Genomic DNA, 57,388 nt, shown 5'->3' with positions numbered 1-57,388 from the left:
GCCAGCCGTCGCTTCGCACGGTGCGCGACTATCATCTGGAACCCGCTTATATTGATGCACTTGCTGCGCAGGTGAAGGCGTCATGGGAGCAGTTTGGGCGGCATGATGAAGTGGGCGGCATGCTGGTCATGAGTTTTCACGGCATTCCTAAGAAAAGTTCGGAATTAGGCGACGTATACGAGAGGCAGTGCAAAGAAACGGCGGCAGCATTGGCCGAGCGTCTTGAGCTTCGCGAGGGTTCATGGATGGTTGCCTTTCAAAGCCGCTTTGGTCGTGAAGAGTGGCTGACGCCTTACACCCTGCCTACCGTTCAGCGTTTGGGAAAAACCTGCAGTCGGGTAGATGTTATTTGTCCTGGATTTGCTGCAGATTGTTTGGAAACGCTTGAAGAAATCGGAGATGAACTGCGGTGCGCCTATCAGCTTGAGAATCCTGACGGAGCGTTCCACTACATTCCGGCGCTCAATGACAGCGACAAAGCTGTGGCAGCCTATGAAACGATCATTCGTCGAGAGCTCGGCGGGTGGATTTAACGCTGCGGCTTGAAATTCATAGAACTCGTCCCCATATAAAGGCCATCAGCAGTGTTGATTGCCGCCTGAAGGGCGGCAGCGAACAGGATTAGAAAATGACCGATCAGAACGAACAGAATCAGAAGAGCGAATGCTGCGGCGGAAAATGCGGCGATCACCACGATCATGAGCATCAGTGCGGCTGCGGAGCCAAGCCTGCCGCCGCTGAAGGCGGCTGCGGGTGCAGCGACAAGCCTGCTGAAGCTGCCAAGAAGGAAACGGCGGAGCCTACGCCTCAGGAGCTCAAAGCGCAGCTCAAGGCGGCTGAGCAGAAGGTGATTGAGCACTACGATCTTTATGTGCGTGCGATGGCAGATCTTGAGAACGCCCGTCGTCGTTCGTCCGAAGAGCTCGTGAAGACGCGTAAATTCGCGATTGAAAAGTTCGCGGAGAACCTGCTTCCGGTAGTGGACAGTCTTGAGAAGGCTCTTGAAGCCACGGCTGCCGACAAGGACAGCGCCGCCCGTGAAGGAATGGAAGCGACCTATCGTCAGCTCATGCACGCACTTGACGTGTCCGATATGAAGCCGATTGATCCGAAGGGTGAGGCGTTTGATCCGCACTTCCATATGGCTATCACGATGGTGCCTGCGCCTGAAGGCGTTAAGCCCGGCATGGTGGTGCAGGTGTTTCAGCGCGGCTGGAACATTGCCGGCCGAGTACTGCGTCCGGCAATGGTGAGTGTTGCTCAGGGCTGAGACACTGCTCTTTCAGATATCAGACAAGTCCCGGCGGATCGAAGGATCTTCCGGGATTTTTTTGCCGCTCAACAGCAAACAAGTTTTTTTACAGACGTGCCCTTGAAAAAAAATGGGGTGTCCCCATATAGGGATTAAAGAGGAACGGAGATCAGAGAGTTTCGCAGAGGAGCTTCAGGATCTCCCAGAACAGATTTCATAAAACCCGTGCTTTCAGCGCTTGCAAGCGATCAGCTTTGAGGAGCGCCGGAAGGCGGAAGCAACATTAAGGAACTACGAAACATGGCAAAGATCATCGGTATTGACCTTGGCACGACGAATTCCGCTGTCGCCGTCATGGAAGGCGATCACGTCAAGGTGATGGAAAACAGCGAAGGCGCCCGTACGACGCCGTCGATTGTCGCCTATCTTGACAATGGTGAAATTCTGGTGGGTGCTCCCGCCAAACGCCAGGCCGTCACAAATCCGAAGAACACGCTCTTCGCCGTGAAGCGTTTGATCGGTCGTCGCTTTGATGATGCCGAAGTTCAGAAGGATCTTCAGCTTGCTCCGTTCAGCATCGTTCGCGCCGATAACGGTGACGCGTGGGTTGAAGTGGGCGGCAAGAAGCTTGCGCCGCAGCAGGTTTCCGCTGAAGTGCTTCGCAAGATGAAGAAGACCGCTGAGGATTATCTTGGCGAGCCCGTGACGGAGGCCGTTATTACGGTGCCGGCCTACTTTAATGACAGTCAGCGTCAGGCGACGAAGGATGCCGGACGTATTGCTGGTCTGGATGTGAAGCGCATCATCAATGAGCCGACCGCCGCAGCATTGGCCTTTGGTATGGACAAGGGCGGCACGTCTGACCGCACGATCGCCGTGTACGACTTGGGCGGCGGCACGTTCGATATTTCGATCATTGACATTGCCAACGTTGACGGTGACAAGCAGTTTGAGGTGCTTTCCACGAACGGTGATACGTTCCTCGGCGGCGAAGACTTCGATCAGCGCGTCGTTGACTATCTGATTACTGAATTCCGCCGTGATACGGGCGTGGATCTCTCGAAGGATGTTTTGGCTCTGCAGCGTCTGAAGGATGCTGCTGAAAAGGCCAAGATTGAGCTCTCGAGCCGTCAGGAAACGGAAATCAATCTGCCGTACATCACGGCTGACGCTACCGGTCCGAAGCATTTGAATATCAGCATTACGCGTGCGAAATTCGAAAGCCTTGTTGAAGACCTCGTGCAGCGTACGATTGAACCGGTTTCGAAGGCTTTGCGTGACGCCAAGAAGGATAAGAGCGACATCACCGACGTTATCCTCGTGGGCGGCATGACTCGTATGCCGCGTGTTCAGGAAGTCGTGAAGGAATTCTTCGGCAAGGATCCCCGCAAGGACGTCAACCCGGATGAAGCGGTGGCTATCGGCGCTGCTATTCAGGGTTCGGTGCTTACGGGTGAACGCCGTGATGTGCTGCTCCTTGATGTGACGCCGCTTACCCTCGGCATTGAAACGCTGGGCGGCGTGATGACCGCGATGATCAAGCGCAACACGACGATTCCGACGAAGCATTCGCAGGTGTTCTCGACTGCTGAAGACAACCAGCCGGCGGTGACTATTAAGGTTTATCAAGGCGAGCATGAAATGGCTGCCTCGAACAAACTCTTGGGCGAGTTCAACCTCGAAGGTATTCCGCCGTCTCCGCGTGGACTGCCGCAGATTGAAGTGACGTTCGACATTGACGCCAACGGCATTCTGCACGTGTCTGCCAAGGACAAGGCTACCGGCAAGGAAAACACGATTACCATCAAGGCCAGCTCTGGACTTTCTGAAGAGGAAATCAAGCGCATGGTTTCGGACGCTGAAGCCAATAAGGAAGAGGATCACCGCCGCTTCGAACTCGCTCAGGCCCGCAACACCGCAGATGCGGCCGTGGGTCAGGTTCAGAAGACCCTGAAGGAGTTCGGAGAGAAGGTCGAAAGCGCTGACCGCGCTGCTTGCGAAGATGCCATCAAGGATGTTGAAGAGAAGGTCAAGGGCGAAGACAAAGCTGCCATTGATGCTGCTGTTGAACGTCTGATGACTGCTGCGCAGAAGATCGGCGAAAAGATGAACAAGGCTGCTGCAGAAGCTTCACAGGCTCAGCAGGCCCAGTCCCAGCAGGGTCAGCAGCAGGGCGGCAAGGACGATGATGTCGTTGACGCTGACTTCACGGATGTGAAGAAGTAATCTTCCAAGCTCAAGGGCTTCGACCCTTCACGGGCGGATTCCTCCGGAAAGAGAAGTCCGCCCGTAGTGCTTTCAGGCACTTTCAAATTAAGATGCCTGACGAAGGAGCGGCGGGATCCTGTCCAGCGGTTCCTTTTCAACGTATAAGAATCGTATGAGCGTTTCGTTCATACGGAAAACCAGCAGAAGACCATGGCTGAACAAAACTACTATGAGGTGCTCGGCGTTGAGCGCGGGGCATCTCAGGACGAGATCAAGAAAGCGTATCGTCGCCTTGCCATGAAGTACCACCCTGATCGCAACCCCGGCGATAAAGCCGCTGAGGCGAAGTTCAAAGAGGTGGGTGAGGCATATGCCGTGCTCTCCGATGAGCAAAAGCGCGCAGCCTACGACCGTTTCGGCAAGGCCGGCGTAGATCCGAATGCGGCCGGCGGTTTCGGCGGCGGTCAGGGCGGTTTTGGAGGCTTCGGCGGGATGAACGGCGGAGCGGACTTCCAGAGCGCCTTCGGCGACATCTTCTCCGATCTTTTCGGCGGCGGACGAGGCCGCGGAGCGGGTCCTCAGGGCCCGCAGCCGACTCGCGGCAACGATATGAGCTTCACGGTTGAAGTGAGCTTTGAGGATGCTGCACACGGCCGCAAGATGGATATCCGTGTGCCGGCGTGGGAGAAGTGCGAAACCTGCAAGGGTTCAGGCTGCCGTCCCGGAACGTCGAAGAAGACGTGTCCGACTTGCCGTGGTGCCGGCGTCGTCCGCATGAGCAACGGACTCTTCCAGGTGCAGCAGACCTGTCCGCACTGCCACGGTACCGGCGAGGTGATTTCGGATCCATGTCCCGACTGCCAGGGCACGGGCTGGAAGCGTACGACCACGGTTTTGCAGATCAATATTCCTGCGGGTATTAACGACGGTCAGCGCATCCGCGTGTCCGGCCGCGGCGAACCCGGTGTGAACGGCGGTCCTGCAGGCGACCTCTTTGTTGAGGTGCATGTACAGCCCAGCAAGTTCTTTGAACGTGAGGGCGACGATCTTCACATGGAATTGCCCATCTCGTTCGCTACTGCGGCGCTGGGCGGTGAAGTCACAGTGCCTACGCTTGACGGCGAAAGCCGCATTACGCTGCCTGAGGGCACACAGAGCGGCAAGACCTTCCGCCTGCGCGGCAAGGGTATCCGTAATCTGCGTAGCGGCACCCCCGGCGATCTTTACATCCACGTGCTGACGGAAACGCCAGTAAACCTTTCGAGCAAGCAAAAGGATCTGTTGCGTCAGTTCGATGCTTCTTTGAAGGAAGGCGGAGAGAAGCACAGTCCTAAAACAGAAGGCATTTTTGAGCAGATGAAGAACTTCTTTAAGAAATAATCTTCGCACTCAAAATTGACCCCATAAAAAAGCCCGGAATCGTCAATCGATTTCGGGCTTTTTCAACTGTCCTCAGCAGCGAATCATCGCTTTGCCTTGCGCTTCTTCGCAAACCAAGTGAAGAAGACCGGCACGAAGATGGTTGAAATAAAGGTTGCAGCAAGCATGCCGCCGAAAACACCCGTACCCATCGAGTGGCGGGCAGCAGAACCTGCTCCCGTGGCTAGAAGCATCGGGGTGACGCCCAAAATGAAGGCGAGCGAAGTCATCAAAATGGGCCGCAGCCGCAGCCCGGCAGCTTCAATAGCGGCATCAAACGGCCCTTTACCGTCTTCCTCCATTTTCTGTTCGGCGTACTCTACGATCAAAATTGCATTCTTCGCAGTGAGTCCAATCAGAACGAGCAGACCGATTTGGAAGTAGATGTCGTTTGCCGTTCCGCGCAGCCAGACGGCCGTCATGGCACCAAGGAATGCATACGGCACAGCCAGCACCACGGCGATTGGGAGCGACCAACGTTCATAAAGCGCTGCAAGAATCAGGAACATCACGAGCAGACCGAAACCAAAGGCTGTCGCTGACGATGCGCCGATACGCTTTTCGTGGTAGGCCTGACCGATCCATTCAACCTGATAGCCTGGCGGCAGGTAGTCGCGGGCAGTTTCTTCTACGATTCGGATCGCTTCGCCTGAGGAAACGCCTTGGATAGCGGCTCCCATGATCTGAGAACCAAGATATCCGTTCATGCGGGTGAGAGAGTCTGGTCCTGAAACGCGCTCCCAGGTGACGAGGGTTGATATTGGAACCATTTCTCCTGATGAGGCGCGTACGCTCGCGCGGCCGATATCGGACGGCAGCGAGCGATATTTCGCTTCAGCCTGCATGACAACGCGGTAGGTTTTGCCGTTGCGGGTGAAGTCATTGATGTAAGAGCTTCCCATCATGGCGGAGATGGTTTCATAGACATCATCAACGTCCACGCCCAGCGCGTAGGCACGGTCTCTGTCGACCGTAAGCAGCAGCTGCGGGCTGTCGGCAGTAAGCGATGTGCGCAGACCGGTAAGTTCCGGGCGCTTGGAAAGTTCGGCGATGAAGCCCTCAGCAATTCCTTGCAGCACCAGCGGATTGTCCGAGCCGTGGGAGGTCAGGTAACCCGAGAAGCCGTTAGAGCTGCCAAGCCCGGGAATCGGAGCCGGCAGCACGGCAATGCCGCGGGCATCAGGACTTTCGCGCAGCCATTTCGTAAGCTGCTGCTGGTAGTCGTCGGCAGTCTGCTGACGTTCATTCCAGTGCTTGAGCTGAAGAATGAATGTCGCTGCATTGGCCTTGATGTCACTGCCGAGCGTGTCAAAACCCATCATGGTAACGACGTTTTGTACGCCGTCGAGCGATTGAATCTTCTTTAGAAATCCTTCTGCAACTTCTTCCGTGCGCGGGAAAGCAGAACCTTCAGGGAGTTGCACCGCCATACGCACGACGCCCTGGTCTTCCTTAGGAATGAAAGATGTCGGTGTAATCTGCAGAAGCTGCCACCCGCCTATGCAAACGGCTATGAGGATCAATGCAGATGCAATTCTGTGCTTCAGTGCTGCGCGCACGACCTGCAGAAAAGCCATCGTGAAGGCAGCAAGTCCCTGATTGAAGAGTCGGAAAGGCTTAGAGACAGGCTTATCGCCGGTAGGTTTTAAAAGAATGGCGCAGAGCGCAGGCGTGAGCGTCAGTGCAACAAATCCGGAGATCACCACGGCGATGGCAACGGTCACGGAGAACTGTCGATACAGTTCGCCCGCAATGCCGCCGAGAAATGCCACAGGAATGAAGACGGCAGAGAGCACCAGGACGATTGCGACGAGCGCGCCGGATACTTCCTTCATGGCCTTAATGGACGCATCGTAGGGTGAGAGCTTTTCGGTGCGCATTAAACGCTCAACGTTCTCAAGAACCACAATGGCATCGTCAACCACAATGCCGATAGCAAGCGTCATGGCAAAGAGCGTGAGCGTATTGAGCGAAAAGCCGCAGAGCCAGAGTCCGGCCATCGTACCAATCAGGCTCACCGGAACAGCCAGCATTGGGATCAACGTGGCGCGCCAACTCTGCAGGAAGACGAAAACCACGAGCAGAACGAGAATGCCCGCTTCCATGAGCGTGCGGTACACCTCATTGAGCGATGCGCCGACGAAGACTGTCGTGTCGTTCGTGATGGTGTAGTCGAGGTGTCCCTTCGGGAATTGCTGGGCGAGTTCGGTGATGCGGGCTTTAACTACTGAAGCAGCCGCCATGGCGTTTGCACCCGTCTGAAGGTAGACGCCGATATTGACGCCTGGCTGCCCATTCATATCAACACGGAATTCATAACTGCGTTTGCCAACTTCCGTAGTAGCGATATCGCGCAGACGAACCAGTCCATTGGGGCCGTCGCTTTTGACAACGATGCCGGCAAACTGATCCGGTGTGAGGAGCTGTCCTGGAGTGGTAATTTTGTAGAAGAGCTGTTGTTCGGGCAGCGTGGGAGAGGTGCCGACGCGACCGACGGCATGCTGGGCGTTCTGCGCAGTCACGGCGTTGTCGACGTCTTTGACCGTGACGCCAAGCTTGCTCATCCGATCCGGATCAAGCCAAATGCGCATGGCCGACTGAACGTTGCCGAACACGGAAACGTCACCGATGCCAGGAAGGCGTTTTAATTCATCGACAATATTGAGATTGGCGTAGTCGGCCATGTCCGACGCCGTCATGGATTTATCAGGCGAATAGAGCGCCATCATGAGGAGCTCATCTTCGCTTCGCTTTCTTACAGAGACGCCCTGGTCGCGAACTTTTGCGGGAAGCCGACGCTCGGCCGTACGTACGCGGTTGTTGATCTCAAGCATGGCGTCATTCGGATTGGTGCCGACGTCAAAGACGCATTGAATGGCCATGTCGCCGCTTGAGCGGATACTGGTGGTGAAGTAAAGCAGCCCCTCAATCCCTGAGAGCTGATCTTCAATAGGCTGAGCTACCGTGCGGGCAATTGTTTCGGCATCGGCGCCGTCATAGGTAGCCGAGACGCGTACTGAGGGCGGAGTGATGTTGGGGTACTGTGAAAGCGGCAGCACCCTCAGCGCGATGAGCCCGGAAAGAACAATGAAGAGCGAGAGAACCGTCGCAAAAATCGGACGGCGAATACAGAATTGACTCAGCATAGCCTCAACCCGCCGTCTTTTCAGAGCTCTTCGCGGCAGCCTTCACTGCGGTACCGTTTTGCAGTTTAATTAACTGGTTGGTGATGACTAGATCGCCGTCGGCAAGCCCCTTGGTCACGATCCAATCGGTGCCTTCCCACAAGCCGACTTCAACTGCTTTTTGAATGGCTTTGCCGTCCTGCATCACGAAAACGGAATAGGTGCCGTCGGGGAGCTGCTTGACACAGCGCTGCGGTACGCGCCAGGCTCCGCGATCGACTGCGGTCATAAAGCGGATACGCAAGAATTCACCCGGCAGCACACCGGAGTCAGCTGGAATTTTGGCGCGCATCGTGCGCGTGCCGTTTTTAGCGTCAAAAGTCTGTGCTACGTAATCTAGTGATGCAGGGAGTTCCTCACCGGAGGCGCGGAAGACCCGTACGCGGGTTGCTGTTGAGATATCGGCTCCGGCAAGATCTCGGTCTGACGGGGCAAAAAGGACTCGTACATCATTTTTCTGAGTGATGGTGGCGAGTACGGTGCTGTCTTTTACGACAACTGAGCCGGGATTGAAGAGTGCTTTAGAAACATATCCTGATGCCGGGGCACGTACGGCGGTCCAATCCAAATTGATGCGGGCTTCATTTTCGGCAGCCCTGGCCTGTGCAAGTTCGTTAGCGGTTTTGTTTTTCAGGCTCTTTGCATCGTCGTAGTCCTTCTGACTTGCTGCTTGGGCTTTCCAGAGTTTTTCCGCACGTTGAAACTCACGGTCAGCTTGCGCAAATTCGACTTCAAGCGCTCGACGGGATGCTTCTGCGGACGCTAATTGCGTCTTAAGGTTGGCCGGATCGATTTCAAAAAGCACGGCGCCGGCTTCCACAAAGTCGCCTTCTGTGTAGCGCTGCGCGATGATGCGTCCGGTTGCCTGGGTCGTTACCGAGACGGCGGCAGCGGCTTCAGCCTGACCGATGGTTTCAAGCCAATGCGCTTCATCGGCAGCCTTGACGGCGACAATATCTACCGGGAGCGGTTCGCGTGGGGCGGGAGCGGAGCTTTGGGTCTTGCAGCCGGCAAGCATCAGCGAGCAGAACATGCTCATGGCGGCGCAGCAGACGAGGGTGCGGTTCATGATTGGGTCAGGAAAGGATGGTTCAGACAACTTTGCGCACGAGGATAACGAAGGCTGCAGCAGAGCACCACCTCAGACACGCAAAGAAGCGAAAAGATGAGAACACCCGTTCATCTTAGAGAAGGAGGCTGAGCGTTTTGTGAGGAAATTGGATGTTGGAGAAGGTGAAAACGACTAATTCGATAGAGGTACTCCCTTCGTAAGCATCCTCGATTGTGCAAAAATCTCAGCGATATCCCCCACCCCTAAATTATTCAATGAATAGACAGGGTATTTCTTGCTCATTTCTATAAAAATCATAGAAAATATGCGCACATAAGGTGTTTTGCTTAGAAGCTGTATGCAGAAATGTAAATCGAAACCTCGGTCTTTGTAAATCTTTGTACTTAGTCAAAGGTCGAATGAATTCGTACCCCTTTTTGAGCAGAGGCGCCGATAATTCGATCGTCCTCACTCCAAAGAGAGAAAAGACATGCTCGGATATGATTTTTGGATACAGTTGGTAGTCGTTCTGATTGCCCTGTTCTACGGCGCTCGCAAGGGCGGTATGGCTCTCGGCCTGATCGGTGGTATCGGTCTGCTCGTGCTGGTCTTCGGTTTCGGTGTGAAGCCTGGCAAGCCGCCTGTTGACGTTATTCTGACGATTTTGGCTGTGGTCTGCGGTTCTGCAGCGCTTCAGGCTGCGGGCGGTCTTGACTGCCTGCTTCAGATCGCAGAACGCGTTCTGCGTCGTCACCCCCGTGCGGTGGTTTATGTGGCCCCGTACATCTGCTGGTTCCTGACGGTGCTCTGCGGTACCGGCCACGTCGTCTACACGATGCTGCCGATTATTTACGACGTAGCGATCAAGAACAACATTCGTCCTGAACGTCCGATGGCCGCTTCGACCATTGCTGCTCAGATGGGTGTGATCTGCTCGCCGGCTGCAGTTGCTGCCGTGTCGATGATTGCCCTGTTGGACGGTTATCAGGTCGGCGGACATCCTTTCGGCTTTGTCCAGCTCTTCTCCATCGTGATTCCGGCCGCTATCGTCGGTCTGTTCGCTGAATGCACGTATTCGTCCTTCCGCGGCAAGGATCTCGACAAGGATCCGGATTTCCAGAAGCTGATTTCCGATCCGGAACAGAAGAAGTACGTCTACGGTGAAACCACGACGCTGATCGGTAAGGTCTTCCCGAAGACGGCTTGGGCCTCCCTCTGGATCTTCCTCGCCACGATTGCTTTCGTTGCGCTCCTTGGTTCTGAACCGAGCCTGCGTCCGGTTGTCGGCAAGAAGCCCCTCGGCATGACGCAGCTTATTCAGATGTGCATGCTGACCGCTGGTGCCTTGATGGTGATGTTCTGCGGCGTTCGCGCTGCGCTCATCAGTAAGACCACGGTGTTCCATGCTGGTTGCGTTGCAATCGTGGCTGTATACGGCGTGGCTTGGATGGCCGATACGATGTTCATGGCCCACTTGGCTGATCTGAAGGTGATTCTGATTGAGTGGGTGAAGGCTGCTCCGTGGACGTATGCTTTGGTACTTCTCCTTGTGTCGAAGCTCGTGAATTCGCAAGCAGCTGCTATTGCCACAATCGTTCCGGTTGCTCTGCAGATCGGTACGCCTCCGGGACTCGTGGTTGCCTTCTCGTCCGCTTGCTACGGCTACTACATTCTGCCGACGTATCCGTCCGACTTGGCGGCTCTTCAGTTTGACCGCTCCGGCACGACCCACATCGGCCGCTTCGTGATCAACCACTCGTTCATCGTCCCGGGTCTTATTGGTGTTCTGACCGCCACGGCCATGGGCTGGGTGTTCGGCAAGCTCTACGGCTACATCTAAAAAACGACTATTCGTGAGGACATTAGATGTAGTTCGCGTCGGTCGATGAACATGCTCTGACTCGACCGGCTCAGACGAGCAAAACAAAGCGGGAACGCTCCTTCGGGATACGTTCCCGTTTTGTTTTTGATGCGTCTGCGCTCCAAGAGTGCAAAAAAAGCCGTCCATCTCGTTTAGAGATCGACGGCCTTGTAACTCAAAAAAACTTGCCCGGAATTACTCGTCATCAAATTCAGGATTGGATGACGGACGGTCAAAGCCGTATTGAGTCAACTGATCTGGAGAGAGGCGGAAGTCATGTTCAGAAGCCCAAACTGCCGCTTCAACACGTGAGCGGAATTTGAGTTTCTTCAGCAGGTGTTTCACGTGGACTTTGACTGTGCCGTCCGTGATTTTGAGAACCTGTGCAATTTCACGGTTGGCCAGGCCAGAGGCAACGCAGCAGAGCACTTCGTACTCACGATTGGTAAGGAGCTGCGTAATGGAAGGGTCTTTTGCTGGTTTCTTCTGTACTCTCGTGCGCAGATGATCCGCCAGCGCCGCAGTGATCTTGTCTGATGCGGCCATGCCTCCAGAGTGCACAAGTTTGAGCTGATCGATGAATTCGTCGGTGGAAACGGTTCGCAGAATGAAACCGTTGGCGTCGAGACGAATTGCCTGCATCAGAACTTGCGAGCTTTCCGCTTTATTGAGAAGCATCAGAGTGCGGCAGGACGGCAGACGGTACTTAACTTCGCTCAAGAGGTCCGTCGGCGAAAAGCCTTGGGCATCCAAGTCGAGCACAAGAAGATCCGGCTTAAGGCTCAACAAGGAGAGAGCCGTCTTGTCATCAGCCGTTGCCCCTATCACCTGAAAGTCCGGGTGACTGGCAAGGACATCTGTGATTCCCTTTCGAAAGAGCGGATATTCATCCACCACCAGAACTCGGATTTGTCTATTTTCCATTCTATTTATCTAATACGCCGGAACCGCAGAGAGACTGCCGAGTGATCCCGCCGGAGAAAGTATTTAAAGATCGAAGTCTTCAACGGCATGGCGCAGCAGTTCTGCGCCCTTTATAAAGTCTTCGAGCTCCATGGCTTCGTGAGGGTTGTGTGAGCCTTTCTGATTCGCGACGAATATCATCGCGACAGGAATGCCGCAGTTGCCAAGAACTGCAGAATCATGTCCTGCTCCTGACGCCAGGCGCATTACAGGAATGCTGGCTCGTTTGGCGCTTGCTTCAAGACGGTTGGCAAGAGAGGCGTCCACATGCGCAGGCTGCGTATATAGGGGTGTATCGAACTCAAAACGAACCCCGCGCTCTGCAGCAAGGCTGCGGGCAGTTGCAAGCAGGTCTTCATGGAAGGCCTTAACGGTATCCATCGAAAGACTCCGCATGTCAACCGTGAAGGACACTTCGCCGGGAATAACTGAAATGGCGGCTGTAGGTGCGGTTTTGATAACGCCTACGGTGAAGACGAGGTCGTCCCCCGCATCCAGTCGAGCTTGCCAGCGGTCCTCCATACGGGAGATGAGACGGGCGGCAGCCATAACCGCGTCGTGACGATATTCTTTATTGACGGCTCCAGAGTGCGCCGTTTCGCCGAGCACTTTAACGTTTTTATGGCGAATATTGCCGCGAATGCCGGTGACGATGCCTGTACGTGTCAAGGTCTGACTGGTGAGCGTGGGTCCCTGTTCGATATGAAGTTCGACAAAAGCTGCAATACGCTTTGGGTCAATGACAGGTTCGCCTGTCGTTAACCGCTCAGGATCGACGCCGCAGGAGCGGATGCATTCACCGAGCGTCTCGCCTGTAGAACGGTGTTTAAGTGCAAGATCTGCGGCGGTGAGTTTTCCCATCATGCCAAGCGAACCTACGTAGGCTTTGCCGAAGAAAGAGCTCTCTTCGCACCTCATCATCAGGACGGTGAAGTCGCGCTTAGGCGTGTAATGATGGCGGCGCATCCAATGGGCGGCGCAGAGCGCTGCGACAATGCCGGCAAGACCGTCGTAATTACCGCCCTGCGGTACGCTGTCGGCATGACTTCCGGACACGAAGGCGGGAAGGGTTCGATCTGTTCCCGGCAGGGTCATCCAGACGTTGCCGGCGAGGTCGGTTTGGATATCAAGGTCAAGCTTTCCCCCGATGCCTTTCAGGTATTCAAGCACTTGGGTTTCAAGCGGGCCGTAGCCTTGGCGGGTTACGCCTGCCACATCTTTGCTCATTTCCCGAACATGGTCGAAAAGCATTTTGGCGAACTGGGCTTCGTCGAGGTCAAGTGAATACTGCTCAGTCATGAAAACCTTCAAAGGCTGTATCCTGCGCAAACAGGTCGAGGATCTGGGAATAAATAGGAAGCCGCATCCTTGGGGATGCAGGTGTTGCTGCACCGCCCTGAGATACTTCTCTCCTTTGAAAAATCAAAAAAATACTACCAACGAAATACCCATAAAAGGTAGAGGAGTAGCCAGAACATACTAGATTCTTGATCGTGGGTAAATTTGAAATATCCTTTACATTTCAGCTATTCGTATTGATAAATCGAGAAAAAATAGTTGATATTTCGGAAACTGCCCGAATTAAGTGAGTAGGTAGGATATTTCACCTACTGTCACGAAATGGTTAGGATGACCATAATCGCAGGCAGGAGAGGAAAGATTCGGCTCGCGGCTGAGTCTCCCGCTCTTAAAGACCCACCCCAAAAGGAGAAGAGAAGAAAATGTCCGTTTGTGTTGCCAAGTACCATGACCAACTGATTTCAATTCGTCGTCATCTGCATACGATGCCCGAAGAAGGTTGGAGCGAATTCACAACGACGAACTTCATCGTGGAAAAGCTCAAGGAGTACGGCTATCAGGTGCTGCTCGGCACCAAAGTAATTAATCCTGAAAATTGTCTTGGACGCAGCCAGAAGGTTGTTGATGCCGGCATCGCCTATGCACGCAAAAACGGTGTGAGCGAAGATTTTCTGAAAGCAACTGAGGGCTATACGGGCTGCTGCGGCATTCTGGATACGGGACGCCCTGGTCCCACGCTTGCGGTGCGCTTTGACATCGACTGTGTGCCGGTGACGGAATCGACGGAGCAGGATCACATTCCGCAGTCGGAAGGCTTTGAGTCAACTCGACCGGGTCTGATGCATGCTTGTGGTCATGATGCTCATATGTCGACGGGGCTGGCTTTGGCGCATTGGGTTGCAGACCATAAGGACGAGCTGAAGGGCCGCATTAAATTCCTTTTCCAGCCGGCCGAAGAAGGTGTGCGCGGTGCTGCTGCTATGGCAGCCTCAGGCATTGTTGATGATGCAGACTTCTTCCTCGGTGCTCACATTGCCATGATGTGCAAGTCGGGCGAGATTTCCGTGAATCCTTATGGATTCCTTTGCACGACGAAGATGGATGTGACGTATACGGGTCGTCCGGCACATGCCGGCGTAGAACCCAACGCTGGACGCAACGCGATGGCTGCGGCTTGCAATGCGTTTGTGCAGCTGCTGGGCATTGCTCGTCACGGTTCTGGCATGACTCGCATCAATGTGGGGCAGCTCAACGCGGGTGAAGGCCGCAACGTCATTCCGTCCCACGCCGTCATGAAGATGGAAGTGCGCGGCGAAACCGGCGAAATCAATCAGTATATGTATGACAGCGCTGTTCAGATCATCAAGGGCTGCGCACTGAGTCAGGGTTGCGAATACACCATCGAAAAAATGGGTGAAGCAGTCGACTTGACGAACGATCAGGCGCTTGTCGACGTCCTTACGCAGGCTGGTAATGCCGTCGAAGGTATGAACGTCCGCAAGGATCCGATGAACTTCGGCGGATCTGAAGACGCCACAATTCTGGCTCGCCGCGTTCAGGCGCACGGTGGTAAGGCGGCGTTCTTTGTGCTCGGCGCTGATCGCCCGTCTGGTCACCATACGGCTCGCTTCGATATTGACGAAAAGGCACTCGACAAAGGACTCGCTGTCTGGGCGAATGCCGTGTCGATTTTGCTCAAGAAATAAAAAAGTCTTGAGGATTGCTGCAAGGATTTGAGTGCCTTGCAAGTGCTGTGAAGCCGTCCGTTTTCATAGAAAACTGGACGGCTTCATTCATTTCCAAAGAATTTTTCTGCCGCATGCTTTAAAATACGCCCTCCCGTGCGCATCCTCCGCACCTCTCGGATGGACTGGAGGTTTCGCAGGCGGACAAATTTCATCAGCTGCACTTCATTCAGTATGCAGCGGGCGGTCTACGCGGATGAGTCGGTGCTTGATGCCGGCGTCGGGTGACCGCGCACAACTACTCCTTTAAGGTTGATAAGAAGATGTCGGGTCATTCCAAGTGGGCCAATATTCAGCACCGCAAGGGTCGCCAGGACGCCAAGCGCTCCAATCTCTGGACGAAGCTCGTCCGTGAAATCATCGTAGCCGCTCGAATGGGCGGGGGCGATCCTGACACGAATTCCCGTCTGCGTCTCGCGCTTATCAAGGCGCGCGGCGGCAATGTCCCGAAGGACACGATTCAGAACGCTATTCTCAAGGGCACGGGTCAGCTCGAAGGAGTCTCCTACGAAGACGTTCGCTACGAAGGCTACGGCGTCGGCGGCGCAGCGCTCATTATCGATTGCACGACAGACAATCGCGTGCGTACGGTGGCCGATGTGCGTCATATTCTTTCCAAGAATGGCGGCAATCTCGGCACGGAAGGTTCCGTAGCCTTTATGTTCAACCATGTTGGTGATTTCTTCTTTGCTCCCGGTGTAGCGACAGAAGACCAGGTGATGGAAGTCGCGCTTGATGCGGGTGCCGAAGACGTGATTTCTGACGAAGACGGCTCCATTGAGGTGACCTGCGCTCCTGAAGCGTTCGACGCGGTTTCGAAAGCTTTTGAAGCGGCTGGTCTCAAGCCTGAAATGGCAGAAATCACCTGGAAGCCGACCAATGAAACGCATCTTGCCGGTGAAGAGGCCGCCCGCATGCAGCGCCTGATTGACGCCCTCGACGAGCTCGACGACGTTCAGCAGGTTTACTGCTCGGCAGAGCTTGATCTTCCAGACGAAGAATAAAACTGCGCCAGCGGCAGTCCGCGTCGCGTCAGAATCTGATCGGCCGAGCGCTTTGAATGAGCGGCTCGGCCGATCGCGCATCAAGTACCCCACAGTATTCCTTTTTATCCTCCTTCCTAAGAGAGAATTTTTTTCATGAAGCTTCTTGTTATCGGCAGCGGCGGCCGCGAACACGCCCTGGCCTGGCGCCTCTCCCAGAGTGCCGGCGTTGAAAAGGTCTTTGTTGCGCCGGGCAATGCTGGCACGGCTCTGGAACCCGCACTTGAAAACATTGCGCTTAAGAGCAACGCCGAACTGATCGAGTTTGTGCGTCGTGAAGGTGTGGCCTTTACGGTTGTTGGTCCTGAGGCGCCGCTTGCCGCTGGCGTAGTGGACGACTTTCGCGCTGCTGGCCTCAAGATCTTCGGGCCGACCAAAGCGGCTGCTCAGCTCGAAAGTTCGAAGGATTTTGCCAAGGCTTTCATGAAGCGTCACCACATCCCGACTGCTGACTACGAAACTTTCACGGATCCGGCTGCGGCTCGAGCCTATGTGGAAAAGAAGGGCGCGCCGATTGTCGTTAAGGCAGACGGGCTGGCTGCGGGCAAAGGGGTGGTCGTGGCCATGACCGTTGAAGAAGCTGTCTCAGCCATTGATTCCATGCTTGAAGGGCATCAGTTTGGTGCTGCCGGTGCTCGCGTGGTCATTGAGGATTTCCTTGAAGGTGAAGAGGCTTCCTTCATCGTAATGGTCGACGGTGAACATATTCTCCCGCTCGCCACGAGCCAGGATCATAAGCGTCTGCTCGATCACGATCAGGGTCCCAACACGGGCGGCATGGGTGCGTATTCCCCCGCGCCGGTAGTGACGCCAGAAATTCATGATCAGGTGATGCGTGAAATCATTCGCCCGACGGTGGAAGGCATGGCTCGCGACGGCATCCGTTACACGGGTTTCCTCTATGCCGGCCTGATGATCAAGCGCCGTGCTGATGGGACCAATGACGTTCGCACGCTTGAATTCAACTGCCGCATGGGTGACCCGGAGACGCAGCCTATCATGATGCGTATTCGCAGCAACTTCGCCGAAACGGTTGAGGCGGCCATCGACGGCAAGCTCGATACGGCTGAGATCGACTGGGATCCGCGCAGTGCATTGGGTGTCGTGCTGGCCGCGAAGGGCTACCCGACTTCTCCGGAAAAAGGGGCCGTGATCACATTGCCTGAAAATACTGCTGATTCGCGTATTTTTCATGCGGGTACGAAGACCGATGAGCAGGGACGTGTGGTCGTATCCGGCGGCCGCGTGCTTTGTGCCGTGGGACTGGGCTCACCTTTGGCGCAGGCGCAAATGATGGCCTACAAGCTTGCCGACGGTGTTAAGTTCGACGGTATGCAGATGCGCCGAGACATTGGCTGGCGAGCGATCAACCGCTGATTGCCAGCCAACAAACTGTTTCGGGATGATGAGCCTTTGTGTGCAAATCTCCCCGCAGAGAGGGACTGAGAATGCTAATGTCGTTCTCAGTCCCGGTCTTTGCCGGAATGCTATTTCTGGACCTTATGACAAAATCAGGAACGTTCCGCTTCTTTGCGCTTGCTGCGCTCACTTTAGTTCTGCCCGTGTCCGGCGCTTCTGCCGGTTCACTTGGGGATAATGGTGCGCATACTGCTCCTTTTGGTTATCCGTCGACGGCACTGAATGCGCCGGCGACTTTGGCTGAGCCGCCGGCAGCCTATGTGCAGATAGGGCGCGAGCGGCTGCAGCTGGGCGAAGCCGAACTCGAAACGGCTGCGCTTCGTTGGGGTGCAGCCCGTCTGCGGGAAGGAACCGGTCTTTTTGAGCGCGACTATGCGTGCTTTGAGGGAACGGAGAGCGGCAAACCCATATTGCTCTGGCTCATTTCGTCGGATCTGAAAACCGTTACAGAAGCTCAGATTGAACGCGTAACGTCCGAGCGAATTCCAGCTCACTGCGGAAAACTTGTTGGTACTGACCTCCCCGTACGTCTCGGTCGCGTCGGTCTTGACATGACGCCTAAACAATCGGCAGAGGCTGTCGGCATTCCGTCTTATAACGATGGGTTCGGCTGGCAGTTCTGGTTTAGCCAGCGCTTTCTCAAAAATGCCCGCGGACTGCAGGAGCTGGAACTCGATTGGCTTGGTGTGGAATTTCAGAATGGTCGGGCCGTTCGCGGTTTTGCTTCGCTTGTGAAGAATCCATCATGATTCCTCGCGGTATCGGTCTGCTTGGCGGCACATTTGATCCGGTGCACTGCGGTCATCTGGAACTTGCACGCGCAGCGCGCAGGGCACTGGGTCTGGTGCGGGTGGATTTGCTGCCGGCGGGAGCGCCATGGCAGAAGGATTTAGGCACGCCGGCACAGGAGCGCTTGGAAATGCTCCAGCTCGCTGTCGGAACAGACCGAGATGCAGGCATTGGGATTGAGACAATTGAACTCATGAGGCTTGGTCCCACCTATACGATTGATACGCTGATGGCATTGCGTCGACGGTTGGGCTTTGCGATTCCGCTGGTTCTTATTCTGGGGGGTGATCAATGGACAAACCTTCATACCTGGAAACACTGGCGCAATCTTCTTGACTATGCTTCGCTCGGCATTTGCCGGCGCGCCGGCGCACCGCTTTCAGCGTCTGCAGAGGTCGAAGCCTGGAGCGCAGATCGGTGGACGGCGCCTGAATTGCTGACAACCACGACTTTTGGACGCATTGCGCAGTTCGAAATGGCCCCACACGAGGCTAGTGCTACCGAAGTGCGGCGCCTGATACGGAGGTTGCCTTTTGCGGTCGCCATGAAATGCGTGGACGGATGGCTGCCGCTTGAAGTGGCTGCCTATATGCGCGGCCGCGGACTTTACGGTGCGCACGATTAAAAAAAATTTATTTAACCGACTGCCTTTGGAGGCAGAAGGAATTCAGTTTAAAAGAGAAATCAATGGAACTCGAAACGCTTACTCAAACCATCATCAACGCTCTTGAAGACGTCAAAGCGCGCGATATCAAGGTCTTCAATACGGAAGAACTTACAGATCAGTTTGAATGTGTCGTGATCGCCTCGGGCACTTCCGGCCGTCAGACTCGGGCCCTCGCGTATGCAGTTTCGCATGCTGTCAAGGAAGCCGGCGGCAGCGTGATTGGCATGGAGGGTGACGACACGGGCGAATGGGTGCTGGTTGACTGCGGTCAGGTTGTTTGTCACGTGCTGCAGCCCAATGTTCGCGACTATTACAACCTTGAAGAAATCTGGGGCGGCAAGGAGCTTTTCCTCAAGGCTCAGACGGAATGCGCTCCGCATCTGATGCCGCATCGTGCGCATAAGTCCGAGCAGAGCGCCGAATAATGCGAGTGCGCATTCTTGCCGTTGGTCAGCACATTGCCGATTGGGCGCAGGAAGCCGTGCGGGGGTACCTTGCTCGTTTTCCTCGCAGCTGGAGTGTGGATCTGAAGGAAATTCGCACGGAGCATCGCGCCGGACAAACGCCAGCGAAGCTGATGCAGCTTGAGGCTGAGCGCCTTCTTGCTGCGATCGAACCAGGTGATTTTGTAGTGGTGCTCGATGAGCACGGCAAAGATCTGACAACGGTCGATCTTGCTCGGCAAATGCATGCGTGGGGCGGCGAAGGCGATCGTGTGGTTTTCGTCATCGGCGGACCGGATGGCCTTGCACCCGAGGTGAAGGCTGCTGCGCGAGCGACAGTTCGTCTCTCGGCAATGACGCTGCCCCATGCACTAGCACGCGTGCTTCTTGCCGAGCAGCTCTACCGCGTCTGGTCAATTGAAGCCGGGCACCCTTACCACCGCGCCTGAGGAAGAGAGATGGATACGCTTATCTATTTGGCCAGCAAAAGTCCGCGCCGCCGCGAAATTCTCTCCAATCTCGGCTGGGAACCCGTTGTGCTCGCTGACCCAAAGGCGCCTCGTGGTTGGTTTGCCGGCGATGAAGAGGAAAAGCCGGGCGAAACGCCTGAGGACTATGTACTGCGCACTGCCGTTGTGAAGCTTATGGATGGGCTTTGCGCACGCAATGAACTGCCCGATGCCAGAGAGGACCGTCCGGTTTTGGCGGCTGATACAGTAGTGAGCCTTGACGGCCGGGTTCTCGGAAAGCCTCGCGATCGTGCGGAGGCGGAAGCTTTTTTGCGAAGCATGTCGGGACGCACGCACGAAGTGCGTACCGCAGTGGCGGTGGGGGTTAGCCGCGCCGAATGGGATTCGGTGGTGGTGACGTCAACCGTTGAAATGCGTGAGCTTTCTGATGCTGAAATTGCGGCCTATGCGGCTACGGCTGAACCGTATGACAAAGCAGGCGGCTACGGCATTCAAGGCGCAGCAGGACTTTTCATTTGCCGCATTTCAGGCAGTTATTCCGCAATCATGGGTCTGCCCGTGTGCGAATCAGGGGAATTGCTGGCTCGATTCGGGGCCAAGGCGCCGATTCTGGGACTCTGAAAACCGCTTCAGCCTTCAAAGCAATATCCAACCCAAACAAAGGCCGTCGAAGTTTCGGCGGCCTTAGGATCAGCGTGAGCACTCAGATCACTTGATGCCGACAAGCTCCACATCAAAGTAGAGATCAGCCTTGGGCGGAATGGCGCCTGGATAGCCGGCCTCGCCGTAGGCCAGAGCATAGGGGATCGAAAGGCGGCGTTTGCCGCCCTTCTTGAGGCCGATGAGGCCCTGATCCCAGCCCGGGATAACCATGCCGACGCCGCAGGTGAAATCGATGGGTTCACCGCGTTCCACGCTGGAATCGAAAACGGTGCCGTCCTCGAATTTACCCGTATAGTGCACGGAGATGCGGTCACCGGCTGCAACGCCGGGGCCAGTGCCTTCGACAATATCTTCAATAATGAGTTTTTCGAGTGCCATGATGGTATTCCTTGCCAAATTAGGGTTGGAGAGGATTGCCGAACTGTCTTCGAATGGTCTTCAGCTGGCATTTCATACGGATGAAATCATAACGGCTGAAGACGAAGCGCATATAAGCTCTTGCAAGCTCTTGCGCACGCGGCCGCCGCCATTAAAATGAGGAACGCGGTATTGAAGCCGCAAAGAACAGCCGCACTCCATCCGCATCGAGTTCGCTCGGCTGTTGGACATTCCAAATTGAGGCGGGCTTCTGAGTCCGTCAGCCGCGACGATTTCCGAGTCTGCGGTCATCTGTTTAGACATTGAAATCAGGTCGCTCGCTCCTTAAGGCTGCATGTGACGAGAACGGATGATCTGCTCGCGCTCTTGCGCCGCGGCGCCATCAAAAAGACTCAAACACTATATGTGAAGCCGCGAGCGGTCTCCGCCAGCGTTTTTGCAAGCTGCCCGTTCAGAGCACTTCGGAGCCTCCTTTCTGTTCGCAAGAGGTTCAGCGCGTTGAGCCGCGCCTCCTGAAGTCCAGTTGCCAAGAAGGCAACGCTCGGTGTGGACAGTTTCCTATGCTCAAAATACGTCTATGACTTTAGACAATCTCCCCGAACAACTGCAAAAGAATCTTGAGGCCGCCGGCCTTGCTGATCTTACGGTCGATCAATGCGAAATTATTCGGCGCTTCCTTGCCGGTGAGCGAACGCTCGTTTCCGGGCATGACGGTGCGGGCAAACTCACTGCGCTGGTCATTGGTTTTGCTGCGAAAGCGCTTGCTTCTCGTCGTTCGTTGGAGACAGGCCGCTTGCCCGAAGGACTTCTCATAACGAATCATCCGGAAGATGCGATTGTTGCTGCAGCACTTTTTGAGCGGCTCACGCATGGTTCGGGGCTTAAGGCGGCGGGTGTCAGCATTGGGCGAAATGTTCCGCGCATGCGAGAAATTGAAACTGGCATCGATTTTGCAGCCGGCCCGTTGGACTATTTGGAAGCTGAATTCGAACGCAGCGGCCTGAAGCTCTCAGCGCTGAAAACGGCGGCCGTTTATCGGGTGGATGAATTTGCAGCGAAGCCTGCGTTATGGCGCCGGTTGGTAGATGCCGCAACGGAAATGAGCAAGACCGCACGCTGCGGCATCATTTTCACCATGGGAAGCCGCAGCTCGGATACCGAGCGTCTCGTACGTGCGCTCTTCCCATCCACCAATGTTGTGCGGCTTCTCGGACGATGGCGCGAACCGGATATTCTTGAAGCGTTCCGTCTGGTGAAACGACGCGGACGTCTGGCAGAAGTCATGAAGCTGATCAAGGCGGTGCCTGACGGTGAACGCAGTCTCGTCATTGCCGGCCGAAAGCGAGCGGCGGAGTTTGCGGAGGTTTTTCTAGAAGAAAAATGGATGGCGCCCGGCGTTTTTGAAATTTATACGCCCGCGGATGCCGAACAGTATTGGACGAATGGGAACCCTAAAGTCATCGCGGCCACTGAGGTTCTGGCCAAGCTTTTCCCGGACGGTTTTTTTGATCATGTAATCTTCGGTGATCTGCCGACCAGTGCTGCTAGATATGAAGAATGTGCAGCCAAAGCCGCATTTCCACCCTCTCCGGAACGACCGCGTTTTGGTCGCGTGTCGACCATTTTTCTCGCTTCGCAGATTGCAGATTTTGTGCAGCTGCGCAACGACGTAGGCAGCGAAAACTGGGGACTTCTCAATGAAACCGGTGCCAAGCTCGCGGACGAAGATGTGCAGTACCTTGACAACGGTGAAAACCAACAGCTTCGCGAACGCGCCTGCTGGACTGCATTGAGGGATCGACTGCCGACAACGGAGATCCCGGGCTATCCTGAAGCGATTCAATGCGGCACGCCCTCGGCGGCCGTCACTCAGGAGCTGCCGCAAGCAGTGCCGGTTTCTGTATCGGCAGAGTCTAGCCGCGCTGATACGGAAGAACTCATTGAAAAGAAACCTCAAAAGAAGCCAGTCCGCCGGAAAACGAGAAAGTCGACGCCTGTTGAAACACAGACAGAGGCTCAGAAAACGGCAGAGCCGGTCATTGAAGAAACGCCCGTAGAGACGGCTTTGGCGCCTCAAGCGCTGCCAGCATCCTCTATTGTTGTGACGGGAGATCTGCCGGCCGACGTGCCGGAAATGCTTTCTGCAGCCGAGAAAGCGGAAGATGCTTTTGAAAAAGAAACGGCGCAAGAGGTGGGCGAAGAGGATGACCTCTTCGCGCAGGAAGATCATGAAGAAGTCGAGCCTGTTTCGAAGGCTGATAACACAGATGAGGATTTTTCATGGATTGAAGAGGCCTACGGAGCAGAAGACGGTACGGACGAAGCCGAAGATCTCGGCGATGAGACGGATGAGGACGAATCTTTCGATGATGAGGAAGATGACGGCGGCTACGAGGCGCATTTCGATGACGATAGTGAAGCTCCGCATCGCCGTACTCTCACAATCCGTGCGGGTTATGTACCGCATGCTGTTGAAGGCCCGGCAGTAACCATTACTGAGCCGCTTTCCTCCAATACAGTAGAGCTTCGTGCTGCGCAGGCCCGCATGCGGCGTGAAATGAAATCCGGCGGCCGCATGACCCATCAGATGGTCGGCAAGCGCGGCACCATTCGCCGTCAAAAACAACGTGCCGATCAACCCTTGAATGAGATTGAAGGCATTCTCTCCGTCGCTCAGCCAGGGAAGAAAAAGAAGGCGGGTGCTTACTCAAAGAAAAACACGCAAAACGGTCTGGCACGTACTAAAGAAGGCAGCAAATTTAAGAAATCTAAAAAGCAGGGACTGCAAAAAACTTTCAAGAAAAGAAAGCAGATGGGAGGTGAACAACCGCCCGTTTTGCCTGCAGAAGAAAACCGTGATTTGCTGCTGCTCCCAATGACAACGCCTCCGGTTGCCGATGGCATAACGGAGCCTGTAAATCCTGAGGGGATGCCCAAAGAGGAGGTTGCTCTGTCATCAGCCGTTCTGCAGGGTGATGATCGCCCGAATGAACAAAAGCAGCAAAAGCCTCGGAAGGAATTCCGCAAGGGCCGCGGCCTGCGTTCAGCAATGATGAAGCGTCGCGAAGCACGTGAGGCTCGTGAAGCTCGCGAAGCTGAGTCGCGTGAGGGGCAGATTCCGGCAATGGGTGAGCGCAGTGAGAGTGATGCGTCGACCAACATTCCGCCCGAGAAGATCGACGGTGAGGCCGAAGAGTTCTTTACTCAGCGTTCTGGGGATGCTGCAGAAGGGGTCGGCGGCTTTCAAGCTGATGCTCCGCGTCAGGAAAAGCGCAAGAAGTCTTGGCCGAATAAGAAGTTCAAGAAGCCTTTCAAGAAAAAGACGCAGAAATTCCGCGAAGCTGGAGATGCGGGTGCTGGAGAGACGGATCGCTTTAATCGAGCCGATAACGAAGGCCCGCGGATGCCGCGCAAAACTCAAGCGTCTCGTGTGCCGCGTGAGGATATCGATGACGACAACTTCGGCAATTCCATCCACTATCGGATGAAAAGTGAGCGGAAGACGCAGGCCATGCCATGGCAGACGACTTCAACCTACGGCGCAGAAGATCGTCCCACAACGCTTTCATTTGCGCAGATGATGCCTGAATCGGCTGATCGTACGGGGCTGCATACTGTTTTCGGCAGTGAAGACGGCAGTCAGCGAAACCGAAAGGGGAAATTCAATAACCGCAAGGGGGGCTTCGCTGGCGGCCCCAAAAATTACGGTCAGAAGAAATTCGGGAAATATCAAAAATTCCGCAAAAAGAGCGGCGGCCGCAAGCCTGAGGGCAACGATGGCGGTGAATCGCCCGGCTCAGACGAGTAAGCATGTTTAACTAAAGCATGAGCGCAGTCCGCTGCGAAGCTAGAATCGAGAGACCATTTCTATCATCAAGAAGCAGTCTCTCGATGTATTTCACAGTTCCCTCTTGCAAGCGTCGACTGGCGCTTGCCGCGGTTCTTTTGTCCGCACTGGTGCTTGCGGGCTGCGCTGTTGCTCCGAATACGGGCAGCGGCAGCCGCTCCGGCCATTCCGGGTCATCTTCGACACAAACAAGAGACCCGCTGCTTGACGCGCCTCACCATTCCGAAACTACTTGTACAACCGATCGTCCGGTGACAGTGCTCTCACGCATGAGTGAGACGCCCCTCGTCTGCGATGATCTGGGTGTTACAACGACGCTCAGTGAAATGCGTGATGCAGGTTGGCGAGTGGTCACACTCAGCATTGGGGCTGACACTGAGAGCGAAAAGCACGTGGGGTTCCCTGTGACGGTGATCGTTCGAAAGCTCTTTTAAAGGATGCTATTCATGCAGGCACTTGATCGTTTGGCAAAGCTTCGGGCTGCCATGGAAAATCTGGGCATTGACGCAGTGATTATTCCCACTGCTGATCCGCATCTGAGTGAATATGTTCCGGCCCATTGGTCGCTGCGTGCCGCACTCTCTGGCTTCACCGGAAGTGCCGGCATGCTGCTCGTATCGGCCGAGGATGCTGCACTGATTGCTGACAGCCGTTATTGGGAGCAGGCTGAAAAGCAGTTGCCGGCGGAAATTGCCTTGATTCGGCTGACTGGGTCTTTTCTCGATCACGTTACGGCATGGTGCGAAGAAAACCTGCCGCAAGGTTCGATCGTGGGTTATGACCCGGAGCTCGTGAGTTTGAATTTGGCGGAAAAGCTCAGATCGCTTTTGGAGGATTTAGGCTTTGAGGCGGATGCGCTTGCAGGTGAGCGCTCGCTTCCGTTGGCCGATATCTGGCCCGATCGTCCTCCGCTTAGCATGAGTCCCATCCGACTCATGAAGCGTCCCGGCAGAAGTATTGTCGAGAAGCTTGAAGCTGTTCGCAGCATGATGGCGGACAAGGGTGCGCAAAGCGTGTTTTTTTCTGCGCTTGATGATGTTGCCTGGATGACAAATCTGCGCGGCAGTGACGTACCGTGCAATCCGGTGTTTCTGGCTTATTTGCTAGTCGAACGGGACAGCGCAGAGCTCTTCGTTGACGCCGAAAGACTTTCAGCAGAAGCCGCGCGGGCGATCGCCGATGCGGGTATTGCGACCGTATCGCCCTCTACGCTCCACGAAGCGCTGGCGGCGGCTGCGCTCCGTGGGCAGGTGATGCTCGATCCTGACCACACCAACAGTTTGCTTGCAGCGCTTGTGCCGCCCGAGTCGCAGGTGCGCTCCGCGTCGCCCGCCATGATGCTCAAATGCGTGAAGTCGGCCGAAGAGATTCGGGCCATCGAGGAGGCGCATCTCAAGGATGCTGTTGCACTGGCGGAGTTTTATGCCGAACTTGACGAACGTCTCGCGGCAGGCGATGTTTTGACCGAATCTGATGCTGCGCAGATGCTGCATGCTTGGCGCGCGAAAGATCCCGAATTTTTTGAAGAGAGTTTCACAACCATAGCAGCTTATGGCCCCAATGCAGCGTTGCCTCACTACACGCCCCCTATTCACGGAGGTGCGGTGCTCGAGCCCGATGGGCTGCTGCTCATCGATTCCGGCGGACAGTATGAATGCGGCACGACCGACATTACCCGTATGACGCCGATTGGCAATCCGTCGCCTGCGATGCGCCGCGATGCGGCAATTGTTACGCGCGCGATGCTGCGCCTGCTCCATTTAAAGTTCCCTGCTGGGGCTACTGGGGCGCAAATCGATGCTGCTGCACGCATTGATCTTTGGGCGCACGGTCTGGACTTCGGGCATGGAACTGGCCACGGTGTCGGTTACGTTCTCAATGTTCATGAAGGGCCGGTGGCAATTTCGCCGCGCGCTCAGCCTGTAGCCATCCAACCAGGGAATGTCCTCTCGGATGAACCTGGCGTGTATCGACCGGGGCGATGGGGCATCCGTGTTGAAAACCTGATGGTTTGCGAACAGGAACAGACCACGGAATTTGGAGAATTTCTTAAGTTCCGTGCGCTGACGATGCTGCCTATTGATGTGCGAATGTTCAAAGAGCCTTTTGGCGAAGGCGTAGAGCTGCTCAATGCATTTAATGCAGAGCGGCGGAATAAGCTGATGCCGCTTGTGTCTCCCCGTGCTCAAAAGTGGCTCTCTGCAGCGGCAGCTGAACTTCCGGGTTAAGGCATTTCCGGCTGCTGGCTTTGACGGGCTCAGTCACCTTGCCGACGGCTAAATAAGATCCATGCCGCAAGGCCGCATTCTTTTTCTGGAATGCGGCCTTGCTTAATCTCGAAATCTGCTGTCGGAAGTTGTTTTCAGCAGGCGCAGCGCATATCGGCCGAATGCTTATCGTTTTGCTTGAGTTTCGTGCCGCTCGAGCGTGCCAAGATGCCGCAGTAGTTGAAGTGCTCAGTTGTATGGAACTTATGCGCCGGAACTATTCGTCATCCATGGGTTTTCAAAGACTGCGCTCGCTTGAAGAACGTTGACTTCGACGCTGCCGGAAGCACAAAAGGAAAGCTCCCGCAGTTCATGAACTGCAGGAGCTTTTTACATCGCCGCCACCCGAAGCAGAACTTCGGGGGAAGGAGAACGACGTTAGGTGTTACTTCGCGGGAGCGTACCAGTTGGCTTCAGCAGGAACGACATAACGTTCTGCTTCGGCGTTCTTGGCAACTTGGTCTGCGCCGATGGAGTAGTTCGTCCACATCGTGATGGAACCGCCGACGATCATCAGCAGGGCAACGACGAGCATGCCCTTGCGAAGACCCGTGCGGTCCGTGGCGGCGCGCTGGTCCATGATCTTGCTGTCGGGGTTCTTTGCGAAGATGTCCCACTTAACGGCAAGGCGATAGAGGCCAATCATGCCGTGGAGTTCCGTGCACACGAGGAAGATGAACGTGTAGAGGAGGCCGTTGTGGTAGGTATGGACACCGATGAGGTTCGGGTCAAAGCCATGCGGGTTCGTGAGCATCGTCATCAGATGCGGGAACACGAGGAAGAAGAGTGCGAAGGCCGTGATCAGCTGAACGTACCAGAGGGTCGTGTCTTCATGGTGGACAAGCTTGACGTGCGAGTGCAGATCGTGGAGCTTCTTGTAGGAAGTCGGGAAGCGGCGAAGTGCGCAGAACATATGAATGATTACGCACAAGAAGATGAAGCCCACAAAGAGGACGTGCATCCAGGCGTGGTCTGCACCGTCAAGCCAGACGCCGCCGGAGGTGGCGATCAGGTTGGCGAAGAGGTCCTTGCCGAAATTCACGGAGCCAGTAAAGCCCATGTGGCAGAAAAGGAAGATGCCGAGGATCAGACCGGTGACGGACTGTGCCACGTCGAGACGGGCGGTGCACTTGCTCTGACGCTTGGCGTCTTTGAGGCCGACACCCCAGACATTGTCTGTGGCCGAAGGCGTATGCGCATACTTGATGGAATCAGGGGTCGTCATGATTGACTGTCCTAAGATCGAGAAATGGAGGCGGCGAAGCTGACGCTTCGGAAACACCTGATAAATATTTTTTGCTTCGTGCGAATGATGAATCCATTGTGACGATCATTACTTGACTTATATCAATATAAAAAATCGAGTAAATCGGCTACAACCCCTTTGTACCATCATTATTACGCATATATACCTATATTAATCTTGCTGTTAGACATGAATATTTCTCGATTAAAGGGATTACACCTATTTTTCATGTTCAAAAAATGCTGTTTTCATATTGCAATACTCAGTCCCCTTTCGAGACGCATTGAAGATACTTTAATGACAAACAGTTTTATGTAAACAGAAGAAAGATAAAGCAGTAAGTGCTTCGTCTTCGGATATAAAAAGAGCCCTCGAACATTGTCGGAGGGCTCTTTGCTGAGTAACGGCGCTGCGAGAGTTTGCTGCCGAATTACTTCGTGCCGAAAATGCGGTCGCCGGCGTCACCAAGTCCTGGAACGATATAAGCATTTTCGTTCAGGTGGTCGTCAAGAGAGGCTACGTAGAGATCAACATCGGGATGAAGTTTCGAGAAAACTTCAACGCCTTCGGGGGCAGCTACGAGTGCCATGAAGCGAATAGAGTCACCGGGGACACCGCGTTTCTTAAGTACATCAACGGCGTGCGCGCCCGAATAGCCCGTGGCTACCATCGGATCGACGACGATGAAGGTGCGGCCGTCAAGATCCGGAAGCTTCACCATGTACTCGACCGGACGGTGATTCTCATCACGATAAAGACCGATGTGACCGACACGGGCCGAAGGCATCAGTGTGAGAAGACCGTCAGACATGCCTAAACCCGCGCGAAGTACCGGAACAATCACGCACTTTTTGCCTGAAAGCATGGGCGACTTGCATTTGGCTACCGGCGTTTCAATGTCTTCAAGGGCAACCGGGAAATCGCGAGTGAGCTCATAACCCATCAAAATAGCCAGTTCAGTAAGAAGTTCGCGGAAGTCGCGAGTGCTCGTGCGCTTGTCACGCATCAGGGAGAGTTTGTGCTGGACCAAGGGGTGGTCGACGATGTGCAGACGCGGGAAGCGAGGATCGAACTTCATGACTACTAACTCAAAGAATGAAAGCTTTTTGGGGAGTCTTCGGCGGCATCTTCTTAAAGGATGACACGTTGCTCCAAAGCGGCCGTCGGCGGCCACGCGGTATTATAAGAAGGTTGATTTCCTTCCCCATAGTGGAGAAATAAAGTGAAGCTCCGCACGCTCTGCATGCTCCTTGTCCTCGTTTTGCTGGCCGTGTTCCTCGTGATCAATTGGTCTGCACTCTCGCAAGACATGACGGTCAATCTGGTCTACCAAGAAATTCAAGCGCCTCTGGGTGTGATTGTTGCGGCAGCATTCGGAATCGTTGTCGTGCTTCAGGCTTTCTACAATCTTTGGCAGCAGGCAAGCGTCGTGGTTGAACTTCGACAGGCTCACAAAGAAGCCCGCAATGCACGAGCTGAAGCGGCAGAAGCCGATAAAAACCGTGTCAATGAGCTTGCTCGAGAAGTCCGTGAAGGTTTTGCCCGCATGGAGGCACTCGTCACGCAGCAGCAAGAAGCAACGGCAAAGCTGATTCGAGAAAAAAGCGATCAGCATGATCGTGCTGCAGCAGTGCTGCGCGATCAAATCAAGGCCGAGCAGGATGCCGCTCAGTCCGCCGTGAGTAAGCGCCTTTTGGAAATCGAAAAAAAGGTCTCAAACGTACTTCCTGCCGCGCCTGGCGAAGTGAAGGATGAAAAAAAGACAAAGGAGCTTTTTGGGCAGCTCTTCTAAGCGCTGGAAACGCTTTCAAAACAAAAAAGCTCCGAACGGTGTAGACCTTCGGAGCTTTTTTGATAATGCCTGCGCTCAGAAAAAAACTGCAGATCAATCCTCGTGGTATGCGGTAGCGCGTTCAACTTCCTCAGCGGCGCCGAGGAAAACCGCAACACGTTCATGGATAGAGGTCGGCTTAATTGTACGGATGGCCACATGCCCATTCGTAGCGGCGGCTCCGGCTTGCTCCATGATCATCGACATGGGGTTGGCTTCATAAAGCAGGCGAAGTTTGCCCGCGCGTTCGGGATTGCGGGAATCTCGCGGGTACATGAAGATGCCGCCGCGCATCAGAATGCGGTGCACTTCAGCCACCATCGCGGCAATCCAACGCATGTTGAAGTTCTTGCCGCGGGGGCCGTCCTTGCCGGCCAGAAGTTCGCTGATGTAGCGCTGTACGGGCTTCTCCCAGAAGCGCTGATTTGACATGTTGATGGCAAATTCGGCAGCTTCGCGAGGGACTGTTACATCGGCTGCAGTCTGACGGAATATACCCGTCTCATCGTCAAGGGTAAACATCACGACGCCGCGTCCGATGGTGAGGACGAGGATCGTCTGCGGACCGTACATGCAGTAGCCGGCAGCAACAAGCGCTGTGCCCGGCTGCAGAAAATCAGCCGTTTCAGGCGTACGCTTGATTTCACGTGCCGGAAGAATTGCGAAAATCGAGCCAATGGAGACGTTGATGTCGATATTGCTTGAACCGTCAAGCGGGTCAAAGCAGGCAAGATAAGGACCGAGCGGAAGATCATCACGAACAGCGATGGGTTCTGGTACTTCCTCGCTTACCATGCCGCAGACGCTTCCGGTACGGGAGACAGCCTCCACAAAAATGTCGTTGGAGATGATGTCGAGTTTCTTTTGGTCTTCGCCCTGAACATTTTCACTGCCGGCAAGACCCAGTACGCCGGCGAGAGCACCTTCGCGAACTTTGGCGCTGATTTCCTTGCAGGCCTCGGAGATGCCGGTGATCAGACGAGCGAGTGCCGGATCGGGCGTACCGTCCATGCGTTCGGCGTCATAACCGATTTCACGGGAGAGATATTCTTGAAGAGAAAGCGGAGTCACTTTGGGGGGATCCTTTTATATCAGAGGGGATTCTTCAGCGCCTTTTCGATAATCTCGGCCACATTAGGCGAGAGCTCAGACTTCTTGGCGTAGACGGCTTCAAGAGCATCGTGCATCTTCTCGGCAAGGGCCGGCGTATAGCGCCGCCAGTTGTCGAGCGAGCGGGCGACGCGGGCAGCGACCTGAGCGTTGATCGGATCGAGCTTGAGAACCATGTCTTTCCAAAATTCATAACCCGAGCCGTCAGCCAGATGGAATTCAGCCGGATTCTGTTGGAAAAAGGCGCACAGGAGTGCATAGACGTTATTGGGATTCTTGATCGAGAAGAACTCGCAGTTCGTCAGCTCCTTCACGCGCTCCAGAACGAGCGGCTCGCCCGGGAACGAGGTAGCGGTGGCCTGAATGGTGAGCCACTTGTTGATGAGCAGCGGCTCGTTATACCAGCGCTTGAGCGCATCAACCTCCATGTCGGACTTGGCCGGCGTCTGGGAATTCACCATAGTTTGGAGAGCAGCCAGCTTATCGGTCAGGTTGTTGGCGGTTTGGTACTGGTCCTTGAGCATGATCGCGGCCCGCGGATTCCCGGCGGCATGGGCGTAGGCGAGACAGAGATTCCTCAGTGAGCGCATGCCGGCCTTCTCAGGCGTAGGTTCATAGGGGCCGGTTACTTCATTGTCGTGAGCGGCCTCAAGAAATGCGGAAACGTTCTTTTCGCCGATGGCTTGCTGGACGGCAACCCAGCCGGCATGAATGGCTTGCGGATCAATGAGCGGATCCTCTTCGGCGACAAGCTTTTCCGAAGGCAGTGAGAGCGCAGCGGCTTTAAAGGCGGGCGAAAGGTCCGGATTCTTCAAAACCTCAAGGGCGGCCGTAATAACGAGCGGCGACACTTCTTCGGGTGTGCGCAGTAGTTTGGCGCGGGTTTGGGTGTGCACGGCGTTGATGAGCAGCCGATTCATCGCATCCCAGCGATTAAAGGGATCCGTTTCATGACGCGCAAGGAAAGCAAGCTCTTCGTCAGAAAGTCCCTGATCAAGGATTACCGGCGCCGCGAAGCCTCGGTTGAGGGATACGGCCGGTTTGACCGCAAGGCCGCCGAATACGAGCTCGGTATGTTCCTGCGTCAGTTCAAACATGCGAGTGCCGGGGAGCGGCGCTTCATCCTCGGAAGCAAGCTGCACAGGCATCTCTTCGCCAGAGGGCGACAAGAAGGCTACAGGGAACGGAATTAAGAGCGGGAGCTTGGTCGGCTGACCGGGTGTGGCCGGCGTGGATTGATCCACGAGGAGCGTGAGGCGATGATTTTCTTCATCCCAGCGGCTGCGCACAACGACGCGGGGCGTACCGGCCTGTGAATACCAACGGCGGAACTGTGACAGATCACGGCCCGAGGCTTTGCTCATGGCTTCCAAAAAGGCTTCGCAGGTGACGGCATGACCGTCGTTCGTGCGAATGTACTCGTCAAAGCCCTGACGGAATACCTCACGGCCGAGGAGTGTTTGAAGCATGCGGATAACTTCTGCACCCTTTTCGTAAACGGTCGTGGTGTAAAAGTTATTGATGCTTTGGTAGCTTTCCGGACGAATTGGATGCGCCATCGGACCGGCATCTTCCTGGAACTGCGCTGCACGCAGGAAGGCTACGTCATGGATGCGCTGTACGGCACGCGCAGACGGCGAGCCGAGCATATCGGCGGAAAACTCCTGATCACGAAATACCGTCAGCCCTTCTTTCAAAGTGAGCTGGAACCAATCGCGCAGAGTTACACGGTCGCCCGTCCAGTTGTGGAAGTATTCGTGACCGACGACACCTTCAATGCGCAGATAATCCGCATCGGTTGCCACGGTTGGGTTGGCAAGCGCGCAGCGAGAGTTGAAGATGTTCAGGCCCTTATTTTCCATGGCCCCGAAATTGAAATCGTTGGTAGCAACGATCTTGAAGTCGTTCAGGTCGAGCTCCAGCCCCCAGCGCTCTTCATCCCAGCGGATGGCGCGTTTCAGGCTTTCGAGCGTGTGCTCAGTCTTGTCAAGATCCTGCGACTCAACCCAAACAGAGAGGTCAACGACTCGGCCGTCCTTCAATTGGAATTTGTCGGCACGGGAGACGAGATGGCCCGCTACCAATGCGAAAAGATAGGAGGGCTTGAGAAATGGATCAACATAGACCACTTCGCGGCGGCCGTCTTCGAGTATGCGGTCTTCGGTCAGATTGCCGTTTGACAGCATAACGGGGAAATCTTCCGTCGAACCGCGGATGATTGTCGTGTAGCGGGCAAGCACATCCGGTCGATCGAGGAAATAGGTGATGCGGCGAAAGCCCTGAGATTCGCACTGGCTCATCAGGCAGCGGCCGGAAGCATAGATGCCGGAAAGTTCGGTATTCGCTTTCGGGCTCATCGTGTTGATGATTTTCACGGTTTTCTTGCCGTTGATGCCCGGAATGATGAGACCGTGGGCGTCCACTTTGAACTGTTCGTCACCAAGAAGCTGACCGTCGACTTCAACGGATTTGAGCGTCAAGGATTCGCCGTTCAAATGCAGTTCGCCAGAAGAGTCTTTGCTTTCAGGGTTAGGACGAGCGGTAAAGGTGCTCGTAACGAGTGTTTCTTCAGCATTAAGATCAAATTCAAGCTGAATGTCTTCGAGCAAATGTGTAGGAGCGCGGTAGTCGCTGCGATGAATGGTCTGAGACATGAAGTTCCTTCAAGTCAAAGCGCCGGCCGGTCAAACTGCCCGGCGGGCTGCAGTGGATTCAAACATTTCGAAGAATTCTAAAGAAACCGCAGGCGCTCGGACGGTTAGGCATGCAACGAGAAATGATCGGATGAAGGCAACAAAAAATCCCGGCCTCATGGAGAACCGGGATTTTTGCGCTTTGGAGCTGCGTCAGATTAGTTGGCGGCAGCCTTGAACGGGATCACGTAGCCGTAGTTGTGGCCAGCGGTCGGGTGGCAGGCGAGGCAGTCAACCTTCTTTTCAGCATTGGGACCCATGCCCTTGTGGATGGCGCCGATGAGCGGCTTCTTGGGGTCATACATGCGTTCGACGTCATGGCAGCCGCGGCAGGCGGAGAAGTTGCGGTCAATCATCTGCTGATGAACGGCAGTAGCCATTTCAGGACGCTTTTCGATCTGCTTTTCCGGGGTGCTCATCGTGCCGCGGATTTCACCGAAGAGCGACTTCGAGCCAGCGATGGCCTTGTCGATCAGGAGGGCGGTGTAGTCGATCGGACCGACAAAATGATTAGATTCATTCTTCAGGTGGCAGTCAGAGCAGCCAGCCGTCACGCCGGAAGCCGTACGGAAGTGATCGCCCTTCTTATAGGCGGCATAAGTGACGTCCATCGAATGGCAGAATTCGCCGCAGAACTTTTCCGTGCCAGCCCAGTGCACGACGCTCGTGAGCACGCCGACAAAGATAATGCCGATCACGACGCCGATCAGGCAGATGCCGGCGAGATACCAAACGCTGTTCTTTTCCATTTGCGGGACCTTTGCTTGTTGTTACGGCTTGATGCGACTGTTGTTTAGTTGTGCCGTCGCTAAGCCGGGGTCAAAATGGGCGGTTTGAGCCCAATAATTTAGGTTGTAATGATATGCATCCAGATGTTAGTGGAGAAGCCGGTGATTTGACAATCATCAATATCTGATGCGTTGACTAAAAGTTGTTCAGCCGGACTTAACAAACCGTTTGGTTTGACCGATCAATGCGTTATCCGGCGATTGCAATGACAATGGACGACGGCGGGATATGTGCGACAGCGCGGTCATGAAGCTTTAGCCCATGGTTGCCGTGCGCAAAGCCAACGATGACGATGCCTGACGGCAGGCGGATAGAGCATTCTCCGCCCTTGCCGGCACGCTCGCTGCGAATCACTTCACCCACAATTAAGTTGTCGTCAATGGCATTGGGGTCTTCGGGGAAAGCGCTGGAAATCTCCACGCCCGTCGCTTTGGTGAGCGCAAGCACTTCCATTCCCTCGCGAAGACCGAGGAGCTGAGCGCTTTCTTTGGTTACGGACGCTTTGAGCAGATGCGTGTCGTCAATCCGCAAAATGAGCCGTACCAATGCCGCGCCGAGTTTCATGACCGTGATGCGGGCAGGAAACTGATTGCGCATGGAGGTCTGCAGGGAGCTCGCAGTAGCGCGTGCAAGAAGTCCAGGGGCCGTTGCGTCGGCGGCGTTGTACTTTTCGAGCACTTGGCGACGTGCCCGGGCGAGTTCGTCGGAAAGGTCGAGAATCAGGCGGCCGGTTGCGGTGAGCTGAGTGCCGCCGCCATTTGCTCCGCCCACCACTTTCTCGACAATCGGCGTGCCGGCCAAGTTAGTAAGCGTCTCGACTGCCTGCCAGGCTGACTTGTAGCTCATACCCGCGCTTCGTGCAGCTTCCGAGATGGAGCCGACATCGGCAATGCGCCGCAGGATGTCGATTCGACGGTCCGTTTTTTCGCTCAGTATGTCGCTGAGAAGCTTGGGATCGGCGAGTGCGTTGGATCGGATTTGCGCGGATAGGGACATGATGCTTCAAATGCGGAAAAACACTTGTCGAAAACGGCTGAAGTCGCTATTCTTTTCGTGAATAGCGGAGCGGCATACAAGATTTTAACGAAGTTAGCTCTAAAAGCACTTTCTGTCTGCCGTTCTTACGATTTTGATCCCGAATTCATTCTTTTGAGATTGTCATTATGAAGAAGTCCATCATCGGCGCCGCCGTTGCTGCCGCAGCGCTTGTTTGCTCCTTTGCTGTCGCTGCTGAAGAAGTGCATGTGGCTGTTGCCGCCAACTTCACGGCTCCGGCCAAGGATCTTCAGCCGATTTATGAAAAGGCGACGGGCGACAAGCTCGTGCTGTCCTTTGGCGCTACGGGTGCGTTCTATGCTCAGATCAAGAATGGCGCTCCGTTTGACATCCTGCTTGCGGCTGATGCCAAGACTCCGGCCAAGGCTGTTGCTGAAGGCCATGGCGTCGCCGGCACTCCCTTTACCTATGCAGTGGGCAAACTTGTGCTCTGGTCGTCCGATGCCAATCTGGTGAAGAACGACGTTGCCGGCGTGCTCAATTCTGCCAATGTCAAGCATGTGGCCATTGCTAATCCGAAGCTTGCGCCTTACGGCGAGGCTGCCTACCAGACGTTGAAATCCCTCGGTCTGGAAAAAGCGGTTGAAGGCAAGACCGTTTTGGGCGACAACATTGGCTAGACCTATCAGTTCGTGAAGACCGGCAATGCTGAAGCCGGTTTCATTGCGCTTTCGCAGTGCTTCAAGGACGGTAAGTTCGTTTCGGGTTCCGGCTATGTCATCCCGCAGGATCTCTACAGTGAAATCAAGCAGGACGCCGTGCTCCTTAAGAAGGGTGAAAACAACGAAGGCGCCAAGCGCTTTTTGAAGTTCCTGAAGGAAAGCAAGGAAGCCACGGCTATCCGTGATGCCTACGGCTACGGCACGGCCAAGTAAAAAACACTTGCCCTGCGCAGGGCAGGGAGGAGCAGCCCTTTATAAGCGGCTCCTCCAATGATCAGTGCGTTCTTGAGACGGATGCTCTTTTTCCGGAGAGAATTCTGCTAAGGCTTCTCTCCGGTTTTTCATATTCTGAAACGATTCAGATCGCTTCATCTCCAATGCTTAAAGACTTTCTGGAACTCCTCAAAGGCGTATCGCTCTCGCCAGTGCAGCTCTCGCTTGAGCTTGCGGCCGTAACGACTTTGGTGCTGTTGCTCATAGGGCTGCCGCTCTCTTGGTGGCTGGCTCGCGGCCAGAGCCGCTGGTGCCCGGCAGTCAATGCGGTAGTCACGCTGCCGCTCGTACTTCCGCCATCCGTATTGGGCTTTTACATCCTCGTTGCCTTGGGTCCTAACGGTCCTTTGGGGATGCTCACGGAGTCGCTCGGGCTGGGAACCTTTAATTTCAGCTTCCCCGGACTGGTCATCGGGTCGGTGATTTATTCGATGCCCTTCATGGTGCAGCCCTTGGTGACAGCCTTTGAGGGCATCGGTGATCGGCCGATGGAAGTTGCCGCAACGCTGCGCTGCCATCCTTTTGATGCGTTTATAAACGTTGTCATGCCGCTTGCTCGACCAGGCATCATTACCGGGATTCTGATGACTTTTGCCCACACCATCGGAGAGTTTGGCGTCGTGCTGATGATCGGAGGCAATATCCCGGGGAAAACGCAGGTCGTTTCAACAGAAATCTACACGCACGTTGAAGCCATGGAGTATGCACAGGCACATGTGCTCGCTGGCGGCATGCTGATCTTCAGTTTCATTGTGCTGATGAGTCTGAATCTTCTCAATAAGCGCCGGGGCGGCGAATAAGAGCGCGTCATGACACAGGAAAATTTCGGCGAAGCACGTCTGCATCTCGTGCGATCCACGGGCTTCACGCTGGAGGCCGACATCGGGATTCCGCAAAAGGGCATCACCGTGCTTTTCGGCCCGTCAGGGTGCGGGAAGACAACACTGCTGCGCTGCGTGGCCGGTTTGGAGCGTGCACGGGGTTTGGTGCGTATTGGCAGTGAAATTTGGCAGGACGATGAACGCAAAATTTTTCGGCCGACTTACGAGCGCAGCCTTGGCTACGTTTTTCAGGAAGCGAGTCTTTTTGCGCATCTTTCAGTTGAAAAGAATCTGACGTTTGGCCTTGAGCGAACGAAAGTGCCTGATGGCAAAGAGCGGCTTGCCGAAGCGGTTGAACTCCTCGGGATTGGTCATCTTCTTACCCGCCGCGTAACGGAGCTCTCGGGCGGCGAACGCCAGCGCTGCGCCATTGCGCGGGCGCTCTGCCTTCGGCCGGAGATCTTGCTGATGGATGAGCCATTGGCAGCGTTGGATTTTGCACGCAAGCGTGAGATTCTTCCGTGGATAGAAAAACTCAAGAATGAATTGGGCATTCCCGTGCTCTATGTGACGCATTCGGCCGATGAAATGACTCGCTTGGCGGACAAGCTTGTTGTCATGGCCGACGGCAAGGTTCGGCGTGAAGGCCCGCTTGCCGAGGTGCTGGCCGATGTGAAGATGCCGATTGAAACGGAAAATGGCGCATCGGTTGTGCTTTCTGGAAAGGTTTCATCTTTAAGCAACGAATGGAAGACCTGCTGCATTGATGCGGGGGGCTGGACATTTGAAACGCCGATGGCATCTTTGGCAATGGGCAGTCAGGTGCGTCTGCGTGTATTGGCTCGCGACGTGAGTATTGCCGTGGAAAAACCCGACAGCATTTCAATTCGCAATCGCCTTCAGGCTGAAGTAGAGGAGATTGCTGCGCATCCGAGCGAACCCGCGTACCAGTTGGTGAAACTGAAGTGTCCGAATGGCGAGGGGCGTCTGGTGTCGCGTATTCTCAGGCAATCCGTGACGGAGCTTGGTCTTCATCCCGGCAGTCAAGTTTGGGCGCTGGTGAAGGCATCCGCTGTCATTATGTGAGCAAAGCAAACACCATTGGCCGCAACGGGTATTTGAATAAAAAAAGAAGGCAGGCTCCCTCTTTGAAAAGGGAAGTTCCTGCCTTTTTGCTTTTCTCCGGAAGTTTCCTTCCGGAGGGTGCTGTTCAATGAAGGATCAGCAGCGGCGGGCAAGCTCAACGGCCTTGCCGATATAGGTGGCGGGCGTCAGGGCCATCAAACGAGCCTTGGCGTCAGCAGGGATGTCGAGACCGGCAATGAAGGAGCGGATCGTTTCCTGATTAATGCCGTCTTTGCCGCGCGTGAGCGCCTTGAGCTGCTCGTAGGGATGCGGCACTCCGTAACGGCGCATGACGGTTTGCACGGCTTCAGCAAGCACTTCCCAAGCAGCGTCGAGGTCAGCAGCGATCTGAGCTTCATTTACCTGAAGCTTGCCGAGACCGCGTTCAAGTGCGCTGTACCCGACAAATGAATAGCCGAAGGCAACGCCGAGATTACGCAGCACGGTCGAGTCCGTGAGATCGCGCTGCCAGCGCGAAATCGGGAGCTTGCCGGCCAGATGTCCGAGGACAGCGTTGGCTAGACCAAGATTGCCTTCGGAATTTTCGAAGTCGATCGGGTTGACTTTGTGCGGCATCGTGGAAGAGCCGACTTCACCTTCCTTGAGCTTTTGACGGAAGAAATGCATTGAGATGTAGCCCCAGACATCGCGGTCAAAGTCAATGAGGATGGTGTTGGCGCGCTCGATTTCCTGAAAGAGTTCGGCCATGTAATCATGCGGCTCGATCTGAATTGTATGGGTGTTGAACACTGCGCCCAGGCGTTCTTCAACAACTTTTTTCGAGAAGGCTTCCCAATCGAAGTCCGGATAGGCAATCAGGTGTGCGTTGTAATTGCCGACGGCTCCGTTCATCTTGGCGAGGATCTTCACGGACTTGATGGCTTCAACGACGCGTGCAAGGCGGACTGCCACATTGGCGAATTCCTTGCCGACGGTCGTGGGTGAAGCCGTTTGGCCGTGAGTGCGCGAAAGCATCGGGATCTCGGCCCACTGGTGAGCGTAGTTGGCGATGATGCCGTGGATCTTTTCAAGGAAGGCCACCAGAGCGTCACGGCCCTTCATCAGCATCAGAGCATGGCTCGTGTTGTTGATGTCTTCACTTGTGCAGGCGAAGTGCACGAATTCAGCGGCATTTTTGAGTTCTTCGTCGTGAGCAACCTGTCCTTTGATCCAATATTCAACGGCCTTGACGTCGTGATTGGTGGTCTTTTCGATTTCTTTCACCGCAGCGCAGTCGTCAAGCGAAAAATGCTCTGCGAGGCCGCGCAGGAATGCTTTGCCGTGATCGGAGAGATGCGGCAGTTCCGCAAAACCGGCTTCGGAGAGTGCAATCAACCATTCGACTTCAACGCGTACGCGTGCGTTCATGAAGGCGTATTCGGAAAAGATCCCGCGCAGGGGATCGCACTGGCGGGAATAGCGGCCGTCGAGCGGAGAGAGAGCGGTAAGAGGATTAAGCGCCATGACTGGAGGTTTCTGAAAGTTCAAAAAGGCACGAAAACCGGACGGCAGCTGCGGTCGGAGAGGACCGAAATAGGGCTCGTCCGGGAAATCGCGCCATTTTAACGCAGAGGTCTTCAGGCTCGGGTCAAGTTGGGCCGTGATAATCAAAGATTGAGCGGCATGCGTTCTGCGCAAAGCCGCAAATCTCAATGAGCTGCTAAGAAGGAAAATTTATGTCGAAGATGCCCACATCCCCGATCTCCCGTCGAACGCTCTGCGGCCTAGCCGGTTCAGCACTTTTTCTTTCACAGTTCCCGCGTGCGGCATTCGCCGCAGGCGGTCCGAGCGGATTGAAAGTGGATTTTCCTCAGCAGGGTGAATTGGGCGAGGTGATTGGCAATCCCTACGACATCGCGCCGCTCACGGCAGTCATCAAAAATGGCGGCGTGGTGCTCACCAAGGCTCATGTACGCGTCGTGCCGAAAAAGGGCGGCGTTGAAATTGCCTACGATGTAGGGCCAACGACGCTGCGCACCTATGGCGGCATCCCGGTCTTTGGCCTTTATCCGGAGTATCTCAATACAGTTGAGGTGACGTGGACGAAGCGCGAGGGCGGAAAACTCACGGAAAAGGCAGAAACTTACCGTATCTGGACGCCACCCGTTTATCTGGATCCTGCGTGGACAAAGGGGCGCCCAGTCAGGACGTTTGAAACGGAAATCATTAAGCCTGCATCAAAGGAATTCGCTGATCGCCTCTACTTGTGCAACAACCTGATGGGAAGCTCCCCCAAGGGCAAGCGTGCTGTTTGGAACAATCCTTCAGGCGGTGCACTGGAATGGAATTCTTATCCGCAGAACGCCATTCTCGATACGCAGGGAGAGGTGCGTTGGTTCCTGCAGCCGCAAGCGATTTACGATCCGCGAAGCATTTATCGGGCAGGACTCATGATGGGCTTTCACCAGAATGCCGACGGTGCACTCTCCTTCGGTTATGGTCAGACCTATGCCAAATATGATCTGCTCGGACGTGAAATTTTCAATCGACGTTTGCCAGAGGGTTATGCAGACTTCAGCCACGCCATGGCCGAAGGCCCGAACGGACACTATTTCCTGCGCGTTTCCTCAGCAGATCTTCGCCGTGCAGACGGCACTCACGTACATACGGTGCGAGACGTTGTGATTGAAGTCGACGCCTCCGGCCGAGTGGTTGACGAGTGGCGTCTTTTTGAAATCCTGGATCCCAACCGCAGCATTGTTTTAAAGGCTATTGACCAGGGGGCGGTCTGCCTCAACGTTGACCTCTCCAAAACGGGTGAAACGCTTTCTGCCGAACAGCTCGCCAAGCTTGAAGCCAAAAATGCCTTTGGCGATATTCCTGGGACGGGAGCCGGCCGCAACTGGGCGCACGTCAATTCGGTTGACTACGATCCTGCCGACGATTCGATCATTATTTCGAGCCGTCACCAGTCTGCTGTTATCAAGATCGGGCGAGACAAGGCGGTTAAGTGGATTCTCTCGGCGCCGAACGGATGGAATGATCAGCTCAAAGGTAAAGTTCTTACGCCAGTGGATGCCGGCGGCAAGCCTATTACTTGCCGCATCGGACGCTGCGAAGGTGAATTTGACTGGACGTGGACACAGCATACTGGCTGGAAAGTCGATGAGCTGAGTGAACCCGGAGTCACTGTGCTCACGGTGTTTGACAATGGTGACGGCCGCGCTTTTCAGCAGCCGGAGAATGCAGCGGAAAAATACAGCCGAGCGGTGATGTACCGCATTGATGAAAAGAAAGGCACGGTTGAACAGATCTGGGAGTACGGCAAAAAACGCGGTCACGAGCTCTACAGTGCGATCACATCTTCCGTGGAGTATCAGGCTGATCATGATTCGCTTGTCGTTTATTGGGCTTCCAGAAAGCTCGCTGAGGGCGGAGAACCAATCCTCACGGAATTTAAGCGCGGCGGCCAGGAACCCGTCTTTGAAATGGCGCTCAAGGGAACCATGGGCTACAGGGCGGTTGTCATTGATGTGAAGAAAGCTTTCAATCCGTGATTGAGTGCTTGCAAACCGACACCTCTCGTTGCCAACGGTTGCAAACCCGAGGATTTTCCTCATTTTCACCTCAGGTAATGCCCTTAAATTGAAAGTCATCCAGAGAGCGAATGCGCAAGAGCTTCGCTTTCTGGATCACGTTAAAACTCACAAAGACGCGCCGGCCAACAGTGCCGGCGAAGGATCGCAAATGAATAAGAGCACCAAGATCATTTCTTCGCTGGCTGCCCTGGGCGCCCTCTGCGTCGGTACGGCGGCGATGGCCTCCCCCTGGCATAACGGCAATTGCCCTGGTGCCGGCGTTCCAGAGGCTCAATGCCCGATTGCTGCGGATGGTCCGCGAGCGGATGGCCCGCGCTTCAATAAGCCGTCCCGTCAGGTCGATCCGGCAGTTCGCGCGGCACGCTGGGATGCGATTGCCCGTATGCTGACAATCAAGCCCGAACAGGAGGCGGCTTGGAAGGCCTATACGGCTGCTCGCGATGCTGAACGTACACCGATCGCCAAGACCGACGATAAGAAGCTCGCCGTTGATGTACAAACACGTCTGCAGCTTCGCGCTGATCGCGCTAAGGTTCGTGCGGACCTGCTTGCGAAATCTGCCCAAGCGCGTGCAGATCTGCTCAATGTGCTTTCACCCGAACAGAAGTATGTGCTCGAAGGCATGGAATTCCATCATGGTGCACGCATGATGGATCGTGGCCCGTACCATAAGGGCGGTTTTGATGCCGACCGCGGTCCCGGTCCGCGCGGTCCGATGAATGCAGCGCCCTGCTGCCAATAATCCGATCGTCGATTGAGGGGCTTGCTTCACGCAGTCCGTTGAAATAAACGGCCGCCTGCAGTACTTGAATGAACTGTCAGCGGCCGTTTTTATTTTCGTTGTTTATTCCGCAACAGGCTACTTCGTTGCGGCGAAGACCTTGGCGAGTCCTTCAGGTCGAATGCCGTCGAAGGAGACGTTGAAGAGTGTTTCGCCTTCGGCAAGAATGAGCTCGTAAAGCAATCGAATAGGGGCTGCATCGCCGAGTTTTCGGCTGATGTGCGCACGGTGAACTTCAACGGTACGCTGCGAAAGTTCGAGCAAAGCGGCGATGTCGCCATTTTTAAGCCCGCGGCAGATCAGCACAAAAATCTGCCGTTCACGTTTGGAGAGTGACTCGAAGCGTTCGGCAAGCCGATTGCGCTGTGCTCGCCGTAAGGCGCGCTCAAGTCCTTCGGCAACGGCGTCGCCCAATTCTTCGGGGTCGACGGGTTTCTCCAGAAAACTCACAGCACCTTGTCGGAGCGCACGAACGGCCGCGCGAATATTTGCAAGGGATGAGAGAAACACCACGGTCACCGGACTGCGTCGAAGCTCCAGTTCATGCTGCACATTAAATTCGTCAAGCGACGACTCATTGAGACCGGCGAAGCGGTCAGCGATGACAAGGCACCCAGGCTGCATGAGATCGGCCTGAGTAAGGAAAGCTTCCAGCGTAGGATAGGAGGCGGCTTCAAAGCGCGGCTGCAGAGCGAAGGTGAGTGATTCGCGAACATCATCATCGTCAACGACCCAAACCGGACCAGTGAGTTCTGCCGGAGTATCTGCAGGCTGAAGTCCGTCCTCATCGGCGGCTCGCCCCGCTGTTTGACTGCTGTCATGCCGTCCCTCCGACGTCGGCGTAGATATCGGGGCAGACCCGTATCCGAAAGCGGCGTCAAAAGGAGATTCAGCCGCAAAGCGGCGTTGGTCTGATGGCAGAGGGTTGGGCATGAGACTTATATCCGGAAGTTAATAAGCAATCCTGCGTATATTTTACGCGGTGGTGTCAAATGCTCGCCATGTTGATTTTCCATAGGTCAGAGGATGCAAAGCGCAGCAATCTGGTGCATGCTCACAGATACAGAAACAACGGCAGAGGTTGACCGTGACGAATATGGAGCCGCTCGATGCGCTTTTTGATGATGGTCCGCCGGCAGAGGCGCCCATTGCACCGCAGCCGCCGGACGGCGCGCTGCGCGATCTTGCTGCGCGTCTGCCGCGAACGATGCGGCTCGGCACCTCCACCTGGAATTTTCCGGGATGGCGCGGAATCATCTGGAGTCGTGGAAGCGGCTTGACGGGATTGGCCGAGAATGGGCTGACCGCTTATTCGAAAAATCCGTTGCTGCGCACGGTAGGGTTGGACCGCAATTTTTACCGTGCACTGACGACCGCGCATTTTGCCCACTATGCTGCGCAGGTGCCCGAGGACTTTCGCTTTATCGTGAAGGCGCCGCGGGAAGTGACAGATCCCTACGAACGAGACGACCGCGGTCGTCCCACGGGCACCAATCCGCTTTTTCTCAATGCTCATGCCGCAGTCGATAAATTCCTTGGCCCAGCAAGACTCGGACTGGGGCGCAAGGCCGGACCGCTCGTCTTTCAATTTTCCCCGGTGCCGCATCCGGAATTGCGGACGCTGGAAGCTCGAATCAAACTTTTCGAGCGTATTACGACTTTTCTCGCCGAACTGCGCGCGCCTGGCGATGGACTGCTTTTGGCCGCTGAATTTCGCAATTACGAGCTCTTTACGCCGCGCATGATGAAGCGTCTGCGCACACTCGGTGTGTCGCCTGTGATTGGTCTGCATCCGGCAATGCCCGGTATTCGCAGACAGACAGAAGCACTGCGGTGCTGGGCGGGTGAATTCCGGGAGTCTGAAGCGGAGCAAAGCGGCGAATCCGACGTTTTTGTGCCGAAGGCATCAGGCTCCTCCGCAGCGCCCGCAGCCGCGGCAGACTGGCATCTGCCCGGACCCTTAGTCGTGAGATGGTCGCTCGCGGCACATCAGTTCTATGACACTGCAAAACAGAGTTGGGCGCCTTTTGATGCTATTCATGCTGCCGATCCGGCCACGCGTGCCTTGATTGCTTCACTGCTCGTCAAGGCAGCGCGTTCAGGACAGGATAGTTTTTTAGCGGTCAACAACAAGGCCGAAGGATGCGCACCCAAAACGGTGCGCGGCATTGCCGAAATCGCTGACCGCATTCTGGAGGCGGACCGTCCGGTGGTGCGATGAAGCTGCGACCTCACGGTCCGTGCCGGTCCAATTACCACTCCGAGAGAATAGAGGGCTCCGGATCGCGCGGCTGCATCGGCTCCTGAGGCAGGCCGCAGAGAATGAAGCCGAGGAGACGCTCCGTCTTCGGGTCAAAGAGTCCCTGAGGATCCTTTATTTCACGCGAGGTAAGTGTTTTGGCGGCAACCCCTTCGGCCCAAAGAACGTTAAGGAAGTTGGTCAAAGCGCCGCCCGCGGTCATCAGGTTTTCCATGTCCATAATGACAGGCGTATCGGGCGTGGGTTTCGGACCGATGATGACGATGCAGGCGGCACCCTTGAGTGCCTTGCTGCGGGCTCGGTCGCGAAGCACCTGATCGGCTTCTGGGGGCAGCGCCGATTCGAAAACGTCCGCGAGTTTTTCACGCGAAACCACCTTTACAAAACGGCACGGAAAGAAGGGGTTGTGGGAAGGCGCAGAGCGTGCGGCGCGTGCGGCGCGCACAAACACGTCATCAGACGGTGCGTTATGAGTCTGCTGCTTCGGACCCACCGAGCGGCGCTCGGAGATGGTTTGGGCAAATTCGTCTGCAAGCATGATTGTTGATGATCCTTTTTCAAAGCATTCATGAAGGCGCCGAAAGCGCTTCAAGAATTCTGCAAATAATGGAGGCTAAAGCCTTCGTAGCTAACCGTAGAATGATGAACCTGCCTGCCGGTTTTGAGTCTTCGCGGTGACGCAAAGTTGCAAAATCCAGCACTGTCTAAACATTGCTCCGATCCATGCTTTTCCGGGCAAGAGTGTGCACTATGAAACAAAGCCTTATCGACATCACGCCCAAAATGGGCGTTCGCACGCCGGTTTATCCGGGAGATCCGCCGTTTGTCGTGCGGTTGACGGCTTCTGTTGCCGCAGGAGATCCGGCGGATGTTTCTGCGGTGAGCTTTTCGGCGCACTGCGGAGCGCACGTTGATGCGCCTGCGCATCTCTTTCCTGGGACAGGAGACGCCGCATCGCTGCCGCTGGAACGGTTTGTGGGTCCCTGCCTTGTCATTGATCTCACGGAGCTGGAACCCGAAGCGGCACCGAGTGAACTCGTGCGGCCGCAGACCATTGCTGCAGTCAAAGCGCTGATGGGCGGCAAAGCATTGCCGAGCAGAGTACTGATAAAAACACGCCGGTCGCAGCCGCCGGTATGGAGCAGTGATTTTCGAGCGCTGTCGCCCGAATGTGTTGAAGCATTTTTGGCCGAAGGTGTGGAGCTTGTGGGGGTTGACGTGCCGAGCATTGATCCTGCAGACAGTGAGGAGCTCCTTGCGCACCGCATTGCACTCAGCCGCGGTTTGACCGTGATGGAAAATCTCGATCTTTCCGCCGTAATGGCTGGCAGCTATGAATTGATTGCCTTGCCGCTGCCGCTCGAAGGCGTAGAGGCAAGCCCGGTTCGAGCAGTGCTTCGTTCCATCCCGTAATTCATTCTTTTTATCTCAATAACGCACAGGAATGCCAAATCATGGCTCACAAAGTCTTTGAAAAACCGATTCGAGTCCACTTCAGCAACTGCGATCCTGCGGGGATTGTTTTTCATCCGCAGTACTTTGTGCTGATCAATGAACTGATGGAGGATTTCTTGGAAGACGTGGCGGGCGTGGGTTTTATTGAAATCCGCCGCTACGGTGTGGGTTTCCCAGTGGTGAGCGTCAAGACGCAGTTCACCAAACCCTCTCGTCCGAGTGATCGTCTCATGGGTCAGGTGTGGGTGGAAAAAATCGGCGATAAGTCGATCCGTTTTGCCTTCGTGCTGAAGGATGAAGCCGAGGAGCGCCTGCGCTGCGTTGAAACTTCCGTCTGCGTGAAGCTCACTTCAGACGATCAGTTTGTCTCTTGGAGTATCCCTGCCGAAATCCGCGAAGCTCTTGCTCCTTATGTGGTTGAGAGTGAGTCGGAATTTCTCCAGATCCGCGCCTGAAGCGGCTCCTTTAGTCCATTTCGTACAAACGGACACGAGGATCAGACCAGAGTGTGCGAAGCACCGCCTCTCTGGCGGCGTCAGCGCCTGAGGCAAAGAAGCGCTCAGTGCCGGGAGCAGTTTGGGGTGTGGCAAGATCGAGCGCCGCCAGTCGGCGCTCGAGCTGCTGAGCGACAGCGGGTGCCGGATCGATGAGCGTCGCTTTCGGTGCGTGCTTGGCAATGGCGTGCGCGAGGAAGGGATAGTGAGTGCAGCCGAGTACGATCTCGTCGACATTGTGGGCCGTGAGCGGATCGACATAGCGGACGAGCAGTTCATGCACGTTCGCGGAGTCGAAGTCGCCTCGTTCGACGCATTCCATCAGACCGGGGCAAGGCACATCCCAGACAGTCACTGGCATAGGACGAGAGACTTCCGCCCATTCGATGGCACGATGCCTGACATCGGCATATTTCTGGCTCTCGATTGTGCGGCAGGTGGCTAGAACGCCAATGTGACCGGTTCTGGTGTGCCGCAGCGCAGGGAATACGGCAGGTTCAATCCCAATGATGGGCATGGACAGACGTGCCCGAAATGCACGGATACCTACGGCTGTAGCTGTATTGCAGGCAAAAACCAGTGCTTTGACCTGCTGCGCGAGAAGAAATGAGACGACGTGCTCGAGCCGCGCTTGAATGTATTCGCTTGAATTGTCGCCGTAGGGTGCATAAGCGCAGTCGGCAACAAAAACGAGGTCTTCATTCGGGATCGCAGCGCGAATGGCGCGGGCGACTGAAAGGCCGCCGAAGCCAGAATCGAGAATGCCGATGGGACGATTGGAACTCACCTCGATTTCCCCATAATGCGCGGATACTCTGTGATGAGGATGCCCAGAACGATGCACAGGCCGCCCGTGAGGCCGAGGAGTCCCAGTCGTTCTCCCGCGAACCAGCCGATCACGGCGGCGAAGATGCTTTCAAGTGCAAAGATCACCGCAGCCTGTGCGGGCGGCACGTATTTTTGCGCCCAAGCCAGAAGAAGCTGTGCACAGGTCAAAATGACGGCGAGCCAGACGACGCCGAAGACGAGATTGAGGTCAAGTGCGGTGGGGGTGAGCGTCCAGCCGACAGCAGGCGCACAAAAGTGCGCCACCGCGGTCCCGGCGAGCGCAAAAAGTGCAACGAGCGCAATCTGAACAAAGGCGATTTCAGGGGCCTTGCAGCGCGGTGCAAAGCGTCCCATCAGGATAATTTCAAGCGCTGACAAAAAGGCGGAGAAAATTGTCGTCCATTCGCCCCAGCTCGATGAAAACTCTAAATTGAAAGGATCCGCAAGGAGCACTAACCCGCTGAAAGCTACTGCAGCCCCCGCGAAGGCGCACAATTCCGGCCGCCGACCGGCAATCGCCCAAAACAGAAAGGGCGTAATCGGCACATAAAGGGCCGTGAGAAATCCTGAGGTGGAGCTCAGAATTGTCATCAATCCGATGTGGTTGAACAGGTAGGAAGCGTAAATCACCACCGCACAGACGGCCCCCATCTTCCACGTTTCAAGCGGAATGCGAAAGATCCGGCCGCGAAGCCACAAGGCGACGAGGAGTGCACCGACGCCAAAGCGCAGAAAGACCAATGTGAAAGGGTCAGTCGATTCAAGCGTGCGCGCTACGGTGATGAAGGAGCTCCCCCAAAAGCCCGTAGCAGCAATGAGTGCTAAAAAAGGCAGCAGGGCGGACTGGCCGACAAGTGCTTTTGGAATCACTTGTCTGTCTCCATGCGGCGGTTCCATTCAGGTTCGTCAACGCCGCAGGTGGCTTGTCCATCTGTCCAAACGATGACGGGACGTTTAATAAGAAGCGGCGAAGTGGCAAGGAGCTGCTTAATCGCTGCCGGATTTTCAGCCGCAGCCGTCCGCACAGACGGGTCGAGAGATTTCCACGTCTGACTCGAGCGATTCAGCAGGCGTGCTGCGCCAATTTCGTCCATCCATTTATCGATCAATTCGACTGAAGGCGCTTCAGTCTTGAAGTTGTGAAAGACGAAGTCCACGCCGTTCTCGCGTGCCCACTGCAAGGCCTTTTTAACGGAACCGCAGTTCGGAATGCCGTAAATGTCGATCATGATGAACTAATCCGAAAAAGAAAAACTGCCGGCAGATTATCCGCCGGCAGGATGTTCGGCAAGTCTTAGAAATGTTTGCCAGAGCTTTCGTCAAGCTGAATGGTCCGGCCGTGAGGTCGCTGCGCCGGCTTCAGGCCGTTGCACGCTTAAGCCGGTCGTTGACCGCGGCCCATTCAGGGGTATCCGCAGGCGCTGCAATGAGGATACGTCCGCGGGTGCAGTCATTGCCCTCAAAGGCGTGGTCAAGTTCATGGAGTGCTTCGTAGAGGGAAGCGCCGTAGGACAAAACATCGTCTGGCGCTTCAACGAAAGCAGCAAGCTCTGCATTTGCGGGGAGCAGAGCTCGAAGCATCTGCGGGCCCATCACAGCAAGCACAATGCCTTCACTCGCAAGTTCGGCCGCACGCTCTGGGAGCCGTGCCGCAGGGAGCAGCTCGGCGCGCGTTTTGGGCGCGTAGTGACTCTTGAGTCTGCCCGAAGCACGCGGCGCATCTGCGCCAGCATCTGGAACAGGACAATCGAGCACCTCTTCGAGCATCGCACGAGTGATAACGCCGTGCCGGAGAATTTCCGGACGACTGCCCGAGAGATTGATCATTGTCGACTCAATGCCGAATTCACAAGGACCGCCGTCCAGAATCAGATCGAGCTTGCCGGCGGGTTTTTCGCCCAGGTCTTCACGTACATGCTGAGCTGTCGACGGGCTGATGCGGCCGAACGAGTTGGCCGAAGGCGCCGTGAGACCGCGGTGCTTCGGACCGCCGTAGGCTGCAAGCAGCGCGTGCGCCCAGGGGTGAGACGGGCATCGCAGCGCCACAGTGTCTTGACCTCCGGTTACCCAGCTGCCGCAGCGAGGCTTCTTTTTAAGCACCATCGTGAGCGGCCCCGGCCAGTAACGGTCGGCAAGCTTTTGGGCTTCCGGCGTGATTTCGGCCCACCAGGGAATGTCGTCGGCGCTGGCCACATGGACGATCAGCGGATGGTTGAGCGGACGCCCCTTGGCACGATAGGTGGCGGTCACGGCCGCCTCCTGATCCGCATCAGCAGCCAGGCCGTAGACGGTTTCGGTGGGCATGGCGACGAGCCCGCCGGCTTCCAAAATCGCTGCGGCCCGAGCAATAGCAGCCATATCGACCGGCTTTACCGGCGCAGCTGACTGCGTTTTGGCTGTCGGCATCTCGAATGCGGTCACAGTGCCTCCTTGGCGGACAATTCATCTGCAAAGGGAAGTCCGAGGAGCTTAGCGGCATCATGCGCACGCGAAAGTGCTTGAGCCTGATTGGTGCCGAGCACTGTAACGTGCCCCATCTTGCGGGCGCGGCGAGCTTGTGCTTTGCCGTAAAGATGAAGCTTCACGCCGGGCATTTTGAGGAGTTCAGTCCAGGGCGGCGTCGTCGGTTGATCGTCGGCATCGAACCACAGGTCGCCGAGAATATTGAGCATGACTGCCGGTGCAATTTGCGTGGTGTCGCCTAAGGGCAGTCCAGCCATTGCGCGAACCTGCTGCTCGTATTGGCTCGTGCTGCAGGCTTCGATCGTGGCGTGTCCTGAATTGTGCGGACGCGGGGCGAGCTCGTTGGCAATGAGTTTGTCGCCATCAAGGACGAAAAGCTCAACGCAGAGCACGCCCACGTAGTCGAGGGCATGCGCTATTTTTTCTGCGTATTCCTGCGCTCGAGAGGCAAGCTCAGCCGAAATGCGCGCGGGCATGACGGTGTAGGCCAGAATGCCTGAGCGATGATGGTTTTCGCAGACCGGAAAAACCGCTGTGTCACCAGCGGCATTGCGGCAGATGATGACCGAGACCTCCGTTTTGAGCGCGAGCATCTTTTCGAGCACGCAGTCGACGCGGCCGAAGGATTCCCAAGCAGTTTTGGCTTCAGCTTTGCTGTGCACTCGAGCCTGTCCCTTTCCGTCATAGCCGAGGCGGGCTGTCTTGAGAATGCCGGGGAAGAGGTCATCAGAGAGCGACTCAATGTCTTCAATGCGCTTAACCGCTTGGTGCGGAGCGGTCGGCACGCCTGCACGCTCAATGAAGGACTTCTCGACATTGCGGTCCTGTGTGGCCGCAACAGCGTCTGCATGCGGCGCCGTCGGGAGACCGAGGGCAGCGAGCGCAGCAAGGCTCTTAGCCGGTACATTCTCGAATTCTGTCGTCACAGCCTGAGCGCACTGAGCGAGCGTCTGGAGGCCCTCCGCATCGTCGTAGCTGCGGGTGATCTGCTTCAGCGACACTTCACCCGCAGGCGAATTTTTGCCCGGTTCGAGCACGGCAACGTGATAGCCCATACGGGCAGCGGCTTGCGAGAACATGCGGCCGAGCTGACCGCCGCCCAAAAGGCCGAGCGTGGCGCCGGGGAGAAGCGTTTTCATTTCACTCATCACAGCGCCTCAGGCGAGTTCGTCGACAGGGAGCGTCATGGCGCGGGCTTTTGCATTCTGCGCGACACGGAAATCGGCGAGACGGCTCGACAGTTCGGGATTGTTGAGCGCCAGAATCTGCACAGCGTAAAGCGCAGCATTGGTGGCGCCTGCTTCGCCGATAGCGAAGGTAGCGACCGGAACGCCCTTAGGCATCTGTACGATCGAATGGAGACTGTCGACACCGCGGAGATATTTTGACGGGACAGGAACGCCGCAGACAGGGAGCGTGCATTTGGCGGCGAGCATGCCGGGCAGATGCGCAGCGCCGCCGGCGCCCGCGATGATCACGCGAATGCCGCGTTCAGCAGCTTTTTCTGCGTAATCAAACATTTCGTCAGGCATGCGGTGTGCACTTACGACGCGGGCTTCAAACGGCACGCCGAAGTCTTTAAGCATCTGTGCGGCGTTTTTCATCACTTCCCAGTCGGAATTGCTGCCCATCAGGATCCCGACGAGGGGTTGCTCAGTCTTGGCCGAACATTCGGCGCATTCGTTTATATCTGCCATTTCTTGAAGTTGAAAACGCTGTGAAAATAAAAACAAAGCAGCCGGCCGGAGGCCTCCGAGGAATTAAAAGTCCTCTCGAAGAGTCTCTGTTGCCGGCTGCGCGCAATGCGGGAGACCCTTTGGAGCATGCTCCGAAGGGTCGCATGCCGTTACGGTTCGATGTCGGTGCCCGTCAGGCGGCGGAGTGCTTCGCGGTACTTGTCGGCCGTCTTTTCGATGACTTCTTCAGGGAGCTTCGGAGCCGGCGGGGTCTTGTTCCAGGGCTGCGTTTCAAGCCAGTCGCGAATGTACTGCTTGTCAAAGCTCTTGGGTGAAGTGCCGACTTCGTAAGAATCCGCCGGCCAGAAGCGGCTTGAGTCCGGTGTAAGCACTTCGTCCATCAAGAGTACGTTGCCGTCATCGTCAAGACCGAACTCGAATTTCGTGTCGGCGATGATGATGCCGCGCGTGAGCGCGTATTCGGCGGCACGCTTATAGAGTTCGAGCGTGGCGTTGCGGATGGTTGATGCGACCTTCTCGCCGTACATTTCAACGACGCGTTCATAAGGAATGTTTTCGTCGTGAGTGCCGAGCTCGGCCTTTGCGGCCGGCGTGAAGATGGGTTCAGGGAGTTTCTGCGCCTGTTTGAGTCCGGCGGGGAGCTCCACGCCGCAGACCTTACCGGTGGCGAGATAATCTTTCCAGCCGCCGCCGATGATGTAGCCGCGGGCAACACATTCAATAAGAATGGGTTTCAGGCGCTTGCTGACGACGGCACGGCCTTTTACCTGATCAACCTCTTCGGGCTTCACCACGGATTCCGGGGCGATGCCGGTGAGGTGATTGGGGATGACGTCCTTGAGCTTCTCAAACCAGAAGTTCGTCAGCGCAGTCAGCACCTTGCCCTTGCCCGGGATCGGATCGCCGAGAATGACGTCGAAGGCCGAGATGCGGTCCGACGCTACGAGAAGCAGTTTGTCTTCGCCGACGGCGTAGCAGTCGCGAACTTTGCCGCTGTAAATCTGCTTAAGGGACGGGATGTGTGACTTGGAAAGTCCTGACATGAGAAGAGTCTCCCGAAAAAGAGAAAAAACATTGGCTCGGATTTTAAGGCTTGAAGACACCTAACTTCCAAGAAAACTCAGGTGAATCGCAGAGTCTTCTTTGCGTCTGCTCAGAAAAAGAGCGCCCAGAGTGCAGGAAGTGCGATGAGTCCCCAGGCAGCCGCAAGAATCAGCAGAGCGAAAAAGACGGCAGCACTCCCCATATCTTTGGCACGGCCGGCGAGCGGATGGATTTCCATGCCGATGCGGTCGACGACAGCCTCAATGGCCGAATTGAGAATTTCAACCAGCAAAAGCAGGAGCACCGAGATGACGAGAAGCGCTTTTTCTGGCAGGGTTACCGGCAAAAAAAGTGCCGTGGGGATGAGGATCACGGCCAGAAGGAACTCTTCACGGAAGGCCGCTTCGTGCTCAAGACCCGCGCGGATTCCTTTGATCGAATAGCCTGTGGCGTTGATGAGGCGTCGCAGTCCTCGTTTGCCTTTCAAGGCCTCGGCGGAGGATGCGGATTGCTGCGGCTCGGTCATATAGAGGTACCTAAAAGGGAATCATCAAGACGACAAAGGCGCGCCTGAAGATCCACAGCGGATCTTCTGCGCGCCTCTCAGGAGTTCGTCACAACATCGGCAGCAGCCGCTTAGAGGACGTGCTGACGAAGCGTGCCGTCGGCGTAAAGCGCGGCGATCTTTTCGAGCGGAATCGGCTTAATCTTGGCGCCCTGCCCCTCGCAGCCGAAAGCCAGATAGCGTTCGCGGCAGAGGTTTTCAGCAGCCTTGCGGGCGGCTTTGAGGTAAGCACGCGGATCAAAGCCTGAGGGATTCTCAACGAGATAACGACGGATGGCAGCAGTCATGGCGAGACGGATATCCGTGTCGACGTTGACTTTGCGTACGCCGTGTTTGATCGCTTTCTGAATTTCTTCAACCGGTACGCCGTAGGTTTCGCGCATGTCGCCGCCGAACTCGCGGATTTCAGCGAGGTATTCCTGCGGGACAGAGGAGGAGCCGTGCATCACGAGGTGGGTGTTGGGCAGACGCGCATGAATTTCCTTCACACGGTCGATGGAAAGGATCTCGCCGGTGGGGCGACGCGTGAACTTATATGCGCCGTGCGAGGTGCCAATGGCGATAGCGAGCGCATCGAGCTGCGTTTCGCGGGCAAATTCAGCGGCCTGATCCGGATCGGTCAGGAGCTGCTCGCGGGTCATCTTGGCATCGGTGCCGTGGCCGTCCTCTTTGTCGCCCTTCATCGTTTCAAGCGAGCCGAGGCAGCCGAGTTCACCTTCGACGGAAACGCCGATGGAGTGAGCCATTTCGACCACGCGGCGGGTGGTTTCCAGATTGTATTCGTAGGTGGAGATGGTCTTGCCGTCGCTCATGAGCGAGCCGTCCATCATCACTGAAGTGAAACCGGAACGGATGGCGCCCATGCAGACCGCCGGGCTCTGACCATGGTCCTGATGCATGCAGACGGGAACGTCCGGATAGGCTTCGACTGCGGCTTCAATCAAGTGACGCAGGAATGCTTCGCCGGCATATTTGCGGGCACCGGCCGAAGCCTGCATGATCACGGGAGCGCCGACGGAGCTCGCTGCGGCCATGATGGCCTGAACCTGCTCGAGGTTGTTCACGTTGAAGGCAGGAATGCCGTAGCCGTTTTCAGCAGCATGGTCAAGCAGCTGACGCAGAGAAACAAGTGCCATTGGAAGAAACTCCGGAGAGAAAAGACGGCGCACGTCCGATGCTGAGCAGCTCGAGCGAAATCAAGCAGATTTCGCGAACTGCGCCAAGGACAGCTGGGTGTCCTGCAGCGCGTACGGGCGCCTCATTTTGAAGATATGCCCCGCATTGTAATGGCCGCGAGCGCGTCGGTCGAGGCGCCTTGGAGCGCAAGTATGCAGTCTGTTTTAGCCTTGCTCAACCAATGTCTTGTCGGCTGCAAGCTGCTTTTTGATGCCGGTGAGAATTGCCTGAGCAAGTTTTTGCTGATGATTGGCGTTTTTAAGCAGCTGCTCTTCCGTCGGGTTAGAGATAAAGGCGGTTTCTACCAAAATGGAGGGGATGCCTTGCCCTTTAAGCACCGCGAAGCCCGCTTGTTCGACTTTGCCCTTGTGGAGCCGATTGATGCTTCGCAGCTCATCGAGCACTGCAGCGCCAAGCCCCAGGCTGTAGCCGATGGTCCACGTGGAAGTCATGTCGACAAGCACGGTCGCCACTTGTTTGTTGACGGTGGCGATGTTGACGCCGCCGATCAGATCGGATTCGTTCTGATTTTTCGCGAGCCAGCGGGCGGCAGCGGATGTGGCTCCTTTCTGACTCAGTGCAAAAACGCTCGAGCCGCGTACATTGCTTTTGACCCAAGCGTCGGCATGAATGCTTACGAGCAGGTGTGCTTTTACTCGGCGAGCAATGGCGACACGTCCGCCCAGACTCACAAAGTGGTCGGAATTGCGCGTCATTACCGCTTTCATGCCGGGTTCCGCACCGATGAGCTTCACGAGGCGGCGTGCAATGGCGAGTACGACATCCTTTTCACGAGTGCGGCGTCGACCGATTGCACCGGGATCCTCCCCGCCGTGACCGGGGTCGACAACGATGGTAATGACGTTGGAACTTTTGGCGGCCCCAGTCTTCTTTGCAGAAGACGATGTCGATTTTGAGTCTGATGGTTTCGCAGCTGCTGAGCGGACAGGCTCTTTTGGTGAAGGCGTCTTGTCGGCAGGCTTAACCGGCAGCTTTGCATTTTCTCGGGGAGTATTCAGACCAGCAAGAATGTCAGCCAACGGATCGGGCTCGTTCGCGTCCGAGGAAAGTCCGCCCATCGCAGAGAGGAGCGGATCTTCATTTGGGTCGGCTTCACCGGCGAGAATTTTGCCGACCTCATCCTTAGGATGCGCAGGATAAATGTCAAAGACCAGACGGTATTGGTAGTCGGCGAAGGGCTTCAGCAGGAACACTTCGGGCTTTACGTCCGTTTTGAGATCCATAGCCAGACGCACAACGCCCGGCTTGTACTGACCGATGCGCATCGATTGAATATAAGGATCATCAGGGTTGACCGCAGCGATGAGCTTTTTAATGCGCTCGGTCAGCGCGAGTCCTTCAATGTCAATGACGAGTCTTAGGGGTTTGGCTGAACGGACGAAGAAGTGCTTGTATTTGAGCGGTTCGTCAGTTTCAATGGTCACGCGGGTATATTCCGCCGCAGGCCACATGCGAACGTTGACGAGTTTCGCGCCCCACGCGATCTGGCATGGGGCGAGCGAAAAGAGCAGTGCGCCGGCAGCGCCCGCAATCAGACGGCGCCGTTCCATTGCGCCTCCCAACGGCGGAGAATTTCGTGTCCAAGGTTCGAATGGGCTTCGACCTGTACAGCGCGTCCGTAACCTTCGACGGCCAGTGACACGGTCAGGTCGGCCGCAGGTACAAACGGAGCGGCTTTGCTGCTCCATTCGGAGGCGCAGACAGCTCCCGCTGCATAAAGGTCGGCAAACCCCGCATCTTCGAATTCTTCGGCTGTTTCAAAGCGGTAAAAATCAAAGTGATTGACTTTGAGTCCGCCTGCTTCATAAGTTTCCAGCAGCGTAAAGGTCGGGCTTTTGACTGCACCCGTCCATCCGAGTCGGCGAAGCATCGCGCGGACCAAACTTGTCTTGCCCGCACCAAGATCGCCCTCCAGACGCATGGCCAATCCTGACTCAGCCGCGTCAATCTGCGGCCGCAAAGCAATAAGCACGTCTGCCAAAGCAGCGCCCAGACGGTCTGTATCGTCCGGAAGCGGCAGTTCAACAGTAAAGAGTGAGGGCGTAGACACAGAGAAACACCGGCAGAAATATATGACTAGAACTTCTTATTGTAAATTGAAGATGTGAGACGCATTTACTGCGAGGCGGCATCTTGAAATGGGATTACTGTATGATTTACATGCTTACCATCAAATTGAAACAGATTGTTAGTAATGCTTGTCCGCATGTAAGGTGTTCTGCATAATTGCACTCCTCCGATCCCGAGGCTGTACAAGTTTTGGTGATCGAGAGATGCCGGTGTAGCTCAGCTGGTAGAGCAGCGCATTCGTAATGCGAAGGTCGGGAGTTCGAATCTCTTCTCCGGCACCAGAATTTAGAAGCTCAGATGATTTCGGTCGTCTGAGCTTTTTCTATTTGTGCGCCCGGCAGCGCACGTGTGATTGTGTGGTGAAAGTCCACTGTCCGCCCGGTCGCGGGAAGGACTAGCAACTCGGCAGAGTCGAGGAGG

At 55.7% G+C, this 57,388-nt stretch carries 49 protein-coding genes, 1 tRNA gene and 1 pseudogene (1 of these 51 cut by a window edge); 26 read left to right on the top strand and 25 right to left on the bottom strand.

Going from position 1 to position 57,388, the window contains the following annotated elements; genetic code table 11:
* The 4 genes from hemH to dnaJ all read left to right on the top strand — a co-directional run.
* Positions 1-533 carry the 3' portion of a ferrochelatase gene (gene hemH, locus DES29_RS08885; RefSeq protein WP_016475139.1) on the top strand. The gene continues 475 nt to the left of window position 1, outside the view, so only the last 533 of its 1,008 coding nucleotides appear in the window; the start codon falls outside the window, past its left edge; it ends in the stop codon at positions 531-533.
* Between the two features lie 95 nt (positions 534-628).
* Positions 629-1,270 (top strand): nucleotide exchange factor GrpE, encoded by a 642-nt coding sequence (gene grpE / locus DES29_RS08880; RefSeq protein ID WP_005429585.1) that lies wholly within the window; start codon positions 629-631, stop codon positions 1,268-1,270.
* Positions 1,271-1,552: 282 nt separating this feature from the next.
* Positions 1,553-3,478, top strand: a complete 1,926-nt coding sequence (gene dnaK / locus DES29_RS08875) for a molecular chaperone DnaK (protein ID WP_005429587.1) — start codon at positions 1,553-1,555, stop codon at positions 3,476-3,478.
* Between the two features lie 192 nt (positions 3,479-3,670).
* Positions 3,671-4,840, top strand: coding sequence for a molecular chaperone DnaJ (gene dnaJ / locus DES29_RS08870; RefSeq protein WP_005429589.1), 1,170 nt, complete (start codon positions 3,671-3,673; stop codon positions 4,838-4,840).
* An 83-nt stretch (positions 4,841-4,923) separates the two neighbouring features.
* Here dnaJ and DES29_RS08865 read toward each other — a convergent pair whose 3' ends face one another.
* Together DES29_RS08865 and DES29_RS08860 are read right to left on the bottom strand one after the other, a co-directional pair.
* Positions 4,924-8,025, bottom strand: a complete 3,102-nt coding sequence (locus tag DES29_RS08865; protein WP_016475138.1) for an efflux RND transporter permease subunit — start codon at positions 8,023-8,025, stop codon at positions 4,924-4,926.
* 4 nt (positions 8,026-8,029) lie between these two features.
* A complete protein-coding gene (locus tag DES29_RS08860; RefSeq protein ID WP_021994692.1) occupies positions 8,030-9,133 on the bottom strand; it encodes an efflux RND transporter periplasmic adaptor subunit in 1,104 nt (367 codons plus the stop codon).
* A gap of 472 nt (positions 9,134-9,605) precedes the next feature.
* Between DES29_RS08860 and DES29_RS08855 the strand changes: the two genes are divergently transcribed.
* Entirely contained in the window at positions 9,606-10,955 is a 1,350-nt protein-coding gene (locus DES29_RS08855) for an anaerobic C4-dicarboxylate transporter (protein ID WP_005429595.1), read from the top strand.
* A gap of 216 nt (positions 10,956-11,171) precedes the next feature.
* Here the strand turns inward: DES29_RS08855 and DES29_RS08850 are convergent, their stop codons facing one another.
* The gene (locus tag DES29_RS08850) at positions 11,172-11,900 is read right to left on the bottom strand and encodes a LuxR C-terminal-related transcriptional regulator (RefSeq protein ID WP_021994691.1); all 729 of its coding nucleotides are present in this window, start codon (positions 11,898-11,900) and stop codon (positions 11,172-11,174) included.
* Between the two features lie 63 nt (positions 11,901-11,963).
* Positions 11,964-13,238 carry a Zn-dependent hydrolase gene (locus DES29_RS08845; protein ID WP_016475132.1) on the bottom strand — a complete coding sequence of 425 codons (1,275 nt, stop codon included), beginning with the start codon at positions 13,236-13,238 and terminating at the stop codon, positions 11,964-11,966.
* A gap of 422 nt (positions 13,239-13,660) precedes the next feature.
* Here DES29_RS08845 and DES29_RS08840 point away from each other — a divergent pair, with 422 nt between their 5' ends.
* The 8 genes from DES29_RS08840 to DES29_RS08805 all read left to right on the top strand — a co-directional run bounded on the left by DES29_RS08840 (position 13,661) and on the right by DES29_RS08805 (position 20,435).
* Entirely contained in the window at positions 13,661-14,944 is a 1,284-nt protein-coding gene (locus DES29_RS08840) for an amidohydrolase (RefSeq protein WP_016475131.1), read from the top strand.
* Between the two features lie 302 nt (positions 14,945-15,246).
* The gene (locus DES29_RS08835; RefSeq protein WP_005432085.1) at positions 15,247-15,987 is read left to right on the top strand and encodes a YebC/PmpR family DNA-binding transcriptional regulator; all 741 of its coding nucleotides are present in this window, start codon (positions 15,247-15,249) and stop codon (positions 15,985-15,987) included.
* A 135-nt stretch (positions 15,988-16,122) separates the two neighbouring features.
* Positions 16,123-17,403 (top strand): phosphoribosylamine--glycine ligase, encoded by a 1,281-nt coding sequence (gene purD / locus DES29_RS08830; RefSeq protein ID WP_005432086.1) that lies wholly within the window; start codon positions 16,123-16,125, stop codon positions 17,401-17,403.
* 77 nt (positions 17,404-17,480) lie between these two features.
* Complete coding sequence (locus tag DES29_RS08825) at positions 17,481-18,194, top strand: hypothetical protein (protein ID WP_113854771.1); 714 nt, start codon at positions 17,481-17,483, stop codon at positions 18,192-18,194.
* Positions 18,191-18,859 carry a nicotinate (nicotinamide) nucleotide adenylyltransferase gene (gene nadD, locus DES29_RS08820; protein ID WP_113854770.1) on the top strand — a complete coding sequence of 223 codons (669 nt, stop codon included), beginning with the start codon at positions 18,191-18,193 and terminating at the stop codon, positions 18,857-18,859. Before DES29_RS08825 ends, nadD begins: the two co-directional genes overlap by 4 nt.
* Positions 18,860-18,921: 62 nt before the next feature.
* Positions 18,922-19,326 (top strand): ribosome silencing factor, encoded by a 405-nt coding sequence (rsfS, locus tag DES29_RS08815; protein WP_005432089.1) that lies wholly within the window; start codon positions 18,922-18,924, stop codon positions 19,324-19,326.
* Entirely contained in the window at positions 19,326-19,793 is a 468-nt protein-coding gene (gene rlmH / locus DES29_RS08810; protein ID WP_005432090.1) for a 23S rRNA (pseudouridine(1915)-N(3))-methyltransferase RlmH, read from the top strand. The genes rsfS and rlmH overlap by 1 nt, the downstream gene beginning before the upstream one ends.
* 9 nt (positions 19,794-19,802) lie before the next feature.
* The gene (locus DES29_RS08805) at positions 19,803-20,435 is read left to right on the top strand and encodes a Maf family protein (protein ID WP_021994686.1); all 633 of its coding nucleotides are present in this window, start codon (positions 19,803-19,805) and stop codon (positions 20,433-20,435) included.
* Positions 20,436-20,522: 87 nt separating this feature from the next.
* Here DES29_RS08805 and DES29_RS08800 read toward each other — a convergent pair whose 3' ends face one another.
* Positions 20,523-20,855, bottom strand: a complete 333-nt coding sequence (locus tag DES29_RS08800) for an FKBP-type peptidyl-prolyl cis-trans isomerase (RefSeq protein WP_005432092.1) — start codon at positions 20,853-20,855, stop codon at positions 20,523-20,525.
* Positions 20,856-21,432: 577 nt separating this feature from the next.
* Between DES29_RS08800 and DES29_RS08795 the strand changes: the two genes are divergently transcribed.
* From DES29_RS08795 to DES29_RS08785, 3 genes are all read left to right on the top strand, one after another.
* A complete protein-coding gene (locus tag DES29_RS08795) occupies positions 21,433-24,663 on the top strand; it encodes a hypothetical protein (RefSeq protein WP_016475125.1) in 3,231 nt (1,076 codons plus the stop codon).
* 83 nt (positions 24,664-24,746) lie between these two features.
* Positions 24,747-25,136 carry a hypothetical protein gene (locus DES29_RS08790; RefSeq protein WP_021994685.1) on the top strand — a complete coding sequence of 130 codons (390 nt, stop codon included), beginning with the start codon at positions 24,747-24,749 and terminating at the stop codon, positions 25,134-25,136.
* Between the two features lie 12 nt (positions 25,137-25,148).
* Entirely contained in the window at positions 25,149-26,930 is a 1,782-nt protein-coding gene (locus DES29_RS08785; protein WP_021994684.1) for a M24B family metallopeptidase, read from the top strand.
* Between the two features lie 424 nt (positions 26,931-27,354).
* Here the strand turns inward: DES29_RS08785 and DES29_RS08780 are convergent, their stop codons facing one another.
* Positions 27,355-28,194 carry a succinate dehydrogenase/fumarate reductase transmembrane subunit gene (locus tag DES29_RS08780; protein WP_005432098.1) on the bottom strand — a complete coding sequence of 280 codons (840 nt, stop codon included), beginning with the start codon at positions 28,192-28,194 and terminating at the stop codon, positions 27,355-27,357.
* A 451-nt stretch (positions 28,195-28,645) separates the two neighbouring features.
* Positions 28,646-29,293 (bottom strand): uracil phosphoribosyltransferase, encoded by a 648-nt coding sequence (gene upp / locus DES29_RS08775; RefSeq protein WP_005432100.1) that lies wholly within the window; start codon positions 29,291-29,293, stop codon positions 28,646-28,648.
* A 144-nt stretch (positions 29,294-29,437) separates the two neighbouring features.
* Between upp and DES29_RS08770 the strand changes: the two genes are divergently transcribed.
* Positions 29,438-30,007, top strand: coding sequence for a LapA family protein (locus tag DES29_RS08770; RefSeq protein ID WP_021994682.1), 570 nt, complete (start codon positions 29,438-29,440; stop codon positions 30,005-30,007).
* A 93-nt stretch (positions 30,008-30,100) separates the two neighbouring features.
* On the opposite strand, the gene DES29_RS08765 is transcribed toward DES29_RS08770, so the two are convergent.
* The 4 genes from DES29_RS08765 to DES29_RS08750 all read right to left on the bottom strand — a co-directional run bounded on the left by DES29_RS08765 (position 30,101) and on the right by DES29_RS08750 (position 35,634).
* Positions 30,101-31,117: a class 1 fructose-bisphosphatase gene (locus DES29_RS08765; RefSeq protein ID WP_016475121.1), complete on the bottom strand. Its 1,017-nt coding sequence runs from the start codon at positions 31,115-31,117 to the stop codon at positions 30,101-30,103.
* 20 nt (positions 31,118-31,137) lie between these two features.
* A complete protein-coding gene (gene pepN / locus DES29_RS08760) occupies positions 31,138-33,810 on the bottom strand; it encodes an aminopeptidase N (RefSeq protein WP_021994681.1) in 2,673 nt (890 codons plus the stop codon).
* 197 nt (positions 33,811-34,007) lie between these two features.
* A complete protein-coding gene (locus DES29_RS08755; RefSeq protein ID WP_016475119.1) occupies positions 34,008-34,598 on the bottom strand; it encodes a cytochrome c3 family protein in 591 nt (196 codons plus the stop codon).
* A 229-nt stretch (positions 34,599-34,827) separates the two neighbouring features.
* A complete protein-coding gene (locus DES29_RS08750) occupies positions 34,828-35,634 on the bottom strand; it encodes a TOBE domain-containing protein (RefSeq protein WP_016475118.1) in 807 nt (268 codons plus the stop codon).
* Between the two features lie 167 nt (positions 35,635-35,801).
* Here DES29_RS08750 and modA point away from each other — a divergent pair.
* The 3 genes and pseudogenes from modA (at position 35,802) to modC (ending at position 38,536) form a co-directional block, all read left to right on the top strand.
* A pseudogene (gene modA / locus DES29_RS08745) lies at positions 35,802-36,569 on the top strand (molybdate ABC transporter substrate-binding protein).
* Between the two features lie 164 nt (positions 36,570-36,733).
* Positions 36,734-37,429 (top strand): molybdate ABC transporter permease subunit, encoded by a 696-nt coding sequence (gene modB, locus DES29_RS08740; RefSeq protein WP_005432109.1) that lies wholly within the window; start codon positions 36,734-36,736, stop codon positions 37,427-37,429.
* A 9-nt stretch (positions 37,430-37,438) separates the two neighbouring features.
* The gene (gene modC, locus DES29_RS08735; protein WP_021994577.1) at positions 37,439-38,536 is read left to right on the top strand and encodes a molybdenum ABC transporter ATP-binding protein; all 1,098 of its coding nucleotides are present in this window, start codon (positions 37,439-37,441) and stop codon (positions 38,534-38,536) included.
* A 135-nt stretch (positions 38,537-38,671) separates the two neighbouring features.
* Here the strand turns inward: modC and purB are convergent, their stop codons facing one another.
* On the bottom strand, positions 38,672-40,039 hold the full coding sequence (gene purB, locus DES29_RS08730; protein ID WP_046446574.1) for an adenylosuccinate lyase: 1,368 nt from the start codon (positions 40,037-40,039) through the stop codon (positions 38,672-38,674).
* A 212-nt stretch (positions 40,040-40,251) separates the two neighbouring features.
* On the opposite strand from purB, the gene DES29_RS08725 reads away from it, so the two are divergent.
* Both DES29_RS08725 and DES29_RS08720 read left to right on the top strand, forming a co-directional pair.
* Entirely contained in the window at positions 40,252-42,072 is a 1,821-nt protein-coding gene (locus tag DES29_RS08725) for an aryl-sulfate sulfotransferase (protein ID WP_021994575.1), read from the top strand.
* Between the two features lie 190 nt (positions 42,073-42,262).
* Positions 42,263-42,856 (top strand): Spy/CpxP family protein refolding chaperone, encoded by a 594-nt coding sequence (locus tag DES29_RS08720; RefSeq protein ID WP_005432119.1) that lies wholly within the window; start codon positions 42,263-42,265, stop codon positions 42,854-42,856.
* A gap of 117 nt (positions 42,857-42,973) precedes the next feature.
* Here the strand turns inward: DES29_RS08720 and DES29_RS08715 are convergent, their stop codons facing one another.
* Entirely contained in the window at positions 42,974-43,828 is an 855-nt protein-coding gene (locus DES29_RS08715) for a response regulator transcription factor (protein WP_016475114.1), read from the bottom strand.
* A 163-nt stretch (positions 43,829-43,991) separates the two neighbouring features.
* On the opposite strand from DES29_RS08715, the gene DES29_RS08710 reads away from it, so the two are divergent.
* Positions 43,992-45,116, top strand: a complete 1,125-nt coding sequence (locus DES29_RS08710; RefSeq protein WP_038025244.1) for a DUF72 domain-containing protein — start codon at positions 43,992-43,994, stop codon at positions 45,114-45,116.
* A gap of 31 nt (positions 45,117-45,147) precedes the next feature.
* Here the strand turns inward: DES29_RS08710 and DES29_RS08705 are convergent, their stop codons facing one another.
* On the bottom strand, positions 45,148-45,693 hold the full coding sequence (locus DES29_RS08705) for a nitroreductase family protein (RefSeq protein WP_016475112.1): 546 nt from the start codon (positions 45,691-45,693) through the stop codon (positions 45,148-45,150).
* Positions 45,694-45,905: 212 nt separating this feature from the next.
* On the opposite strand from DES29_RS08705, the gene DES29_RS08700 reads away from it, so the two are divergent.
* Positions 45,906-46,568: a cyclase family protein gene (locus tag DES29_RS08700; RefSeq protein WP_005432126.1), complete on the top strand. Its 663-nt coding sequence runs from the start codon at positions 45,906-45,908 to the stop codon at positions 46,566-46,568.
* A 41-nt stretch (positions 46,569-46,609) separates the two neighbouring features.
* Positions 46,610-47,065 (top strand): acyl-CoA thioesterase, encoded by a 456-nt coding sequence (locus tag DES29_RS08695; protein WP_005432128.1) that lies wholly within the window; start codon positions 46,610-46,612, stop codon positions 47,063-47,065.
* 10 nt (positions 47,066-47,075) lie between these two features.
* Here the strand turns inward: DES29_RS08695 and murI are convergent, their stop codons facing one another.
* The 11 genes from murI to tsaE form a co-directional block, all read right to left on the bottom strand.
* Positions 47,076-47,891, bottom strand: a complete 816-nt coding sequence (gene murI, locus DES29_RS08690; RefSeq protein WP_113854767.1) for a glutamate racemase — start codon at positions 47,889-47,891, stop codon at positions 47,076-47,078.
* Positions 47,888-48,802, bottom strand: a complete 915-nt coding sequence (locus DES29_RS08685; protein WP_016475110.1) for a DMT family transporter — start codon at positions 48,800-48,802, stop codon at positions 47,888-47,890. The genes murI and DES29_RS08685 overlap by 4 nt, the downstream gene beginning before the upstream one ends.
* Positions 48,799-49,161 carry an arsenate reductase family protein gene (locus DES29_RS08680; protein ID WP_016475109.1) on the bottom strand — a complete coding sequence of 121 codons (363 nt, stop codon included), beginning with the start codon at positions 49,159-49,161 and terminating at the stop codon, positions 48,799-48,801. Before DES29_RS08680 ends, DES29_RS08685 begins: the two co-directional genes overlap by 4 nt.
* A 130-nt stretch (positions 49,162-49,291) precedes the next feature.
* Positions 49,292-50,338: an L-threonylcarbamoyladenylate synthase gene (locus DES29_RS08675; protein ID WP_038025281.1), complete on the bottom strand. Its 1,047-nt coding sequence runs from the start codon at positions 50,336-50,338 to the stop codon at positions 49,292-49,294.
* 11 nt (positions 50,339-50,349) lie between these two features.
* The gene (locus tag DES29_RS08670) at positions 50,350-51,543 is read right to left on the bottom strand and encodes a 5-(carboxyamino)imidazole ribonucleotide synthase (protein WP_005432151.1); all 1,194 of its coding nucleotides are present in this window, start codon (positions 51,541-51,543) and stop codon (positions 50,350-50,352) included.
* A 9-nt stretch (positions 51,544-51,552) separates the two neighbouring features.
* The gene (gene purE / locus DES29_RS08665) at positions 51,553-52,092 is read right to left on the bottom strand and encodes a 5-(carboxyamino)imidazole ribonucleotide mutase (RefSeq protein WP_016475106.1); all 540 of its coding nucleotides are present in this window, start codon (positions 52,090-52,092) and stop codon (positions 51,553-51,555) included.
* Positions 52,093-52,241: 149 nt separating this feature from the next.
* Positions 52,242-53,135: a phosphoribosylaminoimidazolesuccinocarboxamide synthase gene (locus tag DES29_RS08660; protein ID WP_005432155.1), complete on the bottom strand. Its 894-nt coding sequence runs from the start codon at positions 53,133-53,135 to the stop codon at positions 52,242-52,244.
* 110 nt (positions 53,136-53,245) lie between these two features.
* Positions 53,246-53,662: a diacylglycerol kinase gene (locus tag DES29_RS08655; protein WP_005432157.1), complete on the bottom strand. Its 417-nt coding sequence runs from the start codon at positions 53,660-53,662 to the stop codon at positions 53,246-53,248.
* A 110-nt stretch (positions 53,663-53,772) separates the two neighbouring features.
* Positions 53,773-54,837, bottom strand: coding sequence for a class II fructose-bisphosphate aldolase (fba, locus tag DES29_RS08650; RefSeq protein ID WP_005432158.1), 1,065 nt, complete (start codon positions 54,835-54,837; stop codon positions 53,773-53,775).
* Between the two features lie 204 nt (positions 54,838-55,041).
* The gene (locus DES29_RS08645; RefSeq protein ID WP_113854766.1) at positions 55,042-56,448 is read right to left on the bottom strand and encodes an N-acetylmuramoyl-L-alanine amidase; all 1,407 of its coding nucleotides are present in this window, start codon (positions 56,446-56,448) and stop codon (positions 55,042-55,044) included.
* Complete coding sequence (gene tsaE / locus DES29_RS08640; protein ID WP_021995025.1) at positions 56,430-56,948, bottom strand: tRNA (adenosine(37)-N6)-threonylcarbamoyltransferase complex ATPase subunit type 1 TsaE; 519 nt, start codon at positions 56,946-56,948, stop codon at positions 56,430-56,432. The genes DES29_RS08645 and tsaE overlap by 19 nt, the downstream gene beginning before the upstream one ends.
* Before the next feature lie 225 nt (positions 56,949-57,173).
* On the opposite strand from tsaE, the gene DES29_RS08635 reads away from it, so the two are divergent.
* A tRNA-Thr gene (locus DES29_RS08635) sits at positions 57,174-57,249 on the top strand.
* Positions 57,250-57,388 lie beyond the last annotated feature (139 nt).

The organism is Sutterella wadsworthensis (genome assembly GCF_003315195.1).
GTDB lineage: Bacteria > Pseudomonadota > Gammaproteobacteria > Burkholderiales > Burkholderiaceae_F > Sutterella > Sutterella wadsworthensis.
Note: the sequence above shows the minus strand (reverse complement) of the source record. Positions and strands in the feature narration are given on the sequence as shown.

What these genes read in the sequence shown, in the direction of transcription:
- grpE (WP_005429585.1), top strand. Translation starts at nt 629, where the DNA reads ATGACCGATCAGAACGAACAGAATCAGAAGAGCGAATGCTGCGGCGGA.
- dnaK (WP_005429587.1), top strand. Translation starts at nt 1,553, where the DNA reads ATGGCAAAGATCATCGGTATTGACCTTGGCACGACGAATTCCGCTGTC.
- dnaJ (WP_005429589.1), top strand. Translation starts at nt 3,671, where the DNA reads ATGGCTGAACAAAACTACTATGAGGTGCTCGGCGTTGAGCGCGGGGCA.
- DES29_RS08865 (WP_016475138.1), bottom strand. Translation starts at nt 8,025, where the DNA reads ATGCTGAGTCAATTCTGTATTCGCCGTCCGATTTTTGCGACGGTTCTC.
- DES29_RS08860 (WP_021994692.1), bottom strand. Translation starts at nt 9,133, where the DNA reads ATGAACCGCACCCTCGTCTGCTGCGCCGCCATGAGCATGTTCTGCTCG.
- DES29_RS08855 (WP_005429595.1), top strand. Translation starts at nt 9,606, where the DNA reads ATGCTCGGATATGATTTTTGGATACAGTTGGTAGTCGTTCTGATTGCC.
- DES29_RS08850 (WP_021994691.1), bottom strand. Translation starts at nt 11,900, where the DNA reads ATGGAAAATAGACAAATCCGAGTTCTGGTGGTGGATGAATATCCGCTC.
- DES29_RS08845 (WP_016475132.1), bottom strand. Translation starts at nt 13,238, where the DNA reads ATGACTGAGCAGTATTCACTTGACCTCGACGAAGCCCAGTTCGCCAAA.
- DES29_RS08840 (WP_016475131.1), top strand. Translation starts at nt 13,661, where the DNA reads ATGTCCGTTTGTGTTGCCAAGTACCATGACCAACTGATTTCAATTCGT.
- DES29_RS08835 (WP_005432085.1), top strand. Translation starts at nt 15,247, where the DNA reads ATGTCGGGTCATTCCAAGTGGGCCAATATTCAGCACCGCAAGGGTCGC.
- purD (WP_005432086.1), top strand. Translation starts at nt 16,123, where the DNA reads ATGAAGCTTCTTGTTATCGGCAGCGGCGGCCGCGAACACGCCCTGGCC.
- DES29_RS08825 (WP_113854771.1), top strand. Translation starts at nt 17,481, where the DNA reads ATGTCGTTCTCAGTCCCGGTCTTTGCCGGAATGCTATTTCTGGACCTT.
- nadD (WP_113854770.1), top strand. Translation starts at nt 18,191, where the DNA reads ATGATTCCTCGCGGTATCGGTCTGCTTGGCGGCACATTTGATCCGGTG.
- rsfS (WP_005432089.1), top strand. Translation starts at nt 18,922, where the DNA reads ATGGAACTCGAAACGCTTACTCAAACCATCATCAACGCTCTTGAAGAC.
- rlmH (WP_005432090.1), top strand. Translation starts at nt 19,326, where the DNA reads ATGCGAGTGCGCATTCTTGCCGTTGGTCAGCACATTGCCGATTGGGCG.
- DES29_RS08805 (WP_021994686.1), top strand. Translation starts at nt 19,803, where the DNA reads ATGGATACGCTTATCTATTTGGCCAGCAAAAGTCCGCGCCGCCGCGAA.
- DES29_RS08800 (WP_005432092.1), bottom strand. Translation starts at nt 20,855, where the DNA reads ATGGCACTCGAAAAACTCATTATTGAAGATATTGTCGAAGGCACTGGC.
- DES29_RS08795 (WP_016475125.1), top strand. Translation starts at nt 21,433, where the DNA reads ATGACTTTAGACAATCTCCCCGAACAACTGCAAAAGAATCTTGAGGCC.
- DES29_RS08790 (WP_021994685.1), top strand. Translation starts at nt 24,747, where the DNA reads ATGTATTTCACAGTTCCCTCTTGCAAGCGTCGACTGGCGCTTGCCGCG.
- DES29_RS08785 (WP_021994684.1), top strand. Translation starts at nt 25,149, where the DNA reads ATGCAGGCACTTGATCGTTTGGCAAAGCTTCGGGCTGCCATGGAAAAT.
- DES29_RS08780 (WP_005432098.1), bottom strand. Translation starts at nt 28,194, where the DNA reads ATGACGACCCCTGATTCCATCAAGTATGCGCATACGCCTTCGGCCACA.
- upp (WP_005432100.1), bottom strand. Translation starts at nt 29,293, where the DNA reads ATGAAGTTCGATCCTCGCTTCCCGCGTCTGCACATCGTCGACCACCCC.
- pepN (WP_021994681.1), bottom strand. Translation starts at nt 33,810, where the DNA reads ATGTCTCAGACCATTCATCGCAGCGACTACCGCGCTCCTACACATTTG.
- DES29_RS08755 (WP_016475119.1), bottom strand. Translation starts at nt 34,598, where the DNA reads ATGGAAAAGAACAGCGTTTGGTATCTCGCCGGCATCTGCCTGATCGGC.
- DES29_RS08750 (WP_016475118.1), bottom strand. Translation starts at nt 35,634, where the DNA reads ATGTCCCTATCCGCGCAAATCCGATCCAACGCACTCGCCGATCCCAAG.
- modB (WP_005432109.1), top strand. Translation starts at nt 36,734, where the DNA reads ATGCTTAAAGACTTTCTGGAACTCCTCAAAGGCGTATCGCTCTCGCCA.
- modC (WP_021994577.1), top strand. Translation starts at nt 37,439, where the DNA reads ATGACACAGGAAAATTTCGGCGAAGCACGTCTGCATCTCGTGCGATCC.
- purB (WP_046446574.1), bottom strand. Translation starts at nt 40,039, where the DNA reads ATGGCGCTTAATCCTCTTACCGCTCTCTCTCCGCTCGACGGCCGCTAT.
- DES29_RS08725 (WP_021994575.1), top strand. Translation starts at nt 40,252, where the DNA reads ATGTCGAAGATGCCCACATCCCCGATCTCCCGTCGAACGCTCTGCGGC.
- DES29_RS08720 (WP_005432119.1), top strand. Translation starts at nt 42,263, where the DNA reads ATGAATAAGAGCACCAAGATCATTTCTTCGCTGGCTGCCCTGGGCGCC.
- DES29_RS08715 (WP_016475114.1), bottom strand. Translation starts at nt 43,828, where the DNA reads ATGCCCAACCCTCTGCCATCAGACCAACGCCGCTTTGCGGCTGAATCT.
- DES29_RS08710 (WP_038025244.1), top strand. Translation starts at nt 43,992, where the DNA reads ATGGAGCCGCTCGATGCGCTTTTTGATGATGGTCCGCCGGCAGAGGCG.
- DES29_RS08705 (WP_016475112.1), bottom strand. Translation starts at nt 45,693, where the DNA reads ATGCTTGCAGACGAATTTGCCCAAACCATCTCCGAGCGCCGCTCGGTG.
- DES29_RS08700 (WP_005432126.1), top strand. Translation starts at nt 45,906, where the DNA reads ATGAAACAAAGCCTTATCGACATCACGCCCAAAATGGGCGTTCGCACG.
- DES29_RS08695 (WP_005432128.1), top strand. Translation starts at nt 46,610, where the DNA reads ATGGCTCACAAAGTCTTTGAAAAACCGATTCGAGTCCACTTCAGCAAC.
- DES29_RS08680 (WP_016475109.1), bottom strand. Translation starts at nt 49,161, where the DNA reads ATGATCGACATTTACGGCATTCCGAACTGCGGTTCCGTTAAAAAGGCC.
- DES29_RS08675 (WP_038025281.1), bottom strand. Translation starts at nt 50,338, where the DNA reads ATGCCGACAGCCAAAACGCAGTCAGCTGCGCCGGTAAAGCCGGTCGAT.
- DES29_RS08670 (WP_005432151.1), bottom strand. Translation starts at nt 51,543, where the DNA reads ATGAGTGAAATGAAAACGCTTCTCCCCGGCGCCACGCTCGGCCTTTTG.
- purE (WP_016475106.1), bottom strand. Translation starts at nt 52,092, where the DNA reads ATGGCAGATATAAACGAATGCGCCGAATGTTCGGCCAAGACTGAGCAA.
- DES29_RS08660 (WP_005432155.1), bottom strand. Translation starts at nt 53,135, where the DNA reads ATGTCAGGACTTTCCAAGTCACACATCCCGTCCCTTAAGCAGATTTAC.
- DES29_RS08655 (WP_005432157.1), bottom strand. Translation starts at nt 53,662, where the DNA reads ATGACCGAGCCGCAGCAATCCGCATCCTCCGCCGAGGCCTTGAAAGGC.
- fba (WP_005432158.1), bottom strand. Translation starts at nt 54,837, where the DNA reads ATGGCACTTGTTTCTCTGCGTCAGCTGCTTGACCATGCTGCTGAAAAC.
- DES29_RS08645 (WP_113854766.1), bottom strand. Translation starts at nt 56,448, where the DNA reads ATGGAACGGCGCCGTCTGATTGCGGGCGCTGCCGGCGCACTGCTCTTT.